The following is a 57,671-nucleotide window of genomic DNA, read 5'->3' on the forward strand; positions in this document are numbered from 1 at the left end:
TTTAATATCACCTTCTCTCGCTCAAGACGGTTAATCCGGGCCTCCAGCTCCTGAATCTTCTGCTGTTCTGGAGTCAGGGCTTTGTTTGTCGGTGTGGTGCCGCCTCTCTCCTCCTCCAGCTGCTTAACCCAGCGCCTGAGGATGGTCTCACCGATATCGAGAGAGCGGCTGGCTTCGGGGACTGAGTATCCCTGGTCGAGTACTAGACTGGCAGCCTCGAGCTTGAACTCGGGCGTGAAGGAACGACGTTTTCTGGTCATGGAACACCTCTTGTTACGGTGGTGACTTTACCACCTTAAGTGGTGTCCGGGATCATTAGACCACTACATCATTGTGATAGTCGATTTCTGACCACTCCATACTAAGCACACAGCTTTTCCTCTGTCCGGTCAGTAGCAGAATCATCACCACGTCCTGGTAGATTTGCGGCTCAGGTTTCATGGCCTCGAACAAGCGGTCCAGTTCCTCTCGATTAAGTACCCGATCCCGTTTAGTGCTGGCTATCTTCTTAAGGCGCCTCAGTGGCTGGTGGTCCAAGTCGCTGAAGATGGACTTCATCAAGGTGAGGCATTTGTTGTAGATCCAAGGCGATTTCTTTGCCATCAACGCCCTGAAGAACTGTCTCGCATGATCAGCGGTAAGCTCTTCCACCCTCACGTTTGCAAACCGAGCTCTCAGGTGGTTTTTCCAGATTGAGTGGGCATCTTCTAACGACTTGAGTCTTCGCTGCCCTGCCCGAATCTTCAACTCGAACTCGACAACATAGGCCTCGAAGAGCTGGCCGATGGTCTCGGCCGATCTCTCTTGTTCTCTCTCCTCACGTTTTCGCTTGTTGGGGTTCTGCCCCTGGCTGACTTCAGTCGCCAGATCCCGAGCAACGTGCCTAGCGGTGTCGATAGTGGTTGCGGGGAACTGACCGATGGTTACTTCCAGGTCTCGACCCTTGAGCTTTCTGCGGTAACGAAACACCTTCTTGCCGTTGGTCAGCACTTCTATCATCAATCCGGGCAAAGACTCGTACCCGCCCCGGTCATAAACCCGGTATCGCCGCAGCTCTGGCAGCAGCAGCTCAAGTGCTCTCTTGGTGAAGTTGAAGTGTCTATTAGGCATCATTTCTGTCCCGCGCCAGTCCCGCCCTTGGCGGTAATTTTTAGCAAATTTCGCTAAGGCAGGTTAAACAACGTTTAGACAAATTTAGACTTAAACCAATGAAACTTAAAGAGTATTAAGATTGGTTAAACTCGGTTAAATTAGATTTATTTGGCCAAACGGTGGCTCGTGGGGAGGCCACTTCAATTGCCCCTCCGATACGTTTACAAAAGCCACCTCCATCAAAAATGACGCTCCCCTTCGAGAGCGCCATGTGATACCGAATTCTGATTGAAGCTAAGCGCTGAGTCAGCTTAGCTCTGTTGGTACCTGTTCAGGCCTATGGCACCTGCAGGTCGAAGCGCAGGTGGCAGCTGCCACAGGCATTTTCAGACGGCTCATGTTGGTGGTGACAGGAGTTACAGTCGGTGGCTGTGCCGTTATGACGATGGTCATGGGGGTTGGTTTTGGTCACGCTGGGTGTAACCGCAGTGGCCTCGGCCAGATCTTCCACACTGTGGCATTCTTTACACTTGGACATGGCAACAGGCTGACGCTCGGCACCGGTGTGACAGTCGTTACAGGTCAGACCGATTCCCGCGTGGAACTCGTCCAGTTGAGTCGCGTCTTTGGCCATTACGCTGCCCGCACCTACTGTCAGTGCAAACGCCAGCACGATTTTATGTAAGCTGTTCATTTTCATTTTATATCCCATTAATTGAATCTATTCAGAGTCGCTATGGGCGTGTTCGTCTACGCCCCAAAACAGTGATGCCTTACAGCTTGGCGACGTACTTGCCCGCCAGATAACCGAAGGTGTAGCAGCGACCCAGGGACAGACCGAATACGGTCAGTGGGTAGTCCACGCCACCGTAGAAACCGGCCGCCATATTGCCAACGATGAACAAACCGTCGATCTCCTTGCCTTCGGAGTTCAGTGCCTGGTGATGCTTATTCACCAGCATGCCGGAACACAGTGTGGAGATGCGCATGCGGCGGTGGATGCCGTAGAACGGGGGCTTGAGCACCGGCACCATCTTGTCTTTTGGCTTACCGAAGTCGACATCCTTACCGGTTTTGCACAGCTCGTTGTAGCGCTTCACGTTGGCCACAAAGGTCTTGGGATCGCACTCCAACATCACCGCCAGCTCCTCTAAGGAGTTAGCCACGTGGGTGTTGGTCTGGGATGGGTAAACGCCCTTCTTCGGGGAGGGGTCGTTCGGCATGTAGTGCTTCAGCTTCTCAGGGCTGTAGAGGCGGCCAGGCCAGTCCTTCGCCTGCTCCATGTAGTTGGAATCGAACACCTGGGAGTAGTGGCCGGCGTTGTGCTCGTCACGCAGATAGTTGTTCATCAGGGACATGGCCACGGTTTCGTTGACGAAACGCTCACCCTTACGGTTCACCGCCAGGAACGGCATGTCACACATGGCGGCGGGGCCGGCGTCGAAGTCGTGCAGCATTTTGGTGTGACCGACGGGCTCGATGACACCGCCAGCCCAGTAGGCCATGGCAAAACCGTCACCGGTGCGATCCATCTGCTTACGCTCGAAGTTCTTCAGATCTGGGATGAAGAAGTTACACATGGCTTCGTTGTTCTGGTAATCACCGGAGGCCAGAATCACGCCTTTCTTGGCGATGAACTTGTGGTACTTGCCTTCGGCGTCCTTAGCAATCACTCCGGTCACCCGACCGGACGCATCCTGAATCAGCTGCTCAGCAGGAGTATTGAAGAAGTACTGAACCCCCTGCTCCTGGGAGTATTTCGCCAGGGCACGCATGCCATCGCCGGTGGTGTAGGGCTTGGGACCGCAGTAGGAGGTCACAAAGTTTAGCGGATACTCGGTGATACCGTGAATGCCGTGCTGAGGGCCGGTGCCCTGATCAACGATCTGCGCACCGCCTTTCTTGGCGCGGTTGATTACCCAGTTGATCGCCTCACCGGAGTTGTAGGCCCACTCGCGCAGCAAGTCAGGGCTGCAGCGGTGAGCGCTGTCGGCCATCAGGCGGTTTACCAGCGCTTCAACGCCGGCCTTGTCGCTCTTCTTCAGGTCCAGACCGGAGCCGGTGTTGCCCTGAGAGACCGGGATGGACTGCTTCTGCAGTACCGCCACCTTGGCGCCATTTTCATGGGCAGACAGCGCCGCAGGCACACCGGAGGCACCGGCACCCACCACGACAACGTCAAAGGTTTTGGTGGAGGCGATTTGCGAGTCGGCAATGTTCTTAGGCTTGGGCATAAAGTCCAGGCTGGCACCACCGACCTGCGCTACCTCTGCCGCCGTGGCCGGAGAAGCCTCGGCAGCGCCACTTAGGCCAGACACCGCCATGGCACCGGTGCCAATCGCGGCACGGGACAGGAAGCTACGACGAGAGATGCCGTTTTGCAAAACACCCGCGGTGTATTGATCAACGGCTTGTTGGTCCTTTGACTTGTCTTTACTCATTTTCTACTCCTTTTGCTTTGCCGCCGTCATGACGAGCTCTGCGCAGAACCCGATGTCGGCGCTGATCATCATGGCGGCCAGTAAGCGCCTTTGGTTGGTTATCTGTCCGCGGACGAGCGTGCGTTTCCTTAAGAGATGTTTAAGCGCGCCCGACCTCGATAGGTCAAATGTATGACATATAACAAATGAGCAAAAGGCGATCTTTTCAGATGCTTGGGGCGGCTCACGAGACGCCTGGCAATTGAGATTCTCTGTGCAAAACCCACACGGAGTGGCTAAAAAGTTTCATTTTTGGAACCGGGGCATCCCTGATCCAGGGGCAAAATAGAGGAAAAAGTGGGAAGGGGATCAATCGCTTTTGTGCGGTGCAAATCGAAGAAATAGACGACTCAATAGATTCAGCGCATCACCTCAGTCACGAGACTGCGTTACCCGGCATGGACTATCGATTTGGCCAAATCACTATGGCATGCACGCAGCTCTATGGGCATGACAGAAAAAAAATGATTGAGCAGTTGCTTGAGGTTATTCGGTGTAAAAGCTCACTGTCATCCAGCCCGCAGGTGGACACCAGGCGAGTCTGATGAGCTGGCATTTTGGTAGGAGAGATAGTACGAGGCTGAGCTTGGTAACACGGCCATCGGGCAACCAAGCTGCAGCTCTTTGAAGAGGGTGAGAATCAGGAGTTGGATTTGCGGTAATCGTTTTCTACGTTCTGCAACAGTTCGAGGAAGGTTCCCAGGTGCTCCTTCATGGCCGCTTCCGCCGCATCTTCATCACGAGCGATAACCGCCTCGACAATCCGCTTATGCAGGCCAGGAGGATGAATCTCGTTAGTATCAGGCTCAAACTTAAAGGTGATGTTTGAAACCAGGTCCAACATCGACTTTGCCATCGCTCCTAGTAAGCGGTTCTCACAGGCATCTGCCAGAATCACATGCACTTTTTGTCGTGCATGAACGGTTTCCGGATACTGCAGCACCTCGGCCTCTTCGGCTTCTGCCGCCAATAGTTGCTCAGCAATCTCTGGGGTGCAGTGACGAGCAGCCAACCTGGCCACCTGAGGCTCGATCACGAATCGAGTTTCACAGATCTCATCAAACGACATCCGGCCCAGAAAGAACAAGTCGTGACAGGCGGAGCTGACCACTTCGAAATTCATCTCTTTAACGAACGCCCCGCCGGTAGCACCCTGCTTAATCTGCACCAATCCAGATGCTTCCAGTCCCTTGACGGCTTCCCGCACCACGGTGCGGCTAACTTGGAAGGATTCGATCAACTCGCGCTCAGAAGGCAACTTGTCTCCGACCACAAATTTTCCATCAAAGATGGCCAGGCGAAGTTGCTCGAAAACCTCTTCCGAGGCTTTTTTTTGCTTAATGGGCTTGAAGCTAGACACTCTGTTTTATGCTCGTTCCTGTATCCAAGTTTGCAGATTGTATCACGACTACCCCAACCATTGGCGGTCACCATTCTCACTCAAAAGGCGAAAAGTTGTGACGTCACTTGAGTTTGAAGCACTTTCTCCATCCCCATCCCATTTTTTCTGAGTCTGTGAAAGGCAACAAAAATCAAACATTAGGCACTTTTTGATCAAATGCCATATGTCATACATTAAACGTATCACTTAACAATTATGAGAAGTGAAGCCTCAGTTCAGGAGACGCCTCAATGGCTCGGCTGATGGCAGAAAGAGCGGCATTGAACCGGTGGAAAACACCGACCGCACCTTGAATGTATAACTCCGGAACGATATTGATTCGTAGGGACATAGTGATGAAAAAAAGCCTGATTCACCTCGCCACCTTGTGCTGCATTGCAGCACCCAGCTTTGCTGCAGACTCCGTCGGCAACATGTTTTCAGAGGGCACCCTGAAGGGGCAGTTCCAGCTGTTCGACTTCCAGCGTGACTTCGACGACGCAACAGCCGATCGTCACGACACCTCTTTCGGCGGGCTGTTCTACTACCGTTCTGGCGAAGCCAAAGGCATTACCTTCGGTGGCTCCTTCGCCTCTGCAAATCCAATCTGGGAAACCAACGATGCGGTGTACGGCCTGGTCGGAGGCCCGGTAGGCAGAGAGGGTGACCGTACCGCGGTCAACCGTTTGCAGGAGTACTTTGTCACCGGAAACTGGTTCGACACCAAGATCACCCTGGGTGCACAACAACTCTACACGCCGATGATGAGCATCTTCCCGCTACGTGCGATTCCGTTTACCTATCGCGGTGCCAGTGTGCAGAACACCTCCATCGACAACCTGCGCATCACCGGCCTTTACATCGAAGACTTCATGGGCTGGACCAACAACGAGTTTGCCGATGTGGCCGATGGCGTTGCCGGTGAGTTTGCTCGTCGCGGCATCAGCGTCGACGTCGAGGACAACCCCATGTACGCCCTGGGACTGGACTACGCCATCCCGACCGAGGCGGTGAAGGCAAAAGCCAGCCTGTGGCACTACACCATGGAAGATGTGTACAACCAAACCTATGTGAAACTGAACGTCAGCGGCGACATTGGTGGGGCCAACTGGTACTTCAAACCCTCCTACTTGAAACAGGACTCCATCGGTTCAGAGTCCGCAAGCAGCTTTGGTACCTACCAGGCCGGTTTCCACCTGGGCATGAAGTGGAACGGCTTCGATGCGGTGGTCAAGTACGTCGAAACCGGCGATGACAACATCGTGGCCCCATTTGGCGATGAGAAGGTGATCATCCAGCAGGTCATTCAGTCTGGCCGAGCCAATGAAAGTGCTTACGGCGCCCAGCTGGCCTACCGCTTCGCCGAGGACTCTGCCCTCAGCGGCATGAGCACCTACGTCAACTACGCCACCTATGAGGTCGACGGCAACAGCAACGCCGACATCAACGAAACCGACTTCTCGGTTCGCTACAACATGAACAAATGGGTGGACGGACTGAGCCTGCGCGCCCGCTACGCCATTGTTGACCAGGACAGCGGTGATGACCTGACCGACATGCGCTTCTACGTCTACTACAAATTCAAGATTGGCTAATCATCATCAACTCACACTCCTGACACTTGAGTGATGCCAAGGGCCTGCAGAACGTTTTGCAGGCCCTTTTTTGCCTAAGACATCGAGCCCCGCGCCCATCCTTTCTACGATTAAACTACTCTAAGGAGGCTTTTGTCGGGTAAATAGCTAGCCTAAGCCCCGCTGGGCTTTTCATCGACTGAGCATCGAAAACTCAGGCACAACTTAAATTTCTGTCTCCCTCATCATTGCCTCCTCCTCCAGCTCATCATCCATGGAGGTGTCCAGGGCAAAGTGGCGCGTCTGCCAGCGCCCGAGAACCCAAGCTTCCAGCGCTTGGCGGCGATGATTGAGAGACTCCAGAGTCCAGTCGTCGTAGGTGGCCAGTTTGCGCTCCTGCTTGATGCAGGAGTCGCTGTAACTGGGGCTGACGCCGGGGGCGCCCTTCTTTCGCTCAAAATCGAAGTTAGAGTAGCTGGCGTTGTCCTTGGTCAGCACCAGATTGCCCAGATCATGCAGGTAGGTGGCGCGCTCCTCGTCACTCCACACCTTAAGCCAATGGGAGTCTTCCGCCGGAGTCTGGGGCAGGATGTGTTCGATGGTGGAGTCCTTGGCCAGCTCCTGCCAGGTGATTTTCGGCTTGCTGCCCTTGCCCTCTTTGTCCATCAGGTGGTGCTCGTATTCAAACAGGGTGTATTTGAGCAGCCTGCGCCAGTGGTACCACTTACCCGGCTCCTTCAATTGCACCGCAAAGGCGCTGTCACTGGCGTAATAGCGAATCAAGTCATGAACCTTGGCGATTATGGCCTCCAAATCCAGCTGACTTTGATTAAACAGCTCGTGGCCCCAACGATACAGAGTGGAGCTGCCCGAGTTGCTGCGCTTGCCCTCGAACAGGAAGACCCGATAGGCGTAGCACTCCAGCGCCTGCAGCAATTCAATGTACTGGGCTTCGGTCACCTCGCTGGCCTGCCAGCGGCTTCGGGCCGCGACCAACAGCGGCAGGAAGTTAGCGATGTTGCCGGTGTTGTTGATTCGCTCCAGCCAGGCCAGTTCGGCGGCGGAGTCGGTGTTCTGCGAATTGGGGCTGATAACCGCTTGGTAATGCCGCGCCACTTCAGGCAGCCCCTTAACAAACTTCAGCATAAAGGCACGGGTTTCGGCCTTGGTTTTAGTGCCCTTTCCAGGCTGTCCGTCGGGGGCAAAGTCCCTCAGCGGAATGTATTGAGGTTGCTTGAAGCCATCATAACCCTTCCAGTTTTTCGGCAAATGATGACAGTAGAGTGTCCACGCCAGGCGCAGACATTGAGACTCGCTGCCACCTGAGTCGCCCACAAAGCCATAGGTGTCACGCCAGGCGAGGTTCACCCGGCTGGTCAGTTCCTCACGCTCCTCGGGTGCACCATTACGGGCAATCCAGTGCATCAGGTAGTTCTTCAGTAGCTCCAGCACCGACAGCTCTTTGCCCCGGGAATTCATCAGCTCGAAGGTCATGCCAATCTCGCACTCCTCCTCGATGGTGTAGGAGGTGAACACTAACTTACCGGTGATCGCCTCAAACAGCTGGATCAGGTACTCCACGCCCTTGGCATCGTCAGCCAGCAGCTGGGACACATGCGCTTGAAAGTAGGCGGTGGCATCGTACAGGCGGCGCTGATGTGGGGTGGTGGGTAGCTTGAGTGGTCGCCCCTCTGACAACAGCCGATGGAACAGCTCGGCGGTGTCGTTATTCAGGGTGAGCTTGCAGCGCAAGCCGTCGTAGAGAAAGTCGGCGATGTCCCGCTCATACTCGGTCCGTCCCTTGGCTATCAGGGCATTGATGATCACCGACAGATACAAGCACGTCGTCGTCAGCCGCTGCTGACCATCCACCACATCGACCACCTTGGCCGGTCGGCGCCCATAGGTGGCGGTAGGGTGACTGGCCTGATAGGTCACCACGGTGCCGGTGTAGTGGTAGTGAACATTGTCGTCGGTGACTAAGGCATCCAGATCCTCAACGAAATCCCGCCACTGCTTCTTCTCCCAGGCGTAACCCCGCTGATAGTCGGGAATGTGGAACAGGGTGCTGGAGAAAAGGTCGGTAAGCGATTGCTTGTTCATTGAGTGGTTCCTGACTCATCAAGGGTGTGCCAAAGACCGCCTCTGACATCACAACAAAACCTTATACCACGGTGACTTATGCTTTGAGTAGTGAACAGCTCACGGCAGGAGGAATGGAGCTGAACCAGAGGGCAGAAGGAAAAACCCCGCCACCAGCCCGGAGGCCGATGACGGGGAGGTCGATTACTGGTTGGGCATCAGTGGGGCGATGACCCGGGGCAGAACGCCCTGAAGCTTGGAGATGGCCACGCCGTAGTTGGTGATGGGCACGCCGCGACGCTGACATTCGCGCACCCGGCGCAGCATCTCGGTGCGGTTGAACATGCAGGCGCCACAGTGGATCACCAGGGCGTACTCCTCCAGGTTGTCCGGGAAGTCGTGGCCTGAGACCACATCGAACTGCAGGCTCTTGCCGGTGTACTTGCGAATCCAGTTGGGCAGCTTCACTCGGCCAATGTCATCCTCCTGCACATTGTGGCTGCAGGCCTCGGCGATCAGCACCTTGTCGCCCTCCTCCAGGCTGTCGAATCGCTCGGCCCCCGCCACCATGGGCGGCAGGTCGCCCTTGAAACGGGCAAACAGGCTGGAAAAAGTGGTCAGGGGAATGGTCTTGGGTACCACCTGGTCGACGAACTTGATCACCTGGGCGTCGGTGACCACCAGTTTGGGCGGTGTGGTGAAACGCTTCAGCGCATCAGCCAGTTCGGTCTCCTTGACCACCATGGCCATGGCGCTTCGGTCCAGGGCTTCGCGCAACACCTGCACCTGGGGCAGGATAAGACGCCCCTTGGGGGCAGCGGTATCGATGGGCGCCACACACAGCACCACATCGCCGCTGCGGTAGAGGTCCCCGGCCAGTACCGGCTCGGCTTTGAGCTCCTCCGGTGCCAGCTCAAACAGCCGCTGTTTCAGCGCCGCGATGTTGCTGCCGGTGGTGGCGGAGACGCAGATATGCGCCAGGCTGCGTTCCAGGCAGAAGGCCAGGTCATCCCGAGAGGGTTGCTGGCTGTCGCCCTTATTGAACACCACCAGAAACGGCAGCTCGAGAGACTCCATCTGCTCAATCAGCGCCAGTTCATACTCCCCCAGCCCCTGTTCATCGGCGATGAGCACCGCCATGTCGGCGCGGCACAGCACCTTGTGGGTCGCCCCCACCCGCAGGGTGCCCAGGTCGCCCTCGTCGTCGATGCCGGCGGTGTCGAAGATGGTCACCGGCCCCAGGGGCAACAATTCATAGGGTTTGGCTACCGCGTCTGTGGTGGTGCCCTTGGTCTCGGAGACGATGGAGATCTGCTGGCCGGTCATGGCGTTCAGCAGGGAGGATTTGCCCACGTTGCGGCGGCCCACCAGGGCTATCTGGTAGCGCATGCCCCGGGGGGTGGCCTGGGCCGAACCCTCGGCGGCGTTTTGCATTCCGGTACACATATCAATGACTCCTGGAATCACCACGGGCACTGGAGGGCTCCAGGCCGTGCTGTCTTATCTGGTTGCGCACGACCTCAAGCCGCTGGCGCAGGAACGCCTTGGTGGCATTCTTGCCGGGGTAGATGTCGTACTTGGAAAACACGTTCTGCGGGGTGAAGGAGGGCATCACCACGTTGCAGCCCCGCAACAGGGCCAGGGCGCGGCCGCCGGGCTCCAGCGCCTCCAACGAGCTGGTGGCGGGGATGTTGGCCCCGGGGTTCATCAGCCTAAGGATGGCGCTGACCCTGTGGCTCTTGAGCACGCTGCCGCTGTTGCAGCTCGCCATGGGAGTCTGGGGGTGGGCCACAAAGGGGCCACAGGCGATCATGTCCAGCTTGAGGCGGGTCAGTTCGATGATGTCCTGGGCCAGGATATCGTCGGTCATGCCCGGAAGATCGGTGATGATGCCTGAGCCGGTCTGATACCCCAGGGCCTGAATAGCCTTAAGCTTGTCCAGGCGCTCATCGAAGTTGGCCCTGGGACGGGACTCGGCGAACAGCCTGCGATTGAAGGTCTCCATCTTCAACAGGTAGCGGTCGGCCCCCGCCAGCCGCCAGGCTTTGAGCTCCTTCAGGCTGCGATCCCCCAAGGAGAGGGTGATCGCCAGTTTGTATCTGGCCTTGATCTGATGAATCAACTGACTGATGTCATCACCGCGAAACTTATTGTCGTCACCGGATTGCAGCACCAGGGTACCCATGCCAAAGCTGGCCACCTGAGCCACGGCGTCGAGGATCTGGCTGTCATTGAGGCGATAGCGGCCCACCTCCCGGTTGCCACTGCGCAGGCCGCAGTAGTGGCAATCGTTGCGGCAGTGGTTGGAGAACTCGACGATGCCGCGCATAAACACCTGGTCACCAAAGGCCAGCTCTGTTGCCAGCCGGGCACGGCTGAACAGCCAGTCGTCGTCGCTGCCGCCAAGCAGCTCCAGCACCTGCTGCCGATTGAGCGGCATCTGCGCTGCCAAAGCGGGGCTCATGACTGACACTCCCCGGCTCTGGGGCTCACCCTGGTGGCGGCGATGCACTCCTGCACATAGCGGCCCAGGGCGATGGCCCAGGGCTCACTCTGCGCCGGCACCTGGCCCAGGTTGAACCACTGAATCAAACTGCCCGGCGCCAGGCCCAGGGCGCAGGCATCCAGTTGCAGCCACAGGCCCAAGGCCGAGGGCTGGCTGCTGTGGGCATAGTGACCCACAAACAGGGTGTCGCCCACCAACAGCTGGGGCTGAAGCGGCAGGGCGCTGGTGAGCACTAACTTCACCTGTTCGGGAAACGCCTCGGCCAGGTCGTTACACCACTGACGCGAGGCGGCGTACACCCGGGAGATCTGTCCAGGGGTCATCCCCTGGCGCAGCACCTGAGAGAACTCCTGACGCCAGCATTTGGGCGGCAGCACCGACAGTATGGTCAGGCGCTTGAGGCTGCCGTCAGCCAGGCGGCGACGCAACATCGCCTCCACCGGCGAGCCGGCGAAGTTGTCATAGATAGCGGCATGCAGCACCACCTCACTGGCCTCCTCCAGAGCCGCCAGCAGGGCGCCTCTGTCCAGGCCGGGGCTGGGGCGCACGCCCCGTTGCGAAACACTCATCACAGGTAGATGTCCCGTTCGCCGCCGTCGGTCTTGGCCAGGCAGGTGCGCACGTTACGCTCCCGGGCCGGGCTCATGCTGGCCAGCTCAGACTCAATCAGGGCATTGCCCGCTTCGCGGGTACGCTCGCTGGCGTAGTCGTTGAGGTACTCGCGGAAGGTGATCAGCGCATTGGGCTGGCAGAACTTGCCGATGAACTGCTGCTTGGCCAGGCCGATAAAGTGGTCGCCGGTGCGGCCCTTGCGGTAGCAGCCGGTGCAGAAGGAGGGCACAGACTTAGAGTCGGTCACCAGCTCGTAGATGATCTCGTCCATGGGGCGATGATCCCCCAGGGAGAACTGCTCGGCGTCATGCTGCTGTTCCAGGGCCTTCTGGTAGCCGCCGGGGGCGGTGCTGGAGCCGGCGCTGATCTGGGAGACCCCCAGTGCCAGCAGCTCCTTGCGCATTGCGGCGCTTTCGCGGGTGCTCATAATCAGGCCGGTATAGGGCACCGCCAGCCGGGTGATGGCGACGATGCGCTTGAAGCAGTCGTCGTTGACCTCATAGGGGGGGCGCTCACTGAGCTCGGAGCCGTGGGCGGGCTCGATGCGCGGGAAGGAGATGGTGTGGGGGCCGACGCCGCAGTTTTGTTCCAGCTCCTGCACATGGGCCAGCATCGCCAGCAACTCGAACCTGTGGTCGTACAGGCCAAACAGCACGCCGATGCCCACGTCATCGATGCCCGCTTCCATGGCGCGGTGCATGGCGTAGAGGCGGTAGTTGAACCCCTTCTTCTTGCCCTTGAGGTGAACCTTCTCATAGGTGGCCTTGTGGTAGGTCTCCTGGAAGCACTGGTAGGTGCCGATGGCGGCCCCCTTAAGGACACGGAAATCTTCCACGCTCATGGGGGCGCAGTTGACGTTGATGCGGCGAATCTCGCCGCCGTCGCCATGTTTGACGTCGTACATGGTCTTGATGCTGTCGACGATGGCATTGACGCTGTTGCGCGGGTGCTCGCCGTAGACCGCCAGAATTCGCTTGTGGCCCATATCCTGAAGGATTTCCACCTCCCGGCGAAGCTCGTCGGTGCTGAGGGTTTTGCGCTTGAGCTGATGGTTGTCCGCATTGAAACCACAGTAGCTGCAGCTGTTGGCGCAGTGGTTGGACACATACAGCGGGGCAAACAGCACGATGCGGTTGCCGTAGATGGTGTCCTTGATCTCCCTGGCCACCGCAAACAGCTCCTCATCCAGTTCCGGGTGGGGGTTCTGCAGCAGGACCGCGGTCTCCTCCAGGGTCAGCCCCTGGCATTGGCGGGCCTTCTCCAGCACCGCCCTCACCTGCTCGACGCTGGGGTCGGCGCACTGGTCGATGATGGCCCACAGGCCGTCGTCGTAGATAAAGCTGGTTTGAGGATCGTAGACAGGCTGCTTCAGTGGATGGTGATGTGTGCTCATGTCGGGTCCAAGTCGGGTGATGTCAGACGTTAAAAGCAGCCCCCTTGCGAGGGCTGCTTGTGTTTGAGTTAAGGGGTAAGCGAGGGCTTACTTCTGGGTCAGTTCGTCACCGCTGGTGGCCACCGGGGCGATCTCCTGCTCCACCCACAGAGGGGTGTACTCCGCGGCGTCGTGATAAGGCACGTTGCCGTGGATCATCATCGCCTTGAAGTCGTCGAAGCGGTACACCGCCAGGAACAGGTGAACCGGCAAAAACGCGGTCAGCAGCAGGCCACTGGCCAGGTGAGCCATGCCCAAAAACCACACCAGATCGCGGGGAGCGGCGTGGGGGATCAGCCACAGCACCAGGCCGGAGAGGATCAGCGCGGTGCCGCCAATCAGCACGCAGGCGCCGAACAGCTTCTGGCCGGAGTTGTACTTGTTCATCGGTGGCACAGGCACCTTCTTGCCCAGCAAGAACTTCTGCGGGTAACCGCCGAGAACCATAAACCACTTCACGTCGCGCTCAGACAGGCTGAACACCCGGGCCACGAACAGCACCACCCGGTCGAAGGCCATCACGGTGAAAGCCACGGCGTCCAGGGTCATCACCACACCGGCGATGATGTGGATATTGTAAGTCAGTTGCATGCCCTGGTCGGTCAGCGGCTTAAAGAACAGCAGCAGGCCGGTGGCGGCCAGGGGCAGGAAGCTCATCAGCAGGATGTAGTGGAACACCCGTACGTTCAGGGGGTGCTTGAGGATGGGCCTCATGTCATGTTGGTCATGATGCATAGTCGTCTCTCCCTTAGCTCAGCTTGGTGCGGTCAACGAAGTGGGTGTGCAACAGCTCATGGGAGATGTGGCCCAGAGGCTCGCCGCCGAAGTCGCTGTAGTACTTCTCGATGGCCGGGTTGCGGTGGCTGACGCGCACCTTGGCAATGGCGTCGTCCTGATACAGGCCGGCACTGCGGGCCTTGATGTAGTCGTTCCGGCGGGCCAGCTTGTTGGCGAACCAGCCCACGGGGATGGCCATGGCGGCCACGAAGGCGGCGCCCACAGCCATGAACTTACGACGAGACAGGAAGAAGCTGTCTTCGGCGAACAGATGGGTCTTCTTGGTCATGAGAGTCTCCTTATCCGATGTTGCCAATCCAGGATGAACCGCCGCCCTGTACGGGCTGACCGCCGCCGTTCACACAGCCGCCGGCGCAGTTCATCACCTCGATGAAGTGGTAGGGAGAGGTGCCCGCCGCCACGTCACGCAGAATGGGTTCGATGTTGTTGCCCATGTCATGAACCACCGCCACCTTGACGGTGACCTCCTGGCCCAACTGTTTGTCGAACAGGGTGACATCGGCTTCCTTGACCCCTTCGAGGCCACGTACCGGCTCCAGGTCCAGCTTGGCCATCTCGGTGTCGGTCAGCACCTTGTGGGCGGTCCGCAGGGCCGCTTCCATCACCCCGCCAGTGGTGCCGAAGATGGTGCCGGCGCCGGTGTACTGGGCAAACAGGCTGTCGCCCTCGTAGGCCGGGGTGGTGGCCAGATCGATCTTCAGCAGCTTGAGCAGCTGAGCCATCTCGCGGGTGGTCAGCACCGCGTCCACATCCGGGTACTCGGCAGCGTGGGCGCCATGCTCATGGTTGTAGTGCCAGGCGGAGTTGAACTCGGGACGGGAGGCCTCCACCTTCTTGGCGGTGCAGGGCATCACGGCGATGGTGAAGATCTTCTCCGGCTCCATGTCGTAAACCTTGGCGCCGTAGGTCTTGGCCACGGTACCGGCCATCTGCTGAGGCGACTTGGCGGTGGACAGGTTAGGCAGCAACGAGGGGAAGTTACCCTCCAGGTAACGGACCCAGGCGGGACAGCAGGAGGTGAACTGAGGCAGGGCGCCGGCGTGCTCCTCGCCCTTCACGGTGGCGTGCAGGCGATGGATGAATTCACTGCCCTCCTCCATGATGGTGAGGTCGGCGGCGAAGTTACAGTCGAAGATCTTAAATCCGGCCTTGTTCATGGCACCGTACAGCTTGCCGGTCACCAGCTCACCGGTGCCCAGGCCAAACTCTTCGCCGATGGCCACGCGGACCGCAGGGGCGATGATGCCCACCACAGTGGTGTCTTTGTCCGCCAGTTTGCGGATCACCGTGTCCAGCGCACTGTGGGTCTCTTTGATGGCACCGAAGGGACAGTTGATCATGCACTGGCCGCAGCTCAGGCAGCGATCCTTGTCGATGGAGTGAGCGGCACCGGAGGCGCCAACAATGGCCTGAGTGGGACAGAACTTCTTGCAGGCATCACAGCCTTTGCACTTGGAAGCGTCGATCTCAATCAGCCCCTGGATTTCACCGGCTTGATAGGTGGTAGCAGTCATAGGGAGTTGCGTTCCTTGTTAACGGCTTTCGACAACGGAGTTAATCGCTCTGGTTATGCTGTTTTCGATTGCCGTGAGTCGTAGTTCTTAAAAAAGCGGCGGGGAATATAGAGAAAAGCACGCAGTGGAAATTTGCTTTAAATCAAGTTCAGAAATAAAGACGACACAGATCTCACATCTTTTATTGAAAGTTATGATCTAAATCGTCTATTGCAGAGAGTGAAATTTCAAATGCCACGATAAGCTAATTGCACCCAGCGCAATGAACCGGCATCGATTGCGTCTCAGTCAGTTCAGTTTGATCGGAAATATTTAAATCATCACCAAATAGTTAACAAGAGGCATTCTGCTTTCAGCTGAAACAGCAGGAAATATAAGATACTTTTATTCTGCAGCATTTATTTATTGACCATCACCATTACTGAACCGTTATCGGTCTATTTCAGGACCTTATGACTTCAGCTCACCAGGCCCGCCACAGGCCAAAAACCCTGTTGTATCAAGGCCCGCCGAGGGACGGCACTCACCGACGCCAGGCCGACCACCTTATCTTTCTATCGTTAACTGCTTGAAAGAAAGAGTAATTGACAGAGCAATACAGCACTGCAACCTCCGCATTTATCGAGCCAGAACCAAACAGGAAAGATACATTGTGATTCACCCATGGGTGTTGGCTGTCGATATCGAAGACCTATAAAGCCGATGGTATTAATACATCAGCAGAACAACAAATCAATAGTTTAAGTTAGTCAATTGAATAAAAAACAGACCATAGACATTATTTGGTCTAACCAATTATCCAATTAAAATATCTACTCTTGAAAGCAAAAAAAGGGGCAAGCCAGTTGCCCCTCGCCGCTTAATATTTCGCCTGCAGTTTTATTTAAACTCGAATTTACCCTGCATAATGGCCCAGTGGCCGGGGAAGCTGCAGAAGAAGGTGTAATCGCCGCCGGCGGTCAGCTTTTCGGTGCTGAAAGTCAGAGTGACCGACTCACCGCCACCGATCACCTTGGAGGCGGCATACACCCGCTCATCGCCAGGCTTCACATAGTGGTTATCGAACCCGGCGGCCATGCCGTCGGTGCCCACCGCTTGCACATTGGCGGTGTCGGTGATCACCAGGTTATGGCCCATGGCCTGGGCGGGAAGAGTGCCTGTGTGCGTCAGGGTGATGCTCACCTCCTTGCAACTGGCGGGCACACTCAGCAGCTTGGTATTGAACTGCATCATGTCGTTGGCCTCCAGGTTGAGCTCGCACTCGGTGGCGGTGGCGCCAAAGCTCAGACCCAGCATCAAGGCTGCAGCGGCCAAAATTCGATTTGTCATGGTGATTCTCCGTGTCATTAAGGGTGTTATGTTGTTTTCGCTATCAAAAAGAGATACGTATCAGGCGCTCTCCTGGATGAGTCCCACCCGCAGGCGGGACCCGGATTACAGGCCACCGCGCGTCAGCTTGGCGGGGTCGAGCAGCCGGGTCAGCTCCTCAATGCTGAGGTCGGTGTGTTCGGCGGCCACTTCGATGATGGGGCGCCCCTCCTTGTAAGCCAGCTTGGCAAGCTCCGCCGCCTTGAGGTAACCGATGATGGGATTCAAAGCCGTCACCAGGATCGGGTTTTTCGCCAGGGCCTCTTTGAGCCTGGCGTCATTGACCGTGAAGCTGGCAATGGCCTTGTCCGCCAGCAACACGCTGACGTTAGTCAGTAGGCCAATGCTCTCCAGCAGGTTATGGGCGATCATCGGCAACATCACATTGAGCTCGAAATTGCCGGACTGGCCACCGACGGTGATGGCGGTATCGTTGCCCATCACCTGGGCCGCCACCATGGCCGCGGCTTCCGGCACCACCGGGTTGACCTTACCCGGCATGATGGAGGAGCCAGGTTGCAGTGCCTCCAGCTCGATTTCTCCCAGGCCCGCCAGAGGCCCGGAGTTCATCCAGCGCAGATCGTTGACCATCTTCATCACCGACACCGCCGTGGCCTTCAGCTGACCGGAGAGCGCCACCGCTGCGTCCTGGGAACCGATGTGACTGAAGAAGTTGTCCGCCGGCCGAAAGGCCATGCCGGTGTCATGGTTCAACGTTTGGCAGAAGCGGGCGGCGAATTCAGGGTGGGCATTGATGCCGGTGCCCACTGCGGTTCCCCCCTGTGCCAGAGTCTGCATGGCAGGCAGTGCCTGCTCCAGGCGCGAAATGTTCTGCTCCATCTGGCTGGCCCAGCCGTGCAGGCTTTGTCCCAGGGTCACCGGCATGGCGTCCATCAGGTGGGTGCGGCCTGTCTTGATGAATCCCTCGACCTTGACCGCCTTGGCGCGGATCTCGTCGACCAGGTGACGCAGCGCCGGCAACAGGGCGTCTCTCACCTCGATGCTGGCACTGATGTGAATGGTCGAGGGGATGATGTCATTGCTGCTCTGGCCACAGTTGATGTGATCGTTGGCACTGACCGGCTCCCCTAGGATACGGCTGGCCAGGGTAGCCAATACCTCGTTGGCGTTCATGTTGGAGCTGGTGCCCGAACCGGTCTGGAAGATGTCCACCGGGAAGTGAGCCATCAGCTCCTTGTCACGCTGCAACTCATTGCTGGCCTGAACGATGGCATTGGCCACCGGCAGCGGCAGTTGGCCCAACTGGCCATTGGCTCGGGCGGCAGCGGCCTTGGCCTTGAGCAGTGCCCGGATAAAGGACTCGGGCATCCTCCTGCCGCTGATGGGAAAGTTGTTCACCGCTCGCTGTGTCTGGGCACCATAGAGCGCCTTGCTCGGCACCTGAAGTTCTCCCATGCTGTCTTTTTCGATGCGCATAGAGGCCATGCCGATCTCCTTATGTGGTGTCGCACTCGCTCTGATAACCGTAGAAGGTTGGCAGGAAAATGCGGGTGGTAATGGTCAGCTCCCGCTGCAGAGCCTGGACATGCAACTGCTCCCTTTCGTTGCCGGCCAACCGCTTTAGCTGAAACAGCGGCCGGTAGATCTGATTAAGACAGGCCTCGCGCCAGCAGCTGGGCAGCAGCTCATCCAAAGCGGTATCCAGCAGCAGGCGGAACTGGGTCTCATAGTGGTGTCTCTGGCGCTGCACCGGACAGCACTCACATCGCCCGCAGGCGTTCTTGAGGTGTCGGCAGGGCTCCTGCCCCAGCCAACACTCAATGAGATCATGGTTATCAGGCTCAGTGGCCCGCCGAATCTGTCTGGCTAATGCATCCATAGACGCAGGCACCCTCTGTTCTGGAACTTAGACATTGTTCAACTTCATCACTCACCCAAATAATAACGATTCTCATTAACACTTTGCAACCGCCATAGTGACGCCGTTGCCAGTCACGCACCGACCCGACAGGTCACTCATTTGCAACCATACTTAGGGAAAGAAACTCCCCATTTATAAAAGGAGACCAGAATGTTGGAGAAATCGAGGTGCGGTTTACTGGTGGTGGATATTCAAGGGTCGCTTGCCCGGCAGGTGGTAGACAGTGATAAGGTGATTGCCAACGCCAGGTTGATGATTCAGGCGGCGGAGATCCTGGAGATGCCGGTGATCACCCTGGAGCAGTATCCCAGGGGACTGGGTCCCACAGTGGATGAACTGCAGCAGCAACTGTTCGAAGAGCCCAAGCGCAAGACCAGCTTCAACGGCATTCAGCATGAGGTGATCGAACAGGCATTATTGGATACCGACCGCAGGCAATGGCTGGTGTGCGGCATTGAATCCCACATCTGTGTGTATCAGACCACCATGGGGCTGCTGGATGCCGGGTTCGAAGCGGAAGTGGTCATCGACGCCATCTCCTCGCGGCATCCCCTGGATACCCAGGTGGCCATCGATAAGTGTCGGAGCCTGGGCGCAGGCATTACCACAGTAGAGATGTGTCTCTATGAGCTGATGGCAACCTCCCTGAATGAGCATTTCAAGGAGATCCTGCCCCTGATCAAGGCGCATACCGGCTGATCCGCCTTGTCGGGGTGCCGTCGACTCAGAATACTGTTACGGTAAGGAACGGTATGGATGACTGAGGCGGTGCAATGAAGCAATTGGTGCTCTATCTGGGCCTGGGGTATCTGCTGCTGTGCCTGGGGCTGTTTGTCCTGCAACGACGGATGCAGTACTTCCCGACCCCGCCCCTGCAGATAAAGGGGGCCCAGGCGGTCAGCTTTGAGCACCAGGAGATCACCTTGCGAGGTTGGCTGGCCAACCCGGATCAGGAGAATGCCCTGCTCTATTTCGGCGGCAATGGCGAACAGATTGAGCAGAACCTGGCGCAGTTTCGTCTCTGGTTCCCCCACCACAGCGTCTACCTCATCCCCTATCGCGGCTATGGCAACAGTGACGGCACGCCGACGGAAACCGGCATCGTCGGCGATGCCCTATACCTGTTTGATCAATTAAGCCAAACCCACCCCAAGGTCACTGTTATGGGCCGAAGTCTGGGTTCCAGCGTCGCCGTACAGGTGGCGGCTAACCGGCCGGTCGACAGGGTGGTGCTGATCACCCCCTTTGACAGTGCCCTGGCCGTTGCCCGAGATCTCTACTGGATGTTTCCCCTGTCTCTGCTGATGAAGGATCCCTATCGCTCGGATCTGCTGGCCCCGAGAATTGAAGCCCCCAGCTATGTGGTGATCGCCGCCGAGGATGAGGTGATTCCAATGAAACGAACCCAGGCGCTGATCACCGCACTGGCCCCCAGCCTGCAGTGGAGCCGAAAGATCGACGACGCAGGCCACAACACCCTGTCGATGTATTCCGAGTATGGCCACGCCCTGAAACAGGCGGTGCTAGGGCCCTAATCGTCGTCCCGCAACGACAGCGCGGGCAGGCTTCGCCTGTCAACCTCCAGGTGAAACAGATCGGGGCGATGATAGTGACCGCTGACATCCAGTGCCTTGCGGGAATCGGCCGCCGCCTGGATATCGATGCTGGCGTAGAGAATGCCCTTCTCACGATGCAGTGGTCCGGCATGAAGCCCGCCGAACGGCTTAACGATGACGGCGTCACCACTGTTGATCCACTCGTCGTCCTTGAACAACCGATCGCGCTCGGGAAACTCCTGCGGGACATCCTTACCTTCGATGGCCGTGGCGGTACTCATCACCCAACAGCCCCCCTCCCGGGCAATGTGATTCATCGAAGCGTGCCAGGTTTCACCGCCATCCCAGGTGGGGGCCAGGTAGATATCCAGCCCCTGGGCATAAAGAGCAAAGCGCGCCAGGGGCATGTAGCTCTCCCAACAGATCAGACAACCAATCCGGCCCACGGCAGTCTGTACCACCTTGAGGCCACTGGCGTCTCCACAGCCCCATACCATCCGCTCCGGGTTGGTCGGCATCAGCTTACGATGACGGTTCACTATGGTGCCGTCGGCATCAATGATGACGACGGTGTTGAACAGGGTTGAACCACTGAACTCGGCGTCCAGTTCGTTCATCCCCATGACCACCACCATGTTATGTTTGGCTGCCGCCTTACAGATGGGGTCCAGATCGCCGGCAGCAATATCCACCGAATTTTGCCTCAGCAGACTGTGGATACGGTTTCCCACCGCCATATCTCCGCCGGGACGCAGACGCCATATCCAGGTGGGGTAACCGGGCAAATAAGCTTCGGGAAACAGCAGCAGGCGGGTCCCGGAAGCCGCCGCCTCCTCGATGGTTGCTAGGGCACGGTCGATGGAGGTTTGCAGGTTCAATAACGCTGGGGGCCTTTGGGAAATTCCGACGCGAATACTCATGGCAACCTCGGTCTGGCTACAAACAAGCCTTAACCCTAGTTCAAAGTAGACGGACTACAACCCGGGACGAGCCTGAACGGCTCAGACGCATAACCGCCCCTGCATCAGAGAGTGATCAAGGGAAAATAATCCATGGATATCGAGCCATTAATAAAATCACATACACGACAATGAACGGTGTACAAGCTCTGGACAGCAACAGTAGGATGGGGGGGTCGTTAAACCTCGGGCAGTAATGATGATCTATCATCTAGCGGCGGACGCCGTACTGGTGATTCACCTGACCTTTATCTTGTTCGCTCTGTTTGGCGCCCTGCTGGGGCTGAGGCAGCGCTGGATACTCTGGCTGCACCTTCCGGCCGCCATCTGGGCCATTGTCGTGGGGTTCATGGGGTGGATCTGTCCTTTAACCCCCCTGGAAAACTTCCTGCGCACCGCCGCGGGTGATCAAGGCTACAGTGGCGGCTTCATAGAGCACTACCTGCTGCCCATTATCTATCCTCAGGGCGTCACCCTGGATCTGCAGATGTTGTTTGGCCTTATTGCACTAACAATCAATATAGTGATCTATTATTGGGTCATACGAAAACTCTACTTTTCCAGCAAAGAGGTTTAACAAAATAAACCAAAATACCAGCAATGATTATGGATTCAATAAGCCCGAGAAAGAAAGTACACTCTGACGAATATAACCACCTTATTTAAAATCAGTCATTCCAGATTCAGCAAGTCGTTACAAATCATCAACTTGCAATGAATAGATGCATTGTCAATGCAATTCAAGAATATTGAATGTAAGTATCCAAATCTCATTTATTGACCCTCGTCAACGACTCCGTCCCTGAGTGTTATAGAGTTGTAACTCCGCCCTGTGGTTTCACGCATATTTAATGCAAAGGAGTTGCCATGGATAAACCCGTGAAATGCATCTGCTTTTATCGACCGGATAAACTGCAGTCGCCCTTGCCCGCTTTATGTCAGGGGCTTGAATGTCAGGTTGTGGAGCTGACAAGAGAGCAGGAGCTTGCCGTCTACGGCCAGTGCAGTGATCCCATCCTGTTTTTGGTTGCTGCCCAGTTATTGCCCAAGATCAATGGCAGTCTGCCCAATTGGCTGGATAACCTGTTGGAGCATCACCTGGTTGCCATCTATGACGCCAGCGAGCTTCACTACAATCCCATCAACCTTATTCACCACGGTTTGCGCGGTGTGCTTTACCATGGAAGCAAGCTGGATCAATCTCTTACCGGCATTCAAACCATGCTTCAGGGCAACCTTTGGTTTAAACGCATCCATATGGAGCAAGCCCTGAGTGAGCTGATAAAGGAGCACCAGCAGCACCAAACCCCATCCGACGGTCGCAGCCTGGACAAGTTGACCGAACGGGAGATTGGCATCGTTCGCCTGGTGGCACTGGGCTCCAGCAACAAAGAGATCGCCCGCCAGCTGTTCATCAGCGAATACACGGTTAAAGCGCATCTTGCCTCCGTCTTTCGGAAGACCGAAACCCACACCCGTGCAGAGCTGGTTGGCAAACTGGCTCCGACCCAGCAATAAAAAGCCCCCGCCCGAGAGCGGGGGCAAACCTCAGGGAACAAGCCAATCAGAACTGACTGATAGAGATGACGTTGCCTGTGCCCTGTTGCGCGAAGTCAGCGACGTTTCCGTAAGAGGTCTGACGGAAGGTAATGACGTTGCCTTCCCCCTTCTGGCTGGCAGTCAGCGTGTTACCACCGGAGGCTTGATCACCGGACAGCTTGTTGCCAGTACCGTTCTGAGTAATGTCGAGCTCATTGCCAACCACACCAGAGTTGGTTTTAATATCCACCCAGTTGTTCTGCCCTCGCTGGTCAAATTCAGCCAGCAGGTTGGCGGAGGTAGAAAGCAGGTTGATAGTGTTAAGGCTTCCCTTCTGGAACAGATCTACATTGATACCTTGACCCTTGCCATTCAAGTTCAACGTTGCCCGGTTGCGCTCACCCTTTTGTTTGGTGCGGATGTCAGCTTGATCTACATCAGTCACATCGACATTCAGGCGCTGTCCTTCTCCTCTCTGACGAGTCACCATCTTCAGGCTTTCACCTTCACCATGAACCCACAACTTGGCATAGTGACCTTCACCCCGCTGATTAGATTTAATCTTACTGCTTCGGATTCCATCCACATCCAGGTCCAGGTTATGGCTTTGGCCAAATTGCTCAGCTACCAACCTGGAGCGTTCGGCATTGGTGATGTCCGCGGTTAATCGGTGTTCATCACCTTTCTGCATTGTGGACACATCAGCCTTCTTGAAGGTAGGGCCATAGAGATTAAAAGTTGCCGTGTTTTCATGCCCCTTCTGCACACTGTCAATATTGCTCTTCTCTACACCATCGATGGCGAAAGTAAGCCGGTTCTCGTGGCCGCGTTGCTCAGAATTGACACTGGACTTGATCGCATTGGTTACGTCGGCATTAATCCAGTTACCGTTACCAAATTGTTCAGTATTCACCTCAGCACGCTTAAATGTTGGCCCATAAAGATTCAACGTGGCATTGTTATTGTGGCCATGCTGTTCGGCGCTTATGTCACTTTGCTTAACCTTGGTTACATCGGCGGTAATCCGGTTGCTCTGACCATGCTGTGACGCTTCTACCGTGGAGGACTTCGCCAAGGCTATGTTGGCCTTGAGAACATTTTCCTGGCCATGCTGCTTCAAGCCCACTTTGGCATCCATGGCACTACCGTCACCAGTCAGATTCAAGACACTGACGTTACGCTGACCATGTTGATCCATTCCGACTTCACTGCTTTCAACATCCACCAGGTGGGCAGACATGCGGTTATCACGACCTTTCTGCTTAGCCTCTACCAAAGTATTGTTGGTTTGTTCACCCAGGTAAGTAAAGCTATCACCTGAACCATATTGCTTAACCTTGTACTCATTAAAATTGGAGGCAAAAGTCGTCAGGCTAACCCTATGGCCGGCCGCATCGGGACCAATACCTGAGGTCTGCTTGGCGCGCACGGTCTCGGAGTTCCCCTCCATCTCCAACTTGATCAGGTGACCTGCACCCTCAACACTTCTTTGCCTTAAAACCATATCAAAATCACTGCCAGTGACCGCTTCGTTACCGAGGTTAAAGCGAATACGGTTATCAAATCCCTTTTGATCCATTTTAATTTGGTGCCCATCCGCATTCTCGACGAAATCAGCCTGAACAATGGAATTATTCACCCCATTTTGAGAATACTGCAGGTCGTTGTTTATGCTCTGCACGTCTGCAGCCTTAATGACGTTGTAATCACCTTTCTGCGAGAAGTTAGCGCTATTGTCGCCCCAACTCCGATATTCAGCGCTGTTCTGAATACCGTGCTGGTCAACTGTCACTTCATCAGTGGCATTGGCGCAAAAGCCCACACCCAACAGGGCCAGGGTAATAACTGATAGGTTGAATCCACGTTTCATCATCTACTCCTTCACCACTTCAATAGTGGTTGATTGTTACCGTGCGAAAACTGCCGGTTTGATTAATTTGTCGTGAGAGTGAGTCACCACTGCGGGAATAGTCGTAGACCACCGCCCGGTTGTGGTGCCCCACCTGGTGAATGCCGATGGCACTGTTGTCTGTCGCCTGATGGGTGATCGCCAGGTTTCCCTGCCCTTTCTGGGCAATGCTGGCCTGGTTGTGGTTGCCCTCCTGGGCCACCAGGGCGGTATTGCCTCTGCCCTGTTGGCTGACGGTGGCTTTCTGCATCCACCCCTGTTGGGTGAGTACCACCAGGTTGGCTGAACCGCCGCCCTGTATCAGCTGCGCTTCGTTGGCGATCCCCTGTTGGCGGACAACGGCGGCATTTCCAATGGTCTGCTCCATCAGCTGGGCCACGGTGGGCTGCTCAATCAGCCTCTGCAGCGGCAGAGACAATTCAAGCGCCTGGGCCGGTAGCCCTACCATCAAGAGCAATGTGAGTAAGTGCTTCATGCCGTTCCCCTGTTATCACAGGCAAGTTCATCTTATGGGGGAAGTCCGGGGTGGCGGAATCACCCAGACAGGCATAAATCAAAAAAACATTACCCATTGATTATTAAAGAATTTCACTAATGGCGGACGAACTAGAACGTTAAGGCTAATCGGCGCGATAGGACTAGCCCTACCCTGGCCAGCAAGTGGGCCAGAGCAGAGAGTTTGTGTCTGGCATGTAAAAGAAGCGGGCATAAAAAAAACGGCCACCGAAGTGGCCGTCGTGCGGATCGGGGACACTAGCCCGCACTCCAATAACCTTTTGCCATGCCCTTTTCGATGATGGCGATCACCGCCGCCTCCATCGCCTGGCGCACACAAAGCTGCACCGGCTCATTGGTGCTGTAGCCACCTTCCGCTTCCGCCAGACGGTTCAGGCTGACATAACGGAAGAAGCCCGCCCGCAACTCCTGAGAAAAGATCTGCTTGGTGGAGGAGACGGAGATCAGCACCTTGCCGGTCATCACATCGACAGCGCGGAGATAAAGAGTGACCTGATCCTTGCGGTAGAGTTCGGACGCACCGATGCCGTAATACTCCATGCCGATGCCACCGGTTTCGATATCGGTGTCATAGGCGGTAATGCCTCCTTCAAACAGCAGCCTGGCGTCGGCCAGAGTGCCCATGGCATCGGCCTGATCACCCAAGCGCTGTCGAATGATCTTGCGCTCAGTAAGGAGGTTCTGAAGCCCTTCCCGCTCCACGGGGTCAAACCAGGCGCTGTCGAGCAGTGTCTGAACCAGCATGGAGGTGGCACCCTGGGTGACCGCGGTGGAGAAGGAGCTGACGTTGGCCTGAGGCTTATACTGGCCGGTCTGGTCCCGGAAGGCGTACACCGCCACCGGTATGGGGTACTCCGGCGCCGGCTCCTGCTGGAGCACAAGCATCGCTTCACTCACCGGATCGATGCGGGCAGGTTCAACAAAGAGCTCAGGCTTACCTAAGGCCGCACAGCCGCTGAGCATCAGCATTCCGGCCAGGATCAGGATACGTTTCATCAGTAGCTCAACTTAGGCAGAACGATCTCGGTGATCTCGCCGGTAGCCAGGTCGGTAATCAACACATGGATGTTGTTGGGATCATCATCCCGGACATCGATGATGTACTCGCCGGTATTGTAAGTTCCGGCAGTAAAGTCGCCTCGGGTGATGTCACTGGTGAGGCTGTAGAGCAGGTTGCGCTCCAGAGCATCCTGAAACTGCTCAACGAAGCTGGCCTCCTCATAGGACTTGGTGTGATCGTTCTGCGACTGAGCCTTGCTGAGCAGGAAAGAGCCGTTCAGCGGGTTGCCACCAAAACTGGGGTTGACCGGTTGATAGGTTAACTGGGTTGCCGCCGCCGGCAGGCTGAACGCCAGCAGCAAGATCGTTTTTCTCATGATGCCTCCACGGACAAGCCCTACCAGGGCTCATCCTTCTGTCCCAGAATGATGTTGGCCTTGACCCGCGCCACATGATCTATGGTGGTGCGCATGGCGTCGTCAGCCCGCTCCTTGATGTTGTTGTAGCGGCGTCCGAAGTAGGTGATGTACACCTGCTCCTGGTTGACGGTGATCCACAGCTTGGTGCCCGCCTGGGGATAGACCGTTTCATGGACGGTCACGGTAAACCCCTGGGTTCCAGGGAGGTCGCGCCAGTATCCGGCATAGTAATAAAGAAAATCCCTGCCAAAGCGGGTGACAGTGCGATCAATCAGCAGCCCATCGAGCTCAATCTCTGCGCTAATCACAGGCGCAGGCAGAAGCCACAACAACAGGCCGAGAATCAGAGTTCTTCTGTGCATCTCTCCCTCCACCTCAGCCCAATCTGCCCCGAGGATAACGCCACCCATCATGGCAGCGGCATCCCCCGTTTGGGCGTAATCCTTCCGGGTCCTGGCAAAAGGACTAGTCCATGACACTGACTGGTTGTTTCGGTACTCTGTGAAGCTATCTCTCGAAAAAATCAGGATGTTTTCATGAAGTCGGCGCTCATTGCGTCCCTGATGCTCAGCGCATCTGTGGCCGCCAACCCAGTCAGTCAGATCCCCGGTCTGGGCGGGGCTTATCACGCCACTCAGGTACTGAAAGAGGAGATCCTGAGCGCCGGCACCCTGGCGGTAACCGCTTCCCGTGATGCCGCCCTGTTTACCATCGGCGGAACCACCCTGGACGCCTACATCCTGACTCTGCCCCTGGACGGCGCCACCAAGGCTCGGGTGATCAAACGCCTGGCCAACCCCATGTACGCCATCCAACTGGGTCACTTTCTCTACATGTTCAAGGAGCGCTACGCGGGTTACGATGGTAAAGATCAGTTCAAGCAGCACTTGCTCAAACACTACTCCCAGACCTGGCTCACCCGATACCAGCACTCGCTGTTTACCCTGGAAACCGCAGACTCTGATGAATCACAGGCAGAATCCAAGCCACTGATTGACGACCAGTTCATTGCGACTCTGGTGTCCATGTACGACGCCCTGTTCAACAACGATGAGTGGGTTCTGGGCCGTCACCTGCCGGACCACTACCAGTATCTGGGCGAATCCGATGCCGACAGGACCCTCATCGCCCGCATTCAGCCTTTGGTCATCAGCCTGCTGGAGCGCGTGGAGGCGGGCATGGAGCCCGGGGAGTTCAAAAACGCCGTCAAAGAGATCATCGCCGACAATGCGCCGGAGCAGAAAGGCAAGGTGAACAACAAGGCGGAGGCGATCACCATCACCTTGATCGACTTCGTTCGCTACAACGTGCTGAAGAGCTACCGCCAGTTTGTCTGGGAGGAGAGCCGGGCCAAGGCTCAGGCCAGCTGGATGACCCAACAACTTGAGGAAAATCCCAAAGCCCTGGTGGACTACCTGACCAGCCGCGACCAACGCCGGTTTGCGGTGCAGGTGACCGTGGACGGTTTGCAGCAGGGGCTGATGGCCGCCCTGATTGCCCCTGAGCACTCCCCCTTCCTGCGCCAGGCCCTGACCATGCACAACAACCGGGAGAGCTTAAAGCCAGAGGGCGAAAGAACCGCCCAACCGGAACATCAGCAGCGGCTCAGCTATCTGACCCAACTGGTCGAGGCGCCCCAACAGGATGAGCACTACCTGCCCTTCTTCAAGACCCTCTATGCCCAGCCCGAGGGAATCGTCCAGCATGGGGTGTCCACCACCCCCACCATCAGCGTGCGCAACCTGCCGATCATCAAGACCGGCGCCGACGTTGCCGGCAAGGGTGGAACCGGCATCCCCAACTTCCACTTTGTCGACCGACTCCAGGACCGGGCCTACTACTTCTATGGCAACGACGCCCTGCAACTGGAGCGGCTGTTCGAGCAGCGCGGGGCCAGGACCATGTTTGACCGCCTGGACCACCTGAAAACCATGAGCTGCAATGCTCAGTACGACTGGAACAGTCAGGTGGGCTATGACGCCCTGGTGAATCTGGGCCTGGGTGAAGTGGTGCGAGACTTTGGTGAGCGCCGCTGTGCCGGTGAGCTGGCTCGCCGTGCCAAGGTGCATCCGCAGTTGCAGTCGGCCCGGACCGAGCTGCTTGGTCTGATTGCCGATTATCAGGCCACCAGTTGGCTGCTGCCTCTGAGCAAGGCCTCTCAGAAACGTCACCTCGAGCAGAAGATTGAGCAGCTGGCGCAACTGTCCGAACAGGGGATGCCGGATTACCTGCTGATCTACAACCCCTGGCCGGATCATTTCGCCCACTTCAAAGGCCCCTTCAGCGACGAGGTCATCGCCCCCACCGGAGAGCTGAACCGCCTGGATTATTGGCTGGGAGAGTACGACGGCTACTACCAACAGGCTGGCATCAGCCCGCGCACCCTTTGGGGCATGGCGGGGGACCACGGTCTTACCCCAATCTACTGGGCGGTCAATCCGCAGGAGCAGGCGTTGCAGCCTCTGGCGCAAGAGCTGGGTTACCCGCTGATGGTCAGGAAGATCTCCTCGGATGAGGGTGAGGGCCCCAAGATCACCCATGCCCACCACTTCCCCAGCAACAGGGAGTTGGATCTGGTGATCGCCTCCACCGCAGGCGGCAACTTTATGCTGGACCTGTTCAATTCCCACAGCGGCTGGCAGACCCAACCCCTTTACCGGGAGCTGACCCAGTGGCAGCCCAACCAGGCTCCCGAGGGCAGCAAGGTGGATCTGATTGACGAGCTGACCACCCGGCTCGCCTCCAGCCTGGATTACCTGGCAGTAAGGGAAATCCCCTGCACCAACAGGATGTGCACCTTGAGAGTGGTGGCCCGGCGCGATGGGCAGCGCCGGGATGAACTGATACAACGCCATGGCGACAGGCTGCACTACCGCAGTGCCGATGGCAAAACCTCACCGGTACTGCTGCAACTGACCGAAGCCAACCCTTGGGAAGCGCCCCTGGACCAGGCACGTCAGCAGGAGAAAGCACGGTTGTTGGCCACCTGCCTCAATGCCCCCCTGACTGAGCCTGGCCAGTGGTGCACCAGCGCTCAGTGGCGACAACTGACCCGGCTGACCCCGAGGCCGGATTCGGTGAATCAGCTGGCCCACCTCTATGACGATGACAGGGCCGGTACCATCAACTTGTTCCCCACCGAGGGGGTGGGTTACAACACCCTGGTGCCCGGGCGCCATGCCGGCGAACACTACCTGGAAAAGGACGCGTTCCTGGGGTTCTGGGGCACGCCGGTGAAGACGAGCACCCAGGTGCCCACCGCCATCAATGGTTCACTGGCCCCGACTTTGTATGAGTATCTGACCGGTGAGCCGGTGGTGCCCGGTGACAATGGCTGGGGTTTCCCCTCGCTGTGGCCCCAGTTGAGGGGGCACTGAGACCGAACCGGCGCCTGGGCTGGGGGTGACGTTCAGGTCGCTCTTCAGAGACAGGCGCCGGCCACCACCGGACTCAGGCCTTCGAACAGGGAGCCGCCTCACTGGCCCCTGGCCTCTTAGGCTCCCCGGCACAAGCCATGACACCCTGGAATCTCCCCCTCCGCCACCTCCCCTCACGCCACACTTTCATAAGACATCGACAAAATTAACATCTCAACAACACCCTCAAGCCAGTCAATCCAGTCAACTAACTGACACATATAGGTCATATTGACTGGTATTGAGTTCCAACTCGCGTACCAGCTCCCAATTCTTGAGCTGTGGACCCGGATATTATTGTCTTTTGCCAGACCCGTTGGTACCCTGTCGGCCCCTCTCGGCAGGGCCAGACGGGGGTTCACGGCGGCATTTGGCCGTGATTTCGGATTTGAGAGTTGGAGAGTCACAGATGATTAAGGTTAGGCAAACGGTTCCACTGAAAGTGGGCAGGTCACAGGTGGAAGCGGAGCTCAGCTCTTTTCACGGCCTGGAATCAGGCAAGGAGCATGTGGCCATGCGCTTCGCCGGAACCGGTCCCGCCAGCGGCGCCCCCCTGGTAAGGATGCACTCCGAGTGCCTGACCGGAGACGTTTTCCACTCCTCCCGCTGCGACTGTGGCGAGCAGCTCAATGAAGCCATCGAACGCCTGCACGTCTCAGGCGGCGTACTGCTTTACCTGCGCCAGGAAGGGCGCGGTATCGGTTTGTACAACAAACTGGATGCCTATGCTCTGCAGGACACCGGCCTGAACACCTACGAAGCCAACGTCAAACTGGGTTTCGGTGAAGACCAGCGTGACTTCGCCGAAGCCGCGGGCATGCTCAAAGCGATGGGCATCGACCGCATCCGCCTGATCACCAACAACCCCCGCAAGGTGAAGCAACTGACCGACTATGGCATCGAAGTGGAATCCATGGTCAACACCTCGGTGCACATGAAGCCGGGTAACGAGTCCTACCTGAAGGCGAAGAAAAGCCACGGTAACCACCACCTGGCCATCGACTGAGTTTCTTTGGGGTTGGCGCCGGTCTCAGATGAGGACCGGCGCACACTGACATCATCGGCAACCCCGCGCCGAAGCCCATTGCTGCCCATCGTTTGACCCCTTTCTCACCGACTCCATTGTTCTGGGTCATCTTTTTTTTAAAAGGGCAAAATTTCCCTGTTCCCGTCACACGCTTTTGGATAGAATCGCCGCCCAATAAATTTTCATAAGTGCTTTCAGCGACGCTCTTCGCTGTCTTATCGAGGTTATTGGATCATGAGTAACAAGTTCATCATTACCTGGGACAACATGCAGATGTACTCCCGCCAGTTGGCCGAGCGCCTGCTGCCCGCTGACCAGTGGAAGGGGATCATCGCCGTCAGCCGAGGTGGACTTGTGCCCTCCGCCATTCTTGCCCGTGAACTGGGCATCCGCCACGTCGATACCGTGTGCATCTCCAGCTACGATCACAATCACCAAAGAGACCTGACCATCCTGAAGAAAGCCCCGGGTGATGGCGATGGCTTTATCGTCATCGATGATCTGGTGGACACCGGCGGCACTGCCGAAGTGATTCGCGAACTCTACCCCAAGGCCAAGTTTGTCACCGTATGCGCCAAACCTGCCGGCAAGCACTTGGTGGACGACTATGTGGTGGACATTCCTCAGGACACCTGGATTGAACAGCCCTGGGATATGGCGGTGACCTTCGTGGAGCCACTGTCCAAATAAGCGTTGTCACCTCCGAAGGTCACACTGCGAAGGCGGGAGTCTGCTTCCCGCCTTAACTCTCTAATCTGTATTCATTTTTTCCTTCAGCAGCCCCCAAAGCCAGTCAGATCATCCAGATCTACGATATATCCAATCTGTTTATTCCATCATTAAACGTTGGTGCAACGGTTTTCCCTTAACTACCTTTTGCTGATATGGCCGCGCCCATTGCGCGCGACCGGCGTCCCTATCTCAACGCAAGAGGATCAGCAGATGTCACTGAAAGGATCAAAAACCGAACAGAATCTGAAAGACGCCTTCGCCGGTGAATCCCAAGCCAACCGTCGCTACCTCTACTTCGCTGCCAAGGCCGACGTGGAAGGCTACAACGATGTGGCCGCCGTTTTCCGCTCCACTGCGGAGGGGGAAACCGGTCACGCCCATGGTCATCTGGAGTACCTGGAGGAGGTGGGCGATCCCGCCACCGGCCTGCCCATAGGCGGTACCTCAGACAACCTCAAAGCCGCCATCGCCGGTGAAACCCATGAGTACACCGATATGTACCCGGGCATGGCAAAAACCGCCCGGGATGAAGGCTTTGATGAGGTCGCCGACTGGTTTGAAACCCTGGCAAAGGCGGAGCGCAGCCACGCCAACCGATTCCAGAAGGCCCTGGATAACCTGGACGACTGACAGGGAGTGGCACCATGGCCCATAGGGAAGGAAGTCTGGAAGCGCCGACGCGCCACCCTCTGGAGTGGCGCAAGCCGGAGTTTTACGACAGAGACGCCCTCAATCTTGAGCTGGCGAGGGTGTTCGACGTCTGTCACGGCTGCAGGCGCTGCGTCAGCCTGTGCCACGCCTTCCCGACCCTGTTTGATCTGGTGGATGAATCGGACACCATGGAGGTCGACGGGGTCGACAAGGCCGAGTATGTTCAGGTGGTGGATCACTGCTACCTGTGTGATCTGTGCTATCTGACCAAGTGCCCCTATGTGCCGCCCCACGAATGGAACATCGATTTTCCCCACCTGATGCTGCGGGCCAAGGCGGTGAAATTCAAAGAGAGCGGTGCCCGCTTCAGGGACAGACTGCTCACCAGTACCACCACCGTCGGCCGGCTGGCGTCTCTGCCCGGGGTGGATTCCTTAGTTAATGCCCTCAACAACACCGCAAGCTTTCGCAACCAACTGGAATCCGCTCTGGGCGTTCACCATCAGGCCCCTTTGCCCAAATACCACAGCAAAACCATTCGCCACAGAACCCGTCCGCTGCAGGAGGTACTGGAGCCTGTGCCAGCCGGAGAAACCACCGGCAAGGTGGCCCTGTTCTCCACCTGTTACGGCAACTTCAACGCCCCTCATCTGGGTGAGGATCTCTACAAGGTGTTTCAGCACAATGGCATCCACATCGAATTGGTGCCGGGCAACCTCTGCTGTGGCATGCCCAAGCTGGAACTGGGGGACCTGGAGTCGGTTCAGGCGCTGATGGAGAAGAGCCTGCCCGTGCTGACTGAGATGGTGGACGAGGGGTTCGACATCATCGCACCGGTGCCCTCCTGCGTGCTGATGTTCAAACAGGAACTTCCGTTGATGTTCCCGGAGAATCACGCCCTGGCACGGGTACAACGCGCCTTTTTCGACCCATTTGAGTATCTGGCCATGCGCCACAAGGCCGGACTGCTCAACACCGAGTTCCCCGAACCTCTGGGCAAGGTTGCCTATCAGGTGGCCTGCCACCAGCGCGTGCAGCGCATCGGCATGAAAACCAGGGAGGTGCTCAGCCTGATCCCGGGCAGTGAGGTAACCGCCATCGAGCGATGCTCAGGTCACGACGGCACCTACGCGGTCAAGGAGGAAACCCATGCCAACGCGGTGAAAATCGCCCGGCCAGTGGTACGAAAACTGGACCAGTTACAGGGGGACCACCTGGTGAGCGACTGCCCCATGGCCGCCACCCATCTGGCCAACCTGGCCGAGGGTGAGGCGCAGCCCACCCACCCCATCACCCTGCTGCGGCAGGCCTACGGACTATAGGAGTGCCCATGAGCAAGCTGACCCGACACCGGCTTTGGTCCCTGGAGGAGTACGCCGAGCAGCGCCCGGCCTTTCGCCACCAGGTGATGGAACACAAGAGATTCAGACAACTGATGCTCGGAGAACACCTGAGGCTGACCTTCGAAGATGAGATGACCATTCGCTACCAGGTTCAGGAGATGCTGCGCATCGAACGCATCTTTGAGGGTCCAGCCATTCAGGAGGAGCTGGACGCCTATAACCCCCTGATTCCCGATGGCACCAACCTTAAGGCCACCATGATGCTGGAGTACCCCAATGCCACCGAACGACGGGAGCGTCTGGCGCAGCTGACGGGCATTGAGCACAAGATCTGGCTGCAGGTGGGGGACGACTGGTGCTGTTATGGCATCGCCGATGAAGACCTGGATCGCAGCGATGAACACAAAACCTCCAGCGTCCACTTCCTGCGCTTCGAGCTGACACCGGAAGCCATTTTGGACCTGAAGCAGGGCGCCGCCCTGGTCATTGGGGTCGATCACCCACAGATGGATACCGGCCCCATTCCAGTGCCGGACGCAGTGCGGGATGCCCTGGCCGAGGATCTCTCCATTACCTACGCCAGCTGACCCCGGCTGACCAGCCACTGCCTCACCATCAGCGTTGCCAGGTGGTGAGGCTCCAACGCCAGGGCCCGGTAGGGATGACGCACTGAGGTCAGAGCCAGTCTGAGTGACGGGGTCACCTCCTCCCAGGACAGGTCCCTCTCAGTTGGCCAGATGGCCCACAGGCTCTGGGACTGCTGAGTCAGTTCCAGCTCTCGCTCTTCATCGCGGCTGAGTGCCATCAGCGTCTGCCAGATATCATCGATGGGATAAGCACTGGCCACCAGGGTTAGTCCCGGGTTCATCTGCCAGGGTACGGGACCGCCATGTTCCAGCCAAAGGGCACACTCCTCAGAGGTAACCGGAAGCTGACGATGGGCATAGTAGGCTTTGTGAACGCCCCATTCCCAGCGCATCAGGGCACTTAAGAAGGGAAAGTCTCGCCACAGGCCGCCGGCTCTGGGCTGGGCCTGCAACCAGAAAAGCAAGTCTGCCCCGGCCCAATCCAGGGAGTCCTCTGACCGCCACTGGACGGCGAACTCACGCACCATCGCCAGAAACAGGGTCTCTCCCAGCAATTGCTCCGTGGCAGGGTAGCTCTTACGGATGGCGGAGATGGCAGCCCCGAGACGGTTCTGACGATACACCGCCAAGGCATCCTCCAGAGGGGACAGGGTCACTTTAAAGCCGCCGCTGCCATGGTGTTGATAGAAGTTGAGTGGATCCCTGACTCCTTTCATCAGGCTACCCTCCCTTGCATCATGGTTGCCGCCCGCGCCGCTTCCTCCAGCAGAACCGGCAGCTGTGGAATGGCATTGTCCCACTCGATCACCAAGGGCCTGGGCCCCATGCGCACCAACACCTGCTCCAGCAGTTGCCAGACCTGGGGGGATACCCGACTGCCGTGGGTGTCCACCAGCAGGCGATTTCGCTGTTCATACCCGGCAAGATGACAATAGTCCACCGCCTCCAGCGGGAAGGACTCCAGCAAGACCAGAGGGTCCTGATCCAGATTCCGGGCGGTCACATAGAGGTTGTTGACGTCCAGCAGCACCCCGGCACCGGTACGACGATGCATCTCACTGAGCATCTCTCCCTCATCCAGACAGTCGTCCCGGTAAGCGAGATAACGGGAGATGTTCTCCACTGCCATCGGCAGACCCAGAGTCTGCTGAACCCGGTCAACCTGCTGGCACAGCCGCTCCAGGGTGTCGGAAGAGTAGCTGACCGGCAGCAGATCGTGAATATGACCGTCGGGCAGACGGCACACCGCCAGATGATCGGACAAACCGATGGCACCCAGCTCTTCCGCCATGACCTTCAGACGCTGCAGATAACCCTCATCCGGGCCGGATGAGGCCAGGGACAAACCGACACAGTGGAGAATCACCGGATAGCGCTCGGCAACCTGACGAAGCAGATGGTAGTGAGGCCCGCGCAGGGCCATGAAGTTGTCCGCCAGGATCTCAACGAAAGGCAGCGGCTCACGCCGCTGCAGCAGTTGTGCCATATGCCCTTCGCGCAAGCTGATGCCAGCGTCCGTGGGGGCCAGGCCAGGGATCATGACTTCTTCATTCCCTTGGCAGGCTTCACCTTGGCGACCTTGCCACCCAATTTCTTACAGGTCCCCTGGGGGACATAAACCCACTCGTTGGGGCTGTTGTCTGACTTAGCCTGTCCGGCACAACCATGACTGCCATCGAGCGCACCACAGTCATTCATCCCTTTCTTAGCTACCCCGGCGCACTTTTCCCAAGCTTCAGGCTGGTCGGGAACGGCGTTGGCCTGGCCAGACGCCAACAGGAATCCAGCAGACACCATGCCGGCCAGGGTTGCTTTCAGAGTGTTGTGCTTTTCCATTGCCTTTCTCCAGTTGCTCACGAAGTGTTCAACTAGAAGATAGGTGTTTGAGCGGAAGTATTTCCTCACACCTCATAACATTAAGGTGCAGGAATAGTCCAAAAAAGAATATGGTTCAGGCGGCTTCGCGCATCTGGGTCAGCCACAGACCCAGTTCATCCCGGCTGGGAATGCGCTTATCGGAGTGGCCCATCAGTTGAGTCAGGGCATAGCAGTACTGGTGATACACCCCCAGGTCACAACACTCGGTGTCACCATCGTCGATGTTGATCAGACTGCCACGAACAAAGCTGCGCACCAGGGCGCCGCGGTCATAGCCTTCGACAGGACCGATGGCGTCCATCACCCGCTGGTTCCAATCGTTGTAGTCGGCGAAGGCCTTGTTAAAGGCGGCACGGTAGAACTCTCCGGCCTGCTCCAGCACGTCGGTGTTGGGCATCACCCGGGAGATCACGAAGCGGTCATTGCACAGCACTTCGCGCATGCGCCAGCAATGATGGTAGAGGAAGAGATGAAGGGGATTCGCATGCACCTTCTGATCTGCCTGAGCCTGGGCCAGGAAATCTCGGAATTCGGCGGTAGCCACGGCCACCACCAGGTCCGCCTCAGAGGGGAAATGGTTGTAGACAGTACCCTTGGAGATCTGGCTGGCCTTGACCAGATGAGAGCGGCAAAGACCGAAGGTCTTGTGCCCCTTTAAACAGCGCTGCGCCACGGTTACCAGGTAATTTGCCCTTTGTTCCCAGCTGCTCATCACAGACTCCAAAATCTCTGTTGTATGAATTCACAGTCTCAAGGTATCAGCCTTTGGTGCAAGCGGATATTGAGTAATACTTGGGGCACCATTAGCGGAGTGAATACCCCATGCTCAAAGTCGAACTTTTGGAGAGTTTCATCGCCGTTGCCGAGTGCGGCAACATGTCCAAGGCGGCCGAAAAGGTGTGCCGGACCCAGTCGGCGCTGAGCTTGCAGATTAAGAAGCTCGAAGAGAGTGTCGGTCAGATGCTGTTGGACAGAGATAACCGCGGCGTTACCCTCACCGAAGCCGGTGAAAAGCTGTTGAACTACGCCTACAAAATGGTGCAGCTCAATATGCAGGCGTTGGACGATCTCAAAGAGGAAACCAAGCAGATCATCCGCCTCGGTGTGCCCACGGATTACGTGAAGTGGTATCTGGAGTCCGGCCTGATTGAGTTCATTCGCGAGTTCACCAACCTGCAACTGGTGATCGATACTGACGTGTCCGGCAACCTGTTCAAGCGCCTGGGCAATGGCGAATTTGACGCCATCATCGCCACTCACTGGCACCCCCAGGCCCACGGCGAACTGCTGTTTGAGCGCCGCTTCGTCTGGGCCGCCGCCAAAAACGGCAACTCCCACCAACGCAGCACCATCCCCATGGCACTGTACCCGGAGAACTGCCCCATCCGTGCCCAGGTGTTTGCCAACCACAACATCTCCATGCGCCCCATCAACGTGCTGCTCTCCACCCCCTCTCCCCAGGCTCTGTGCATGGCGGTAGAGGATGATCTCTGCATCGCCCCCATCGCCGAGTTCCGGATCAGCGACAAGATGCAGGTACTGGATGCCGAGGAGCATAAGCTGCCCAAATTGCCGATGTTCAATGAGTCCTTCTATGTGAATCCGTCGGCAGAATCCAAGGCATTGGAGCAGTTACGTGGCCTGCTGAAGGCCAACCTCAGCAAGATGGTGATTCAGCACTGAATTCAATGTTAAGAAAGGCCGGTGGAGACACCGGCCTTTTTCGTTGAATCTGACAAACCGCGAGCTACTGACCAACGGCCAGGGTGCTCTCGTAGGGATCTGCCGCAGAGAATTCACTGACAAGCCACTGGGTCAGCTCCTCTCTGGAAGGGCGTACTTCGGCTTCCAACTCCAACAAGCTAGCCACAGACTCAACCAGCGACACGTACCCTTCCAGCGCCTCCAGGCTTCGGCTGCTATCCGGTAGATGATGGTCATTGGCTATCCATTTATACAGTTCCAACATGCCCGCCAGTTTGGGCGAAATCAGCATCTTCAGCAGATAGGTCAGGTAATCGTTGTAGTTGGCCAAGGAGCGCAGATAGCGCCTGGATGTTTCCGCCGAGGCAGAAAAGATCAGCGCGTCACCGGGCACCAGCTGGTGCAGAGGAAAACGGCCCATCACCTGAGCTTCATAGGCCACCCAACAGGCATGATAGAGCAGCGCCCTGGCTGGCTGACGATGCAGGCGATAGGAGTACTCCAAGTGCTTGAAGTGGGAGTAGAGTTCGCTGTCGGCGATGGAAAGACGCAGGTCGTCATCACTGAAGAAGACACGCTCGACCCGATGCTCACAAACATCCGGCTGGGCAGCCAGAATGGAACGACTGAGGCGATACGCCTCCTGTCCCTGAATCAGCTCACGGGCGACGGCGCACAGCGCCCTTCTCTCTCGGAGTCCAGACAACATACCCACCTCTTGGCAAAGGGAAATGGCACTCCATGCGTTAACCAGGGTTCGCTCCGGGACCCCCAAGACAATGCCGCTCACCTTACCCGAGGAATCGTTTCCAAAAAAAAATCGCAGCCACGTTTTGGCTCATTGATCCCAGATGGCCGGTACATAAAAAAGCCCCCACAACTGTGGGGGCCACCTAAGCAAATAGACACGAAACCTCATAGTCAATTAGCAGGGAGACGATGATGAAACCTTGGCCTCGTGTCCGTTTCCGAGGCGCGCAGGAGCACCCCGAAAACCCTCAAAAACTTTATTCAAACGACAATCATGACCAGCTTACCTAAGGAACCGATTCCAAAAAAAAGTGGGGGCCACGTTTTGGCTCATTGAGCACCAGTAAACAACAAAAAAGCCCCCACAATTGTGGGGGCCACCTAAGCAGAAAGACACGATGCCTTACAGTCAATAAGCAAAGAGATGATGATGAAACCATGGCCTCGTGTCTGTTTCCGGGGCGGTTCAAAGCCGCCCCGGAAAACTCTTAGAAGTAGTATCCAAAGTTGATGTTGATGCGGTTGTCCCAACCGCTGTCGGTCTGAGCCAGACCCACGTGATCGTTCACCCCGGCGGCGTACATATTTTCGCCGGCAATAAAGTCGATGTAGGTGTAGGTGGCACCGGCGGAGATCGCCATACCGGTAACGTTCATCAGACTGTCGTCGTAGCTGGCATCATCGGTGTCCGGTGTCAGCATGCCGAAGTCGTTGTAGACGGTGATGCTGCCCCAGGAGGTGGGGAAGCTCTTGGCCAGGTTGACGGAGTAGATCTGAGCCTTGGAGGCCACTTCGTACTGCCAGGCGTAGGCAGATACGGCAATCTTGTTGGCATCGGCCGGGCTGTCGGCGTCGTACTCATACTGCATCGCCTGCAGCTGAAGCTTCCAGTCACCGAACTTGGCGTCCATGTGCAAGGCAACGGCATAGCGATCGCCATTGTCACCGGTCTTGCTGTTGTAGATCTGACCCCACTCCAGAGAGCCACCCAGGGTTGCGCTGCCACCGTCATAATCCATGACGTACACCTGACGCAGGTTGATCTGGTTGGTCTCTTCGTTGTTGTACTCGGTGCCGTTCACCGTACCCTTGTACAGATCGGTGGAGTAACGCTCGTTGCGAGAGGCGCTGTACTCGGCGTTCTTGAACAGGCCGATGTCGGTCTTCCACTGGCCGCCGTTGTAGTGGAAGGTGGCGCCCATGTCGTAGTCATCTTCAAAGCCCAGGTAGTAAGGCAGACCGAACCAGAAGCTGTTGGAGATGTAGCCCGGGTTACCGAAAGGCACGTTGGTCAGACCGAAGCGGCCCTGCCATTGATCATTGAAATCATAGTAGGCGTAGGCATAACGCAGGCTTTCCCAGCCATCGAAGAAACGGTACTCGGACGCCAGGCCAATGCCGTTGATCTCACCGTTGAATTTCAGGGCCAGCATGTCGAACTTGAAGTCGCCCATCTTGTCTTCAGAGGCGTCGCTGTAGCTCTTGTACTGGTAGTTGGCGCGAACGGTGCCGCCCACATCAATACCATCTTCCGCCATTGCCGCAGCGGAGCTGCCGGCCATCATGGCCGCAACGGCCATAGTCAACGCAGTATTATATTTCATCGTTTCCTGTCCTATTTAATATCAGCAGGACACAGCTACCCCTGCCCTCTGCGGGGCATGTAAGTCAACTGGTCCGGAGTTTGGCCGCCAAAGCGGCCGAGATATGGGCCGGTCTGGCGCCGGCCCTTTTTATCAGCTGGTTATCAGTACTTGGTCTTGGTCAGATCGCAGCGGAACTTCTCACCACGCATGGCTGGCGTGTTGGGACGTTCGGAGGACTCACACAGACGGGTCGTACCATAGTCATTACGCTTGTCGTGGGCGTTGGAGCGAGCCCAGACAGTCACGATCGCCTTCTCTTCAGGCTTGGCGTGACAGTTGGCACCGTTGTAGTTAAACGCATGGATGGTGTTCTGGTGGAAGTAGGCCAGATCATCATGCTTGGGCGAGGTGTTGGCCCAGAACCAGGGCTCATTCGGCATGCCGGCGTCAAACTCCACCTCACGAATGGTCTCGTTCTCGCTGATGGTTTTCACCAGGGGGCTGTCCTCACGCACGGCGAAGTTCTGGAACTCGTCGGCACAGGCTGGCTCACGCATGGTGTAGTAGATCTCGGAGATCGCATGGTTGTGATAGGGGTAGAAGGAGTCGATGCGCTGGGTCACCATGCCCACTTCGGCACCCACCTTCTCATTGTTGATCTCGTCGATGCGCAACAGGCCCCAGTGGCCGAACACCTCGGCGTAGGCGTAGTTGCCACGAGTCTTGGTGAAGTTCCGCTTGTTACGCTCGCTGTCTTCGGCGTACATGGGGAACCATCCCACGGAGGCCCACAGGTTTGGCAGGGCGTTGGCGCTGATATCGAATGGGAAGGCATCAGGCAGTTTGATGTCGTCTCCGGTCACCATCTTGGAGAAGTTCTTGGTGAACTCGCGACCGTACTCCTTCACCTCTTTGTTGGTGACCTTCTTGTCGAAGAACTCCTGGAAGGTGGTGCGTTTCAGCCACTTGGCCACGGGAGAGTTTTTCTCCAGCTCGCCACCCGGGCTGTAGATCCAGTTGACGTCCTCGCGGGCGCCGAAACAGGCTTTGGCCTTATCCGGATTGTTGATCACCGCGTAGATGTGCTTGACCATCAGTTTCATGTCACGACGGTCCATGATGCACATGTACTGCGGCCCTTCCAGATCCTGAGTGTTGGTCTGGAACATGCTGCGATCAGAGTTGCGGCAATTACCGTCGCTGGTACTCAGTGCTACCGCGTAACCCTCGAGATATTTCAGGGTTTCGTCCCACAACATGTCGACGTATTTTTGATCTTTCTTGGAATAAGTGGCGGTTTCGCCAAGACATTTGAACTCGGCGTTCATAATTTCTTCTTTATCCAGAAAATCGGGAATGTTAGCAGCCATAGCTGAATTGGCAACCAACAACCCAGCAATCAAAGCAGAGTTTTTCATCATTTATGTCCAGAGATGGTTTTAATCTTTTAAAATAAAGCGGGCAGAATCGGTGGGAAAATGACTTGGAAGTCCGTTTTGATTCTGCCCGCTTAATAGGCTTTATTATATTTTTAATTAAGCAGCTTTTTTACTGCTTATGCTTGGTAAACTTGAAAGTGTGACAGTCGTTACACAGTGGCTGTTTGGCTTCGTGCTCACCGTGGCACACGGTGCAAGGCGTCTCTTTGCCGTAGTGCAGGTTGTTGTGAGGGTTCTGCCACAGCTCCTCCTGATCCTTACGAGCGGTCTTCTTCGCCAGCTTGTCCACCTTGTGGCACTTCAGGCAGGCGTCATCCGCAGGACGAACCGAGGGCGCGTTGGTGCCGTGACACACCTTACAGTTGTCCTTCTTGTAGAACTTCTGGTGGTAGGTGCGACCGTCCATCATACCTTGATCGGTCAGGGAAGCATCAGCCTTGATCTCAGCAGCAACGTGAGTACTTGCCAGCAGAGCAGCAACAGCGGCCAGGGTCATTAACTTTTTCATCATCTAATCCTCATTAATTCCGTTATTGACTCAGGCGCCCATGATGCTGCGAGCAGCAGTCATGCCCATCACCATACAATCTGGAATGGAGCAGCTACCCAGACGGCTCACACCGTGCATACCACCGGCCACTTCGCCCGCGGCATACAGACCTTCGATGCGCTGACCGGTGAAGGAGTCTTTCACCTCGGCCTTGGTGTTGATCTGAACACCGCCCTGGCAGTAGTGAACCTTGGGCCACAGACGAACCACGGTGAAGGGCGCTTTCAGGTACTTACCTTTGGCTTTGCCCATGTTCTTACCGAACTGCTCGTCGTTACCGCTCTTCACATAGCCGTTGTACTCTTCAATCTGCTCCTGCAGAGGCTTCAGAGGCACGTCGAAGTGCTTGGCCAGAGCTTCCAGAGAGTCGAACTTCCAGCCTACGCCGTACTTCAGTACCTTCTTACAGTTGGGGTGCTGCTTGGCGTGCTCGTAGCTGGTGATCATGATCGGAGGCAGAGGCTTGCCTTCAGCATCACGACAGGCCAGTTCGGCGTCGGCACGGGTCTTACGGTCAGCGATTTCGTTCATGAAACGCTTACCGGTCATGCGGTTAACCGCAATGGAGTGGGGGAAGTTGAAGATGGAGTAGTTGGACACATAGCCGAAACCACCCTCATCCGGGGACGCCCAGGGACCGGACTGGATGTGCGCCATGTGCACAGGGATGGCACCCAGACGGAACATCTCGAACATGCCTTCACCGGTGGCACCCTTGGCGTTGGTACAACCCACTTCGGCGGTCAGAGTCGGATCCTGAGCCATACGCAGGTCGACGTTCTGAGCGAAACCACCGGTGGCCATGATCACACCGCGGGTGGCGCGAACGTTGATCTCTTTCTCCACACCGGCATCTTCATCTTCGAAGTAGTACCCCTGGTTCAGGCGCACACCGACAACCTTGCCAGCGTCATCCAGGATGAAACCGTTGAACTTGGTGCGAGGCACCATGTTCACGCCCATCTTGCGGCACTCATGCAGCAGAGGCTGGGTAATACCGGCGCCACAGCTGACGGTGGTCTGGTAGGTACGAGGTACGGAGTGGCCACCCAGCTGCTGCAGGTAGGGGTGGAACACGGCACCGGCGTCGATGGTCATCTGCAGCGCTTCCATGGCGTGAGACGCCACGTGACGCAGCAGAGCTTCATCGGCAATACCACGACCGGCTTTCAACTGGTCATTCACCATGCGTTCTACTGAATCTTCAACGCCCTTCTCTTTCTGCATGGGCGTTTGAGGCGCAGCGAACAGACCACCGTTAATGGCGGAGTTACCGCCGAAAACAGGCATCTTTTCGAAGATGGTGACTGACTTACAGCCTTGACGGGCCGCTTCGATGCCTGCGGCCAGGCCGGCGAAACCGGAGCCGATGATGGCGATTTCTACAGTCTCATCCCACTTCACACCTTTGGCGCTGACAGACGTTGCCATGGCAGGCGCGGCCATTACGGCACCGGCTGCACCCAGCCCCTTAATGAAATTACGACGTCCGAGCAGATTAACTTTACTCATCTGGTTCTCACCCTTGTTTGGTTATCTCGGGGCCAGTGTAAAAGTGGAACCAGTTCCAAAACGGGAGGATCTGTCATTTCTTAATAAAAGAGTTTGAACCTTTTGAAAAATAGAGAGACCAATCAAATTTATAAAAGGAATATATATATTTCATCGTCTTTTGGAAATCGTTCCAAAATGAATATCAGGTCATATTTCCCCACCTGAAAAGAATCATTACTTTCTATCGCCTGATATTGTGTCGTTAACAAGACTCAAAATAACGGAAGACAATGGAACTAGAAGAGTTGTACCGGCGCGACCTCAGTCTGCTTGTCGCCCTTCAGGTACTGATTGAGGAGGGCAGCGTTACCCGGGCCGCCAAACGTCTGCATCTGAGTCAGTCCGCCACCAGCCGGGTGCTGGCCAGGCTAAGAGAGATGCTGGGGGATCCGCTGTTTACCCGGGTAGGCACCCGACTGCAGCCCACTCAATTTGCCCTGGATTGCCAGCATAAGTTGCAGGCGCCCATTACTGAGCTGAGTCATCTGCTCTCCCCCAGGGTATTCGACCCGGCGCAGTGCCGACAGACCTTTACCATTGCGGTGACCGACTTTGCCCTGCAGGCACTGATGCCCGCCATCCTGGAAAAGCTCTACTCCCAGGCGCCGGGGGTAAACCTGGAGGTGCTGCCGGTCCAGCACCGGGATCTGAAAACCCAGCTAGGCAGTGAAGGGGTGGACCTGGCCATCTGCCGGGCTCCGGGGAAGAGCGCTCCGGTTATCAGCCGCAATTTGGGGCTGGTCGGTCTACGGGCAGTGGTGGCCAAGCAGCATCCCCTGGCCGATGCCGCTCTCGAACCTGAGCACTTCAGAGAATACCCGTCAGCCGTAGTGGCAGTGAGTGACGGCGTAAAGGCGTTGATGGACGATGCCATGGCGGGCCTCGGCGGCCACAGAATGCTGCTGCGCACCCCAAGCCTGGGCAATGCCCTGGCACTGCTCAAACATCAGCCTTTGTTGCTGACCCTGCCCTCGGGGCTGGCCGAACAGGCGGGAGAACAACATGATCTGGTGGTCAAGCCCCTGCCCTTCCCCCTCCCCCCCATCGACTACCACCTGTTCTGGCACTCCCGCACCGGTGAGGATCCGGCCCAGTGCTGGCTCAGAGAGCTGATCAGCGACGCCACCTCTCCCCTGCTGGATGGTCAGTTGAGTTAGCCTTCACGGCGCTCCCTCCTCCCCAGCTGGGTCTTCCCCCAAGCTCCTTCCCCAGGCTCCTTCCCACAGGCCAAGCATTGGTTTGGTGGTTTTCCGGCACGGACATAAAAAATCCGCCCCGAGGGGCGGATCACGACCTCTGGACGGAGATCAAAATCAGAGGGTAATGATCACCCGACCGGTTACCTGACCACGCACAATCTTATGGGCGTAATCGGCGACCTGTCCCAGGCCAATGCTATGACAAGCCTGCTCGTAGAAAGACTCAGGCAGAATATCCAGGGCCTTCTTCCACGCAGTCAGTCGCTGATCATAGGGGCAGGCTACGGAGTCCACTCCCTGAAGGCGCACATTGCGCAGGATGAATGGCATCACTGTAGTCGGCAACAGGTGACCACCAGCCAGACCACAGATTGCGGCAGTGCCACCGTAGTTCACCTGGGACAGGGCGTGAGCCAGCACCTGGCTGCCCACGGTGTCCACGACACCGGCCCAACGCTGGCGCTCCAGCGGCCGGGCCTGAACACACAGCATGGCAGTCAGGCCGGCGGTACCGATCATCATCGCCTTGTTGGCATCGCAGTTGGCAGGCATGGGGACCAGCCAGTCCGCCTTCACGCGCGCACGCTCCGCCATGCCGCCCCAATGGCGTTCACCCACACCCCAGCCGGTCAAAATGACCTGATCACCCGCTTTGTAACGCTCGTCACTGGACTCGATGACCCGACCAGCAAAATCGATACCCGGCACCATGGGGAAATCCCGAATGATTTTGCCGGTGCCAGTCACCGCCAGACCATCTTTGTAATTGAGAGAAGATGCTTCCACCTCCACCAGTACATCACCTTCAGGCAGATCGCTCTCCTGCAGCTGTTGAATCTGGGCTTTCGTGGTTTTCTCCTCCTGGGTCAGGACAAGCGCATTAAACATATTGGGATTCCTTTGAGAAATAAGATCGCTTAAGACGATGTTTGGATAAGCTTAAGACAGATATAGGTGCAAAAAAACTGAATTCACTGCATATCTCCCATGCATATAACGCCAATCTTTCAGGTCGTGATCCCGATAGCAATGGGACTTTAGCCGCAGAGACATTGCTCACGGATTGAACCACATTCCATAACGCCGACTCACTCACACATCATAATCACCCGAGTTGAATCTGATTCCTTTCGTGCAGTTTCCGACCAGGCCCTCATCTTTTGTCCCCGGCCAGCGAGCATAGATGACAAGCGAAAGCCGCACCCTGTCTAGAAATCACACAGGATAAATGAATCACATAGCCAGGGGGTCGCCACAACGACTGTCACATCAGGTTAAAATTTCTGTTGGTTAATCACGCTTTGCGGCACCCTGGACAGGCTAGGCGTTACCCAAGCCGATCAAGGTCTGGGCCACTGCTCGGCCGAGTTGCCAGTTCAGTTCGCCGCCAGCGCCCTTTCCCGGGCAATGTAGTCATTCACCAGGCGATCAAGAATGTCGAGCGGCAGGGCGCCATTACGGAGTACCACGTCGTGGAACGCCGCCAGATTAAACTGCTCCCCCAGGGCCTGCTGAGCCCGATGGCGCAGCTCCAGAATCTTCATCATCCCCACCTTGTAGGCGGTGGCCTGACCGGGCATCACGATGTAACGCTCCACCTCGGCGATGACGTCAGACTCTGCCATGCCGGTGTTGGCCAGCATGTAGTCAATCGCCTGCTCCCGGGTCCAGCGCTTGGCGTGCAGACCGGTGTCCACCACCAGACGCACGGCGCGGAACAACTCGGCCTGCAGCCTGCCCAGGTTATCCAGAGGTTGCTGCTGAAAGCCCATCTCCCAGGCCAGTTGCTCAGCATAGAGGGCCCAGCCTTCCACATAGGCGGTAAAGGGAGAAACGCGGCGAAAGAAAGGCAGCCCTTCCAGTTCCATGGCGATGGCGATCTGGAAGTGATGGCCGGGTATCCCTTCGTGGTATGCCAGGGTGCGCATGGAATAGGTGGGGGTGGCCTTGATGTCGTAAAGGTTGGCGTAGAAACGCCCGGGGCGGCTGCCATCCAGTGCCGGCTGCTCATAATAGGCTCCCGGTGAGGTCTTCTCCTTAAACGCCGGAATCCGCTTAACCTCCATGCCCACCGCGGGGCGAAGGCTAAACGCCTGGGCAATGCCGGCATCGATCTCATCCAGAATGCGCTGGTATTCGTCGAGGATCTGCTGACGCCCCTGGTCGGTATCCGGGTAGTAGAAACGGGAATCGGATGAGAGTGCCTCCATGGCCGCGGCAAAGCCGGACTGGGTCTCTATCCCCTCTGCGGCCAGTATCGCCATCATTCGCGACTGAATGCGATCCACCTCGGCCAAGCCCAGGTTATGAATCTCGTCGGCACTGTAATCTGTGGTGGTAAACAGCCTCAACGCCGCCTCATAGGCTTGCTCGCCCTGAGGCAGGCGCCACAATCCGGCGTCCTCTCCCGCCTTGGCATGAAGCTGCTCGAAGTAGGCGATAAAGCCCTGGTAAGCGGGGTACACCCGATTTTCAATTCGCTCCTCGGCCCCCGCCAGCAAGCCCTGTTTCTCCTCCTGTGGCAGCCCATCCACCTTGTCCAGTTTCTTGGCCAGGGAGGTGTACAGGATGTTCTCTGTGGCCGGGGTATCCACGAACCCGCGCATCTCGGTCAACACCCGGTCAATGACAAAGCGAGGGGGGATGATCCCCTTCTCCTCCCGCAGCTTCAGTCCCTCCAGATACTGAAGAAACTTCCGCTCCACCTGATCCAAACGGGCCAGGTAGTGTTCCGCATCTTCGCTGCTGGTTACCTGATGCTTTGACTGCATGAAGCTCGGGAAAGCGCTCTGTACCCCAAACATCTGATTGACTGGGTAGTTATGGTGACGGAATGCCTTGGCTTCATCCATGAAGTTGAGCAGATAGAGGGCCACCTCCTTGGAGAGGCGATCCTCCTCGCTCAGATCCGCATCTTCGTAGGTCATCAGCACCCGGCGGGCATCCAGCAGGGTATTCAGTTGCTCGTCGCTGCGGGCGGGGCTGGCGTCATCCAGTCTGGCATTGTGGCCATTGATTCCGGCGGACTCGAGGAAGCCAAGGGAGGTAAGGGTCTCCGGGCTGTCGAAGGCCATCTTGACCAGAGTACGGTCAACGAAGTTCCGAAAGAAAAAAGGCTTCTCTGCATACCATTCATGGGCGGCGAAGGCTCCGCCCAACACGGTGATCGACAGCAGACCTACCCCGGCCCGCTTCAACATTTTTTTCATCTCATCATCCCTGAACTGAACCGAATTTTGCTCAATCAGCAAGCTATCAGGCCAGAAGATTAGCTACAATTTGTTTACGTTTCAAAATGCTACAGCGCGTTATCAGCCAGTCCCGTTACAGAAGCGAACGCGGGTTCGCCAAAAGGTCTCTGAACAACGCGCAAACGTCCGGAAAAGGCTGGGCAGCCACTTAAGGCCGAATCCTGGAATATCCATTGAAATAATAAGCGCTTAAGCTCTAGTATGGTTGTATATTCGCCAGCGAATTTGCCGGCGACACTCCAAAAACAAAACCTTTGCAGGATGCACTGATGGCTATTCGCTCCCCCCGTTCGCTGACGCTGCTCACTCTCGCGGCTCTCGCCCTGTCTGCCTGCCAGAAACCCGAGGTCACCATCGAACCCAAGCTGGTGGTCGTGGAGGAGGTGCAGACTGCCACGGTGCCGCTGTACGGTAACTATGTGGGGGTAACCCGAGCCTCGCTGGACGTGGAGGTGCGGGCCCGGATCAATGGCTTCGTGGAGGAGCGCATCTTCGTAGAGGGCAGCGCCGTCAAGGCGGGGGATCCGCTCTACCAGATCGACGACAAACCCTACCTGGCGGTGGTCAACCGCCTCAAGGCCAAACTGGCGTCCCAGCGCAGCATTCTGGAAAAGGCCCAGCGTGACGCCGACCGCCTGCGTCCCCTCTATGAGCAGGATGCCGCCAGCCAGCTGGATTACGACAACGCCCTCTCCGCCCTCTCGCAGGCCAAATCCAACCTGGCCGCCTCCAAGGCAGAGCTGGAGGAGGCCGAACTGGAGCTGAGCTACACCAAGATCCAGGCCCCCATCGATGGCCTGGTAAGTCGCTCCGAGGTGGACATCGGCGCCCTGGTCGGCAGCCAGGGTCAGTCGCTGCTGACCCGGGTGCGCCAGGTGGACCCCATCTACGTCAACTTCAACATGTCGGCCCTGGATTATCTCAACGCCCGGCGCCGCATCGTCAGTGAGCGGGCCAAACGGGAGGCGGAGACTGAAGGGAAAACCGTCGAAGGCTTCGTGCGCATCACCCTGCCGGACAACAGCGAATACCGCTACTGGGGGGACGTCAGCTTTACCGATCCCTCGGTCAACCCGGACACCGGCACCTTCGAGGTTCGGGCGGTGCTGCCCAACCCGGACCGGGAACTGCTTCCCGGCCAGTACACCAACGCCCGCATAAAACTCTCCGAGCTGGAGAACGCCATCGTCATCCCTCAGAAGGCCACCCGGGTGGACCAGGGGGGGGTCTACGTGATGGTGGTGCTGCCGGACAACAAGGTGGAGCGTCGCTTCATCGTCATCAAGCACCAGGGTGAGGAGGGCGTGGTGGTCAAGAGCGGCCTGCGCGCCGGCGAGCTGGTGATCATCGAGGGGATGCACCGGGTGCAGCATGGCCAGTTGGCCGAGCCGCTGACCGCCGAAGAGTACCAGTCCAGGGAGGACACCAAGGAGAAAGCCCAGGCGCTGGAACAGCAGCAGATTGAGCAGCAACAGGCACAGGAGCAGGAGTGATGGCCCAGTTCTTCGTCAATCGGCCGGTATTTGCCAGCGTCATCTCCATCGTCATCGTCCTGCTCGGACTGGTGGCCATGTTCCAGTTGCCCATCGATCAGTACCCCTACATCACCCCACCCCAGGTGAAGATCTCCGCCTCCTACCCGGGCGCCACCTCGGTGACCGCCGCCGAGTCGGTGGCGACGCCGCTGGAGCAGGAGGTCAACGGGGTGCCCAACATGATCTACATGAGCTCAAAAAGCACCAACTCCGGCAGCACCAACGTCACCATCACCTTCGATGTGGGCACCAGCCCGGATCTGGCGGCGGTGGATGTGCAAAACGCCACCCAGCAGGCGTTCGGCAGCCTGCCCATCGACGTGCAGACCGAGGGCGTCTCGGTGTCCAAGGAAGCCTCGGTGGAGCTGCTGAAGCTGGCGCTGACCTCGGACGATGAGCGCTTCGATGAGATCTACCTGAGTAACTACGCCACCATCAACATCACCTCGGCGCTGAAACGGATCCCCGGGGTGGGCCGTACCCGCAACACAGGGGCGCGCAGCTATTCCATGCGCATCTGGCTCAAGCCGGACATGATGGCCGGCTACGGACTGACCACTTCGGATGTCATCGGGGCCATCAAGGCCCAGAACAAGGAGAGTCCGGCGGGCACCATAGGCACCCAGCCCAACAGCGATCAGCTGTCACTGACGCTGCCGATCACCGCCGCTGGCCGCCTCTCCAGCGTGCAACAATTCAACGAGATCATCGTCCGCGCCGACGCCGATGGCTCACTGATCCGACTGCGCGACATCGCCCGCGTCGAACTGGGCTCCTCCGCCTACACCCTGCAATCCCAGCTCAACGGCGCCAACGCCACCATCGTCCAGGTCTACCTGCTGCCCGGGGCCAACGCCCTGGAGGTGACCCGCAAGGTGAAGGAGACCATGGCAGAGCTGGCCACCAAGTTCCCTGCCGGGGTCCAGTGGCAGGTGTTCTATGACGCCTCGGAGTTTATCGAGGACTCCATCTCCGAAGTGGTCAAGACTTTGATAGAAGCCCTGATCCTGGTGGTGGCCGTGGTCTACCTGTTCCTGCAGAACTGGCGCGCCACCCTGATCCCCGCCATCGCCGTACCCGTCTCCCTGGTGGGCACTCTGGCGGCGATGCTGGCCTTTGGCTTTACCATCAACACCGTCAGCCTGCTGGCCCTGGTGCTGGCAATCGGTATCGTCGTGGACGACGCCATTGTGGTGGTGGAGAACGTCGAGCGGTTGATGAAAGAGAAGGGACTGAGCGCCGCGGCGGCCACCCGGGTCGCCATGAAGGAGCTCTCCGGTGCCCTGGTGGCCACCAGCCTGGTGCTGGCGGCGGTGTTTGTGCCTGTCTCCTTCCTGGCGGGGATCACCGGCATCATGTACCGGGAGTTCGCCGTAGCCATTACCGTTTCGGTGCTGATCTCCACCCTGGTGGCCCTGACCCTGAGTCCGGCCCTGTGCGCCATCCTGCTCACCCATGAGGAAAGCAAACCCAATGCCCTGTTCCGCTGGATCAATCGGGTACTGGACAGCGCCACCAACCGCTACGTCTCTCTGGTAGGGCTGACCCAGTCCCACGCCAAGCGCAGCTACCTGGCCTTCGCCATCATGGTGGGCGGGGTCTACCTAATCATGAATCAGCTGCCCGCCAGCTTTATGCCCGACGAAGACCAGGGGCGCTTCTTCATCGACATGACCCTGCCGGACGGCTCCACGGTCAACCGCACCCAGGAGGTGCTGAAAAAGGCGGAGCAGTATGTGATGGCCCACCCCGCGGTGGCCTACTCCTTTACCCTGGCGGGGGAGAACCGCCGCTCCGGCTCCAACCAGGCCAACGGCCAGTTTGAAGTGATCCTCACCCCCTGGGAGCAGCGCAAACCGGAGGGACATACGGTTAAGAAGGTGATGCATCAGCTGCAGAAAGATCTGCATCAGGTGCTGGAGGCGGAGTTCAGCCTCTACCTGCCGTCGGCGGTCCCGGGCCTCGGCAACGGCTCCGGGGTGGAGATGGAGCTGCAGGACACCTCCGGCACCAACTTCGAAGGGCTGATTGAGAACGCCAAGGAACTGGTGGAGCAGCTCAAGCGCCAGCCGGAAGTGTCCCGGGCCGGGCTCTCCCTGCAGTCGGCCATTCCTCAATTGAGACTGTCGGTGGATGAAGCCAAGGCGATGGCCATCGGCGTCACCGTGTCCGACATCTACAGCACCATTAAGACCTTCACCGACTCCTCCACGGTCAACGACTTCAACCTGTTTGGCCGGGTGTACCGGGTGAAGATCCAGGCGGAGCAGGAGTACCGCCAGTTCCCCGACCAGATCAAGGATTTCTATGTCCGCTCCAGCAGCGGTGCCATGGTACCCATCGGCGTGCTGGCCGAATACGGCTACAGTGTGGGGCCGGCGTCGGTCACCCACTACAACATGTTCTCCAGCGCCTCCATCAACGTCACCCCGGCGCCGGGTTACGCCACCGGCGATGTGATCAAGGCGATCGAGCGCGTGGCCACGCCACTGCTGCCCAACACCTTCCGCTACGAGTGGAGCGGCCTCACCTACCAGGAGGTGCAATCCGCCAACCAGACCGGCATCGCCGTTACCCTGGCGCTGGTGTTTGTGTTCCTGTTCCTGGCCGCCCTCTACGAGAGCTGGACCATTCCGGTGGCGGTGCTGCTGATCGCCCCGGTGGCCATGCTGGGCGCCGCGTCCGCAACCATGGTCAGCGGCATGGAGAGCAACCTGTTTTTCCAAATCGCCTTTATCGCCCTCATCGGCATGGCCGCCAAGAACTCCATTTTGATTGTCGAGTTTGCCAACCAGCTGCATCAGCAGGGACGCTCCCGGGTGGATGCCGCCCTGGAGGCGGCGGCACTGAGGTTCCGCCCCATCCTGATGACCTCCATGGCCTTCATCCTCGGGGTGCTGCCCCTGGTGCTGTCAACAGGCCCGGGCGCCGTCAGCCGTCAGTCCATCGCCATCCCCATTCTCGGCGGCATGATTCTGGCCACCAGCGTCGGCATCGTGCTGGTGCCCCTGTTCTTCATCACCTGCGCCGGATGGCTGAAATCCCGTAACAAGCCGCCACTGCCAGAGCAGACCCAAACCGAGGAGGCACGCCCATGAGACTGCTGCCCCTGACTCTGGCCCTGATCCTCACCGGTTGCGCCGTCGGTCCTGACTACCAACGACCAGAGCAATCCCTGCCGGAGCACTTTGATGCCACCCCGGGGGTCAGTGCTCACCTGGGCACCCTGCCCTGGCGCCGGTTCTTCCTCGACCCTCAACTGCAAGGGCTGATAGAGCAGGCACTGACGGACAACCTCAGCCTGGAGGTCACCCGCTCCAGGCTCCAGGCTGCCCGGGAACAAACCAGGGTCACCGACGCCGCCCTCTACCCCGAACTCAGCCTGGGCCTGTCCGCCGAGCGCGAGAGCGACAGTGGGCTGACCAACAGTGATCCGGAGATCGCCGACACCTTCAATCTGGATGGCATGGTCAGTTGGGAGGTGGATCTCTGGGGCGCGAACCGCCGGCGCAGCGAAGCCAGCTACGCCCAGTTGCTCAGCAGCAAACAGCAGCTGAACCTGGCCACCCTGAGCCTTATCAGCGACGTGGCCAGCCGCTACTACGAGTGGCTGGACATAGAGCAGCGCTACCGCATCTCCAAAGACACCGCCAGGGTAAGGCTGGAAGAGTTGAAACTGGCGCGGCTTCGCAAGGAAAACGGGGTGATCTCCGGACTGGAGGTGCGTCAGGCCGAGGTAGAGTATCAGTCCGCCCGCACCACCCTGCCCGCCCTGGACTTTGATCGCCATCAGAAGCAGAACCAGCTGAAACTGCTGCTGGGAAGCTACGATTTGAACGCCCAGTACCAGCTGCCACAGGGGCTCACCGCCCTGGGGATCACCGATGTGCTGGCCATCGGGGTGCCCTCAGACATGCTCAGCCAGCGACCCGATGTGGCGGTGGCCGAGCAGCAGCTTGTCGCCGCTAGCGCCTCCCTCGGCGTCGCCAAAGCAGCCCTGTTGCCCAGCTTTACTCTCAGCGGCAGTTACGGCATCGAAAGCGACAGACTGGGAGACATTCTCGACAGTGAAGGGGTGACCTGGAGCCTGCTCGGCGGCCTGACCCAGCCTTTGTTCAACTCGGGTAAGCTCAAAGCCCAGGAGCGGATCGCCGCCGAAGAACTGAAACAGGCTGAGCTGAGCTATCGGGAAGCGATACTGACCGCCTACACCGAGGTCAGTGACGCCCTGGCCAGGGTGCGCCGCGCCCAGAGTGCCATGGAAGCCCAGCAACAACTGGTCAGCGCCTCTCAGGAGTATGTGCGTCTGGCCAGGCTCCGATATCAAAATGGCGTCGCCACCTCTCTGGATCTGCTGGACGCCCAACGTCAGCTGTTCAGTGCTCAGCTGGCCCTGAGTCAGTTGCAAAGGGACCAGTTGCTGGCCCACATCAGCCTCTATCGCGCCCTGGGAGGCGGCCTGGCCGCCGACCCGGAGCCCGCTCAGGCTGGCTGAGGCTGCAACCTGGCCAGAGGGCGGGCGTCGATGGGCAGGTGCAACACAGCGGCCGCAAAGGCCAGCACCACGGTGCTCCACCAGATCGGCTCATAGGTGCCGTAGTGGTCGTAGATGCGGCCACCGGCCCAGGCCCCCAGGAAGCTGCCCACCTGATGGGTAAAGAACACCAGCCCATAGAGGGTGGAGAGGTAGCGGGCACCAAAGATCTGTCTGACCAGACCTGAGGTCAGTGGCACTGTGCCCAGCCAACAGAAGCCGATGGCGGCACCGAACAGCGAGGCGCTGGCGTCGGTGACCGGCAGGGTCACGAAGCCGGTAATCACCGCGGTGCGCGTCAGATACAGCGTCGTCATCACGTAGCGCTTATCGAAGTGATCCCCCATCAGGCCCCAGAAATAGGAGCCGAAGATATTGAAGATCCCCACATAGGCCAGGGCCAGCGCCGCCACCTGGGCCGACAGTCCCTTGTCCGCCAGGTAGCTGGGCAGGTGGGTGGCAATGAACATCACATGAAAGCCGCAAACGAAAAAACCCGCATGGATAAACCAGTAGCCGCGATGACGACACGCTTCTCCCAGGGCCTGCTTCAGGGTCTGGCTGTCCTCCCCTTGCGCCGCAGCGGAGTGCTCCTCTGAGGCTGGCTTAATGAAGGAGGCAAAGGCCACCATCAGGGTGCAGGCCACGGCGAACAGCTCCATGGTGACCCGCCAGTCGAAATGGGTCAGCATCGCCTGGGCACCAGGGATCACCGCAAACATGCCGAAGGAGCCCGCCGCCGTGGTCAGGCCGAAGGCCTTGGCCGCGTGCTCCGCAGGCACCGCCCGGGCCACCGCCCCGAGGATGATCACATAGCTGGTGGCACTGAGTCCCAGCCCCACCAGACCACCCAGGGAGAGATAGAGCCAGTCCGGCTGGGTGGTCAGAGCGGTCAGCAACAGGCCTGAGCCATAGGCGATAGAGCCCGCCACAATGATGCGACCCGGGCCGAAGCGGTCGGCCGCCATCCCCACAAAGGGCTGGAAAGCGCCAAACAGCAGATTCTGCAGGGCAATGGCGAAGGAGAAAAACTCCCGACCGGTACCAAAATCCATCACCATGGGGGAGAGGAAGATGCCAAACGACTGACGAATGCCCAGGCTGATGACCAGCACACCGATGCCCATCCACACCAACAGGGGGAAGCGGAAAATACTCATGGTGACTCTACTCCGGGAATTCTCGGTGGTGATGGTGCTTGGCATGATGACCGCTGCCACCGGTAGAGTGGCAACCAGAGCCCATCGCCTGACTGGCAAAGGCATCTAGCAGGGGATCGCACCGGTTAACCGCGATCAGCACAATGGCCAGTACCAGCCCGGTTCTCACAAGCTGCATCAGCAGTGACTGGGAGCCCATACCCCACCTCGACCTAAAAAAGTGGACAAAGTCTACGCTTCATATTTGGAGGGAACCATAGGGGTAAGGGGTGAAGATTATGCAACTTCACTATGCGCCGCGCGCATGGTTGCCAAGGTGTTAATGCGCAGGTAGCAACATGGTTACCTAACTAACTGACTTTGTTAAACAAAAAGCTGAAAGCAACGACTGAAATCACCTCAGTCCAGGCGCAGATCCAGCCACACCAGACGATGGTCTGAAGAGGCCCCCCGGCCACTGACCAGATACGCCTGATCACTGCTGGGCTCGGGCCAGAACACCCCGCCCTGTTCCACCTCAATGCCCGACCTGGACGGCAACACATAATCTACTCTGGCACGCCAGTCTGCAGTATGACTCTGTCCGTGAGGGTTCGCCTGTGAGTGCTGCGCGCCTCCCTGGCTGTTAGGCTCCAGCTCACTGTTCACCAGAGGGTGGCCCAGCAGCTGCTCGATGGCCCCGGGCAAGGATCGGCCCTCAACCGGTGAGGCATTGTAGTCACCGACGATGACAAAGGCCGCCTCCGGCGCCAATCCTCCGGCAACCCCCAGATCGTCCATCAGATAACCGCTTCGGCTGGGATCCACATAATCGGCCCACAGCCGAATTTCATCGAAGTTACGGGCGGCATTGCGCCGCTCCGGCCCGTCAAACACCGGTGGCGTCGGGTGAGCCGCCAACAGATGCAGAGTCTGGCCCCGGATCTGAATGGGCAGATCCCAATGGCTCTTGGAAGAGAGCCTGAGCTGGCGCCAGGTCAGCTCGTCATAGAACGGGGAACCATCCGGGTGCATCGGCTCCCGGGCGCCGGGCATCTTGTGCCAGGGAAACAGCCGAAAGCTGCGCACCCGACTGCGCTCGATGGGAAAACGGGACAGCACCAGCATGCCGTACTGGCCAGGATAGTGGCCAAAACCCCAGGCGTCGCCGCCGCTGCCGGATGCCAGGCCATCACCGTCGATGTCCAGGGGACTGGGCTCTCCGCTGTTCACCGGAGCGGTATAGACGTGGCGATAGTGGATGGGACGCTGACCGTTCTGGGATACGGCCAGGTAACGACGCTGAAACGCCAATGCCCCTCGGCGGGGATCCTTGATGTAATCAAACTCGTTGAGCAACAGAATATCGGGTCGCACCCGCTGAATGATCTCGGCGATATTGCAAATCTGGCGGTTACGACCACTGCGCAACCGTCTCTCAAGGGCGCGGGGATCGCGCGCCTCGGCGCCGCGGCAGTAGTTGTCCGCCTCCATGCTGGCATTGAAAGTGGCCACCCTCAGGGTGGCCGGGTAAGACTTCATACTCTGACTTCATAGGACAAGACTGCCGCCACTATATCAGATAGCCAATGCAGGGCCGCCGGTTACTCCTCTTCAGAACATTGATGCTGATTTCTCAGGTTGCAGAAGCCATCCTCTTCGGTAAATGTCTGATTGCCGAAAGAGCCATCCGGCCGCCCTTCAATGGCACCCACCTCCACCTTGAGAGGGGTTCCTGGCGGCAATGATCGCAAGTAGGCTCGCGGCACCCGGACCTGATTAACCTCGGCAGGCACCCTGAGAGTGACAGCAAATTGCGACAGCTCATCGTCGTCGGGCTCCACCACCACCTCATAAGCGATGATGGAACTCTCGGGTGCCACCCCAAATCCATCGGGCCAGGTGGTGCACTCTCCGAGGTCCTCGCCGTACTGCCAAGAGATCCACTTGCCGTCAAACTCGACCTCAGCCGGCGCTGCGGGAATCATATGGGTCAACATGGTACTGCCAGTCTGGTCGCCGCTGTCCAAGCTAAAACCGTAACTGCCGGCGGGAAATCGACTCAGAAACTCCGGCAGGGTCACGACCTCCTCATCAGGCTCCTCCGCCAACCCGGGTTCACACACGGGCTCGGCGCTCTCGAAGAAATTCTCGGTCAGGGTCTGATCCGACAAAGCG

Annotated in this window: 53 protein-coding genes (1 of these 53 running past the window's edge); 16 read left to right on the top strand and 37 right to left on the bottom strand. The window is 57.8% G+C overall.

From position 1 onward, the window contains the following. The 5 genes from G505_RS0109980 to G505_RS0110000 all read right to left on the bottom strand — a co-directional run. On the bottom strand, positions 1-260 hold a 260-nt coding region (locus G505_RS0109980), incomplete at its 3' end, for an IS3 family transposase (protein ID WP_028109429.1). Between the two features lie 55 nt (positions 261-315). Beyond that, positions 316-1,110: a tyrosine-type recombinase/integrase gene (locus tag G505_RS21215; protein WP_169628209.1), complete on the bottom strand. Its 795-nt coding sequence runs from the start codon at positions 1,108-1,110 to the stop codon at positions 316-318. A gap of 319 nt (positions 1,111-1,429) precedes the next feature. Continuing rightward, positions 1,430-1,786 carry a cytochrome c3 family protein gene (locus tag G505_RS0109990; RefSeq protein ID WP_035385307.1) on the bottom strand — a complete coding sequence of 119 codons (357 nt, stop codon included), beginning with the start codon at positions 1,784-1,786 and terminating at the stop codon, positions 1,430-1,432. Positions 1,787-1,865: 79 nt separating this feature from the next. After that, a complete protein-coding gene (locus G505_RS0109995) occupies positions 1,866-3,533 on the bottom strand; it encodes an FAD-dependent oxidoreductase (protein ID WP_028109431.1) in 1,668 nt (555 codons plus the stop codon). A gap of 679 nt (positions 3,534-4,212) precedes the next feature. Beyond that, a complete protein-coding gene (locus G505_RS0110000) occupies positions 4,213-4,932 on the bottom strand; it encodes a FadR/GntR family transcriptional regulator (RefSeq protein WP_028109432.1) in 720 nt (239 codons plus the stop codon). 377 nt (positions 4,933-5,309) lie between these two features. Between G505_RS0110000 and G505_RS0110005 the strand changes: the two genes are divergently transcribed. Beyond that, complete coding sequence (locus G505_RS0110005; RefSeq protein WP_084643942.1) at positions 5,310-6,548, top strand: OprD family outer membrane porin; 1,239 nt, start codon at positions 5,310-5,312, stop codon at positions 6,546-6,548. Positions 6,549-6,752: 204 nt separating this feature from the next. Here the strand turns inward: G505_RS0110005 and G505_RS0110010 are convergent, their stop codons facing one another. From G505_RS0110010 to G505_RS21225, 11 genes are all read right to left on the bottom strand, one after another. Further along, positions 6,753-8,630 carry a DUF262 domain-containing protein gene (locus G505_RS0110010; protein ID WP_028109434.1) on the bottom strand — a complete coding sequence of 626 codons (1,878 nt, stop codon included), beginning with the start codon at positions 8,628-8,630 and terminating at the stop codon, positions 6,753-6,755. 183 nt (positions 8,631-8,813) lie between these two features. Continuing rightward, positions 8,814-10,055 (bottom strand): [FeFe] hydrogenase H-cluster maturation GTPase HydF, encoded by a 1,242-nt coding sequence (hydF, locus tag G505_RS0110015; protein WP_035385296.1) that lies wholly within the window; start codon positions 10,053-10,055, stop codon positions 8,814-8,816. Position 10,056: 1 nt separating this feature from the next. After that, the gene (gene hydE / locus G505_RS0110020) at positions 10,057-11,073 is read right to left on the bottom strand and encodes a [FeFe] hydrogenase H-cluster radical SAM maturase HydE (protein ID WP_051216052.1); all 1,017 of its coding nucleotides are present in this window, start codon (positions 11,071-11,073) and stop codon (positions 10,057-10,059) included. Further along, positions 11,070-11,684, bottom strand: coding sequence for a hypothetical protein (locus G505_RS21220; RefSeq protein ID WP_157509159.1), 615 nt, complete (start codon positions 11,682-11,684; stop codon positions 11,070-11,072). The genes hydE and G505_RS21220 overlap by 4 nt, the downstream gene beginning before the upstream one ends. Continuing rightward, positions 11,684-13,120, bottom strand: a complete 1,437-nt coding sequence (hydG, locus tag G505_RS0110030; protein ID WP_028109437.1) for a [FeFe] hydrogenase H-cluster radical SAM maturase HydG — start codon at positions 13,118-13,120, stop codon at positions 11,684-11,686. Before hydG ends, G505_RS21220 begins: the two co-directional genes overlap by 1 nt. Before the next feature lie 87 nt (positions 13,121-13,207). Continuing rightward, positions 13,208-13,894, bottom strand: coding sequence for a cytochrome b/b6 domain-containing protein (locus tag G505_RS0110035; protein WP_028109438.1), 687 nt, complete (start codon positions 13,892-13,894; stop codon positions 13,208-13,210). Between the two features lie 13 nt (positions 13,895-13,907). Continuing rightward, positions 13,908-14,225: an iron hydrogenase small subunit HydB gene (hydB, locus tag G505_RS0110040; RefSeq protein WP_028109439.1), complete on the bottom strand. Its 318-nt coding sequence runs from the start codon at positions 14,223-14,225 to the stop codon at positions 13,908-13,910. A 10-nt stretch (positions 14,226-14,235) separates the two neighbouring features. After that, positions 14,236-15,471 carry an iron hydrogenase large subunit HydA gene (gene hydA, locus G505_RS0110045; RefSeq protein WP_028109440.1) on the bottom strand — a complete coding sequence of 412 codons (1,236 nt, stop codon included), beginning with the start codon at positions 15,469-15,471 and terminating at the stop codon, positions 14,236-14,238. Positions 15,472-16,350: 879 nt separating this feature from the next. Then, positions 16,351-16,818, bottom strand: coding sequence for an azurin (gene azu / locus G505_RS0110050; protein WP_425402175.1), 468 nt, complete (start codon positions 16,816-16,818; stop codon positions 16,351-16,353). A gap of 87 nt (positions 16,819-16,905) precedes the next feature. After that, on the bottom strand, positions 16,906-18,285 hold the full coding sequence (locus G505_RS0110055; protein ID WP_028109442.1) for a class II fumarate hydratase: 1,380 nt from the start codon (positions 18,283-18,285) through the stop codon (positions 16,906-16,908). 10 nt (positions 18,286-18,295) lie between these two features. Beyond that, complete coding sequence (locus G505_RS21225; RefSeq protein WP_051216054.1) at positions 18,296-18,679, bottom strand: hypothetical protein; 384 nt, start codon at positions 18,677-18,679, stop codon at positions 18,296-18,298. 192 nt (positions 18,680-18,871) lie between these two features. Between G505_RS21225 and G505_RS0110065 the strand changes: the two genes are divergently transcribed. Continuing rightward, on the top strand, positions 18,872-19,420 hold the full coding sequence (locus tag G505_RS0110065) for an isochorismatase family protein (protein ID WP_028109443.1): 549 nt from the start codon (positions 18,872-18,874) through the stop codon (positions 19,418-19,420). 74 nt (positions 19,421-19,494) lie between these two features. Then, the gene (locus G505_RS0110070) at positions 19,495-20,256 is read left to right on the top strand and encodes an alpha/beta hydrolase (RefSeq protein WP_028109444.1); all 762 of its coding nucleotides are present in this window, start codon (positions 19,495-19,497) and stop codon (positions 20,254-20,256) included. Here the strand turns inward: G505_RS0110070 and G505_RS0110075 are convergent. Further along, a complete protein-coding gene (locus G505_RS0110075; protein ID WP_028109445.1) occupies positions 20,253-21,197 on the bottom strand; it encodes a carbon-nitrogen hydrolase family protein in 945 nt (314 codons plus the stop codon). The genes G505_RS0110070 and G505_RS0110075 overlap by 4 nt on opposite strands. A 238-nt stretch (positions 21,198-21,435) precedes the next feature. Here G505_RS0110075 and G505_RS0110080 point away from each other — a divergent pair, with 238 nt between their 5' ends. Further along, positions 21,436-21,813 (top strand): DUF2784 domain-containing protein, encoded by a 378-nt coding sequence (locus G505_RS0110080; protein WP_028109446.1) that lies wholly within the window; start codon positions 21,436-21,438, stop codon positions 21,811-21,813. Between the two features lie 383 nt (positions 21,814-22,196). Further along, a complete protein-coding gene (locus tag G505_RS22440) occupies positions 22,197-22,754 on the top strand; it encodes a helix-turn-helix domain-containing protein (RefSeq protein WP_169628210.1) in 558 nt (185 codons plus the stop codon). A 46-nt stretch (positions 22,755-22,800) separates the two neighbouring features. Here the strand turns inward: G505_RS22440 and G505_RS0110090 are convergent, their stop codons facing one another. The 5 genes from G505_RS0110090 to G505_RS0110110 form a co-directional block, all read right to left on the bottom strand. After that, entirely contained in the window at positions 22,801-24,645 is a 1,845-nt protein-coding gene (locus G505_RS0110090) for a hypothetical protein (protein WP_028109447.1), read from the bottom strand. A gap of 19 nt (positions 24,646-24,664) precedes the next feature. Next, complete coding sequence (locus tag G505_RS22445) at positions 24,665-25,159, bottom strand: hypothetical protein (RefSeq protein WP_084643943.1); 495 nt, start codon at positions 25,157-25,159, stop codon at positions 24,665-24,667. A 278-nt stretch (positions 25,160-25,437) separates the two neighbouring features. Beyond that, positions 25,438-26,196, bottom strand: a complete 759-nt coding sequence (locus G505_RS21240; protein WP_035385297.1) for a CsgG/HfaB family protein — start codon at positions 26,194-26,196, stop codon at positions 25,438-25,440. After that, positions 26,196-26,576 carry a curli assembly protein CsgF gene (locus tag G505_RS0110105; RefSeq protein ID WP_028109448.1) on the bottom strand — a complete coding sequence of 127 codons (381 nt, stop codon included), beginning with the start codon at positions 26,574-26,576 and terminating at the stop codon, positions 26,196-26,198. The genes G505_RS21240 and G505_RS0110105 overlap by 1 nt, the downstream gene beginning before the upstream one ends. Before the next feature lie 20 nt (positions 26,577-26,596). After that, the gene (locus G505_RS0110110; protein WP_035385312.1) at positions 26,597-26,980 is read right to left on the bottom strand and encodes a curli production assembly/transport protein CsgE; all 384 of its coding nucleotides are present in this window, start codon (positions 26,978-26,980) and stop codon (positions 26,597-26,599) included. A gap of 174 nt (positions 26,981-27,154) precedes the next feature. Between G505_RS0110110 and G505_RS0110115 the strand changes: the two genes are divergently transcribed. The 6 genes from G505_RS0110115 to G505_RS0110140 all read left to right on the top strand — a co-directional run bounded on the left by G505_RS0110115 (position 27,155) and on the right by G505_RS0110140 (position 34,374). Then, positions 27,155-29,995: an alkaline phosphatase family protein gene (locus tag G505_RS0110115; protein ID WP_028109450.1), complete on the top strand. Its 2,841-nt coding sequence runs from the start codon at positions 27,155-27,157 to the stop codon at positions 29,993-29,995. 448 nt (positions 29,996-30,443) lie between these two features. Next, positions 30,444-31,040 carry a GTP cyclohydrolase II gene (locus tag G505_RS0110120; RefSeq protein ID WP_028109451.1) on the top strand — a complete coding sequence of 199 codons (597 nt, stop codon included), beginning with the start codon at positions 30,444-30,446 and terminating at the stop codon, positions 31,038-31,040. 255 nt (positions 31,041-31,295) lie between these two features. Continuing rightward, positions 31,296-31,751 carry a xanthine phosphoribosyltransferase gene (gene gpt, locus G505_RS0110125; protein WP_028109452.1) on the top strand — a complete coding sequence of 152 codons (456 nt, stop codon included), beginning with the start codon at positions 31,296-31,298 and terminating at the stop codon, positions 31,749-31,751. 252 nt (positions 31,752-32,003) lie between these two features. Further along, the gene (locus tag G505_RS0110130; RefSeq protein WP_028109453.1) at positions 32,004-32,423 is read left to right on the top strand and encodes a rubrerythrin family protein; all 420 of its coding nucleotides are present in this window, start codon (positions 32,004-32,006) and stop codon (positions 32,421-32,423) included. Between the two features lie 14 nt (positions 32,424-32,437). After that, a complete protein-coding gene (locus G505_RS0110135; protein WP_028109454.1) occupies positions 32,438-33,766 on the top strand; it encodes a heterodisulfide reductase-related iron-sulfur binding cluster in 1,329 nt (442 codons plus the stop codon). 8 nt (positions 33,767-33,774) lie between these two features. Next, positions 33,775-34,374 carry a DUF3501 family protein gene (locus G505_RS0110140; protein ID WP_028109455.1) on the top strand — a complete coding sequence of 200 codons (600 nt, stop codon included), beginning with the start codon at positions 33,775-33,777 and terminating at the stop codon, positions 34,372-34,374. Here G505_RS0110140 and G505_RS0110145 read toward each other — a convergent pair. The 4 genes from G505_RS0110145 to G505_RS0110160 form a co-directional block, all read right to left on the bottom strand. Next, the gene (locus tag G505_RS0110145) at positions 34,362-35,090 is read right to left on the bottom strand and encodes an HvfC/BufC family peptide modification chaperone (RefSeq protein ID WP_028109456.1); all 729 of its coding nucleotides are present in this window, start codon (positions 35,088-35,090) and stop codon (positions 34,362-34,364) included. The genes G505_RS0110140 and G505_RS0110145 overlap by 13 nt on opposite strands. Then, positions 35,090-35,914, bottom strand: a complete 825-nt coding sequence (locus G505_RS21245; protein WP_035385298.1) for an MbnB/TglH/ChrH family RiPP precursor modification enzyme — start codon at positions 35,912-35,914, stop codon at positions 35,090-35,092. Before G505_RS21245 ends, G505_RS0110145 begins: the two co-directional genes overlap by 1 nt. Beyond that, on the bottom strand, positions 35,911-36,210 hold the full coding sequence (locus tag G505_RS0110155; RefSeq protein ID WP_028109457.1) for a BufA1 family periplasmic bufferin-type metallophore: 300 nt from the start codon (positions 36,208-36,210) through the stop codon (positions 35,911-35,913). Before G505_RS0110155 ends, G505_RS21245 begins: the two co-directional genes overlap by 4 nt. A 115-nt stretch (positions 36,211-36,325) precedes the next feature. Next, a complete protein-coding gene (locus tag G505_RS0110160) occupies positions 36,326-36,964 on the bottom strand; it encodes a TetR/AcrR family transcriptional regulator (protein ID WP_028109458.1) in 639 nt (212 codons plus the stop codon). A 110-nt stretch (positions 36,965-37,074) separates the two neighbouring features. Between G505_RS0110160 and G505_RS0110165 the strand changes: the two genes are divergently transcribed. Beyond that, positions 37,075-37,935: a LysR family transcriptional regulator gene (locus G505_RS0110165; protein ID WP_028109459.1), complete on the top strand. Its 861-nt coding sequence runs from the start codon at positions 37,075-37,077 to the stop codon at positions 37,933-37,935. Positions 37,936-37,999: 64 nt separating this feature from the next. Here the strand turns inward: G505_RS0110165 and G505_RS0110170 are convergent, their stop codons facing one another. From G505_RS0110170 to ardA, 5 genes are all read right to left on the bottom strand, one after another. Then, complete coding sequence (locus G505_RS0110170; protein ID WP_028109460.1) at positions 38,000-38,665, bottom strand: hypothetical protein; 666 nt, start codon at positions 38,663-38,665, stop codon at positions 38,000-38,002. A 529-nt stretch (positions 38,666-39,194) separates the two neighbouring features. Then, positions 39,195-40,310 carry a porin family protein gene (locus G505_RS0110175; RefSeq protein ID WP_157509160.1) on the bottom strand — a complete coding sequence of 372 codons (1,116 nt, stop codon included), beginning with the start codon at positions 40,308-40,310 and terminating at the stop codon, positions 39,195-39,197. Between the two features lie 143 nt (positions 40,311-40,453). Further along, positions 40,454-41,710 carry a dimethylsulfoniopropionate lyase DddY gene (dddY, locus tag G505_RS0110180; RefSeq protein ID WP_028109462.1) on the bottom strand — a complete coding sequence of 419 codons (1,257 nt, stop codon included), beginning with the start codon at positions 41,708-41,710 and terminating at the stop codon, positions 40,454-40,456. Positions 41,711-41,840: 130 nt separating this feature from the next. Further along, positions 41,841-42,140, bottom strand: a complete 300-nt coding sequence (locus G505_RS0110185; RefSeq protein ID WP_157509053.1) for a cytochrome c3 family protein — start codon at positions 42,138-42,140, stop codon at positions 41,841-41,843. Positions 42,141-42,269: 129 nt separating this feature from the next. Then, positions 42,270-43,793 (bottom strand): acrylate reductase flavoprotein subunit ArdA, encoded by a 1,524-nt coding sequence (ardA, locus tag G505_RS0110190; RefSeq protein WP_028109463.1) that lies wholly within the window; start codon positions 43,791-43,793, stop codon positions 42,270-42,272. Positions 43,794-44,065: 272 nt separating this feature from the next. Between ardA and G505_RS0110195 the strand changes: the two genes are divergently transcribed. Further along, positions 44,066-44,992 (top strand): LysR family transcriptional regulator, encoded by a 927-nt coding sequence (locus G505_RS0110195; protein WP_028109464.1) that lies wholly within the window; start codon positions 44,066-44,068, stop codon positions 44,990-44,992. A gap of 156 nt (positions 44,993-45,148) precedes the next feature. Here G505_RS0110195 and G505_RS0110200 read toward each other — a convergent pair whose 3' ends face one another. Further along, positions 45,149-45,922, bottom strand: a complete 774-nt coding sequence (locus G505_RS0110200) for an alcohol dehydrogenase catalytic domain-containing protein (protein ID WP_028109465.1) — start codon at positions 45,920-45,922, stop codon at positions 45,149-45,151. Positions 45,923-46,410: 488 nt separating this feature from the next. Continuing rightward, positions 46,411-48,243 (bottom strand): DUF885 domain-containing protein, encoded by a 1,833-nt coding sequence (locus tag G505_RS0110205; RefSeq protein WP_028109466.1) that lies wholly within the window; start codon positions 48,241-48,243, stop codon positions 46,411-46,413. A 311-nt stretch (positions 48,244-48,554) separates the two neighbouring features. On the opposite strand from G505_RS0110205, the gene G505_RS0110210 reads away from it, so the two are divergent. From G505_RS0110210 to G505_RS21255, 3 genes are read left to right on the top strand one after another with little or no spacing between them, the layout of a single operon-like run. Then, positions 48,555-49,778 carry an efflux RND transporter periplasmic adaptor subunit gene (locus G505_RS0110210; RefSeq protein WP_035385299.1) on the top strand — a complete coding sequence of 408 codons (1,224 nt, stop codon included), beginning with the start codon at positions 48,555-48,557 and terminating at the stop codon, positions 49,776-49,778. Next, a complete protein-coding gene (locus tag G505_RS21250) occupies positions 49,778-52,918 on the top strand; it encodes an efflux RND transporter permease subunit (RefSeq protein WP_035385300.1) in 3,141 nt (1,046 codons plus the stop codon). The genes G505_RS0110210 and G505_RS21250 overlap by 1 nt, the downstream gene beginning before the upstream one ends. Continuing rightward, positions 52,915-54,315 (top strand): efflux transporter outer membrane subunit, encoded by a 1,401-nt coding sequence (locus G505_RS21255; RefSeq protein ID WP_051216057.1) that lies wholly within the window; start codon positions 52,915-52,917, stop codon positions 54,313-54,315. The genes G505_RS21250 and G505_RS21255 overlap by 4 nt, the downstream gene beginning before the upstream one ends. Here the strand turns inward: G505_RS21255 and G505_RS0110225 are convergent. From G505_RS0110225 to G505_RS0110240, 4 genes are all read right to left on the bottom strand, one after another. Beyond that, positions 54,303-55,514 carry an MFS transporter gene (locus tag G505_RS0110225; RefSeq protein ID WP_028109468.1) on the bottom strand — a complete coding sequence of 404 codons (1,212 nt, stop codon included), beginning with the start codon at positions 55,512-55,514 and terminating at the stop codon, positions 54,303-54,305. The two genes, G505_RS21255 and G505_RS0110225, sit on opposite strands and share 13 nt — an antisense overlap. 7 nt (positions 55,515-55,521) lie before the next feature. After that, on the bottom strand, positions 55,522-55,713 hold the full coding sequence (locus G505_RS0110230; RefSeq protein ID WP_028109469.1) for a hypothetical protein: 192 nt from the start codon (positions 55,711-55,713) through the stop codon (positions 55,522-55,524). Between the two features lie 200 nt (positions 55,714-55,913). Beyond that, positions 55,914-57,035 carry an endonuclease/exonuclease/phosphatase family protein gene (locus G505_RS21260; RefSeq protein WP_051216058.1) on the bottom strand — a complete coding sequence of 374 codons (1,122 nt, stop codon included), beginning with the start codon at positions 57,033-57,035 and terminating at the stop codon, positions 55,914-55,916. Between the two features lie 62 nt (positions 57,036-57,097). After that, positions 57,098-57,671, bottom strand: the 3' portion of a protein-coding gene (locus G505_RS0110240; protein ID WP_028109470.1) for a hypothetical protein. Its footprint extends 215 nt past the window's final position; only the last 574 of its 789 coding nucleotides appear in the window; the start codon falls outside the window, past its right edge — the gene reads right to left on this strand; it ends in the stop codon at positions 57,098-57,100.

It is taken from the genome of Ferrimonas futtsuensis DSM 18154, assembly GCF_000422645.1.
GTDB classification, from domain to species: domain Bacteria; phylum Pseudomonadota; class Gammaproteobacteria; order Enterobacterales; family Shewanellaceae; genus Ferrimonas; species Ferrimonas futtsuensis.

Coding starts and splice junctions, on each gene's coding strand:
- G505_RS21215 (WP_169628209.1), bottom strand. CDS start 1,110: ATGCCTAATAGACACTTCAACTTCACCAAGAGAGCACTTGAGCTGCTG.
- G505_RS0109990 (WP_035385307.1), bottom strand. CDS start 1,786: ATGAACAGCTTACATAAAATCGTGCTGGCGTTTGCACTGACAGTAGGT.
- G505_RS0109995 (WP_028109431.1), bottom strand. CDS start 3,533: ATGAGTAAAGACAAGTCAAAGGACCAACAAGCCGTTGATCAATACACC.
- G505_RS0110005 (WP_084643942.1), top strand. CDS start 5,310: ATGAAAAAAAGCCTGATTCACCTCGCCACCTTGTGCTGCATTGCAGCA.
- G505_RS0110010 (WP_028109434.1), bottom strand. CDS start 8,630: ATGAACAAGCAATCGCTTACCGACCTTTTCTCCAGCACCCTGTTCCAC.
- hydF (WP_035385296.1), bottom strand. CDS start 10,055: ATGTGTACCGGAATGCAAAACGCCGCCGAGGGTTCGGCCCAGGCCACC.
- hydE (WP_051216052.1), bottom strand. CDS start 11,073: ATGAGCCCCGCTTTGGCAGCGCAGATGCCGCTCAATCGGCAGCAGGTG.
- G505_RS21220 (WP_157509159.1), bottom strand. CDS start 11,684: ATGAGTGTTTCGCAACGGGGCGTGCGCCCCAGCCCCGGCCTGGACAGA.
- hydG (WP_028109437.1), bottom strand. CDS start 13,120: ATGAGCACACATCACCATCCACTGAAGCAGCCTGTCTACGATCCTCAA.
- G505_RS0110035 (WP_028109438.1), bottom strand. CDS start 13,894: ATGCATCATGACCAACATGACATGAGGCCCATCCTCAAGCACCCCCTG.
- hydB (WP_028109439.1), bottom strand. CDS start 14,225: ATGACCAAGAAGACCCATCTGTTCGCCGAAGACAGCTTCTTCCTGTCT.
- hydA (WP_028109440.1), bottom strand. CDS start 15,471: ATGACTGCTACCACCTATCAAGCCGGTGAAATCCAGGGGCTGATTGAG.
- azu (WP_425402175.1), bottom strand. CDS start 16,818: ATGACACGGAGAATCACCATGACAAATCGAATTTTGGCCGCTGCAGCC.
- G505_RS0110055 (WP_028109442.1), bottom strand. CDS start 18,285: ATGGCCTCTATGCGCATCGAAAAAGACAGCATGGGAGAACTTCAGGTG.
- G505_RS21225 (WP_051216054.1), bottom strand. CDS start 18,679: ATGGATGCATTAGCCAGACAGATTCGGCGGGCCACTGAGCCTGATAAC.
- G505_RS0110065 (WP_028109443.1), top strand. CDS start 18,872: ATGTTGGAGAAATCGAGGTGCGGTTTACTGGTGGTGGATATTCAAGGG.
- G505_RS0110070 (WP_028109444.1), top strand. CDS start 19,495: ATGAAGCAATTGGTGCTCTATCTGGGCCTGGGGTATCTGCTGCTGTGC.
- G505_RS0110075 (WP_028109445.1), bottom strand. CDS start 21,197: ATGAGTATTCGCGTCGGAATTTCCCAAAGGCCCCCAGCGTTATTGAAC.
- G505_RS0110080 (WP_028109446.1), top strand. CDS start 21,436: ATGATCTATCATCTAGCGGCGGACGCCGTACTGGTGATTCACCTGACC.
- G505_RS0110090 (WP_028109447.1), bottom strand. CDS start 24,645: ATGAAACGTGGATTCAACCTATCAGTTATTACCCTGGCCCTGTTGGGT.
- G505_RS22445 (WP_084643943.1), bottom strand. CDS start 25,159: ATGAAGCACTTACTCACATTGCTCTTGATGGTAGGGCTACCGGCCCAG.
- G505_RS21240 (WP_035385297.1), bottom strand. CDS start 26,196: ATGAAACGTATCCTGATCCTGGCCGGAATGCTGATGCTCAGCGGCTGT.
- G505_RS0110105 (WP_028109448.1), bottom strand. CDS start 26,576: ATGAGAAAAACGATCTTGCTGCTGGCGTTCAGCCTGCCGGCGGCGGCA.
- G505_RS0110110 (WP_035385312.1), bottom strand. CDS start 26,980: ATGCACAGAAGAACTCTGATTCTCGGCCTGTTGTTGTGGCTTCTGCCT.
- G505_RS0110115 (WP_028109450.1), top strand. CDS start 27,155: ATGAAGTCGGCGCTCATTGCGTCCCTGATGCTCAGCGCATCTGTGGCC.
- G505_RS0110120 (WP_028109451.1), top strand. CDS start 30,444: ATGATTAAGGTTAGGCAAACGGTTCCACTGAAAGTGGGCAGGTCACAG.
- gpt (WP_028109452.1), top strand. CDS start 31,296: ATGAGTAACAAGTTCATCATTACCTGGGACAACATGCAGATGTACTCC.
- G505_RS0110130 (WP_028109453.1), top strand. CDS start 32,004: ATGTCACTGAAAGGATCAAAAACCGAACAGAATCTGAAAGACGCCTTC.
- G505_RS0110135 (WP_028109454.1), top strand. CDS start 32,438: ATGGCCCATAGGGAAGGAAGTCTGGAAGCGCCGACGCGCCACCCTCTG.
- G505_RS0110140 (WP_028109455.1), top strand. CDS start 33,775: ATGAGCAAGCTGACCCGACACCGGCTTTGGTCCCTGGAGGAGTACGCC.
- G505_RS0110145 (WP_028109456.1), bottom strand. CDS start 35,090: ATGAAAGGAGTCAGGGATCCACTCAACTTCTATCAACACCATGGCAGC.
- G505_RS21245 (WP_035385298.1), bottom strand. CDS start 35,914: ATGATCCCTGGCCTGGCCCCCACGGACGCTGGCATCAGCTTGCGCGAA.
- G505_RS0110155 (WP_028109457.1), bottom strand. CDS start 36,210: ATGGAAAAGCACAACACTCTGAAAGCAACCCTGGCCGGCATGGTGTCT.
- G505_RS0110160 (WP_028109458.1), bottom strand. CDS start 36,964: ATGAGCAGCTGGGAACAAAGGGCAAATTACCTGGTAACCGTGGCGCAG.
- G505_RS0110165 (WP_028109459.1), top strand. CDS start 37,075: ATGCTCAAAGTCGAACTTTTGGAGAGTTTCATCGCCGTTGCCGAGTGC.
- G505_RS0110170 (WP_028109460.1), bottom strand. CDS start 38,665: ATGTTGTCTGGACTCCGAGAGAGAAGGGCGCTGTGCGCCGTCGCCCGT.
- G505_RS0110175 (WP_157509160.1), bottom strand. CDS start 40,310: ATGAAATATAATACTGCGTTGACTATGGCCGTTGCGGCCATGATGGCC.
- dddY (WP_028109462.1), bottom strand. CDS start 41,710: ATGAAAAACTCTGCTTTGATTGCTGGGTTGTTGGTTGCCAATTCAGCT.
- G505_RS0110185 (WP_157509053.1), bottom strand. CDS start 42,140: ATGATGGACGGTCGCACCTACCACCAGAAGTTCTACAAGAAGGACAAC.
- ardA (WP_028109463.1), bottom strand. CDS start 43,793: ATGAGTAAAGTTAATCTGCTCGGACGTCGTAATTTCATTAAGGGGCTG.
- G505_RS0110195 (WP_028109464.1), top strand. CDS start 44,066: ATGGAACTAGAAGAGTTGTACCGGCGCGACCTCAGTCTGCTTGTCGCC.
- G505_RS0110200 (WP_028109465.1), bottom strand. CDS start 45,922: ATGTTTAATGCGCTTGTCCTGACCCAGGAGGAGAAAACCACGAAAGCC.
- G505_RS0110205 (WP_028109466.1), bottom strand. CDS start 48,243: ATGAAAAAAATGTTGAAGCGGGCCGGGGTAGGTCTGCTGTCGATCACC.
- G505_RS0110210 (WP_035385299.1), top strand. CDS start 48,555: ATGGCTATTCGCTCCCCCCGTTCGCTGACGCTGCTCACTCTCGCGGCT.
- G505_RS21250 (WP_035385300.1), top strand. CDS start 49,778: ATGGCCCAGTTCTTCGTCAATCGGCCGGTATTTGCCAGCGTCATCTCC.
- G505_RS21255 (WP_051216057.1), top strand. CDS start 52,915: ATGAGACTGCTGCCCCTGACTCTGGCCCTGATCCTCACCGGTTGCGCC.
- G505_RS0110225 (WP_028109468.1), bottom strand. CDS start 55,514: ATGAGTATTTTCCGCTTCCCCCTGTTGGTGTGGATGGGCATCGGTGTG.
- G505_RS0110230 (WP_028109469.1), bottom strand. CDS start 55,713: ATGGGCTCCCAGTCACTGCTGATGCAGCTTGTGAGAACCGGGCTGGTA.
- G505_RS21260 (WP_051216058.1), bottom strand. CDS start 57,035: ATGAAGTCTTACCCGGCCACCCTGAGGGTGGCCACTTTCAATGCCAGC.